This is a genomic window from Neoroseomonas marina (genome assembly GCF_012927745.1).
Classification (GTDB): domain Bacteria; phylum Pseudomonadota; class Alphaproteobacteria; order Acetobacterales; family Acetobacteraceae; genus Neoroseomonas; species Neoroseomonas marina.
In genome coordinates this window covers 494,745-550,452 of record NZ_JABBKX010000001.1, presented here as the reverse complement: position 1 = coordinate 550,452, position 55,708 = coordinate 494,745, and the positions used below count along the sequence as shown (strand labels likewise).

Annotated in this window: 53 protein-coding genes (2 of these 53 only partly in view); 33 read left to right on the top strand and 20 right to left on the bottom strand. The window is 70.9% G+C overall.

The window, feature by feature from the left end; translation table 11 throughout:
• The 4 genes from GWK16_RS02635 to GWK16_RS02620 all read left to right on the top strand — a co-directional run.
• A protein-coding gene (locus GWK16_RS02635; RefSeq protein WP_170052406.1) for an ABC transporter substrate-binding protein crosses the window boundary here: on the top strand, positions 1 to 100 show its 3' end. It extends 923 nt beyond the left edge of the window; the window shows 100 of its 1,023 coding nt (coding positions 924–1,023); its start codon lies beyond the left edge, outside the window; it ends in the stop codon at positions 98 to 100.
• Positions 97 to 2,307, top strand: coding sequence for an ABC transporter permease (locus tag GWK16_RS02630; protein ID WP_170052405.1), 2,211 nt, complete (start codon positions 97 to 99; stop codon positions 2,305 to 2,307). The genes GWK16_RS02635 and GWK16_RS02630 overlap by 4 nt, the downstream gene beginning before the upstream one ends.
• 124 nt (positions 2,308 to 2,431) lie before the next feature.
• On the top strand, positions 2,432 to 3,496 hold the full coding sequence (locus GWK16_RS02625; RefSeq protein WP_170052404.1) for an ABC transporter ATP-binding protein: 1,065 nt from the start codon (positions 2,432 to 2,434) through the stop codon (positions 3,494 to 3,496).
• Between the two features lie 58 nt (positions 3,497 to 3,554).
• Positions 3,555 to 4,754, top strand: a complete 1,200-nt coding sequence (locus GWK16_RS02620) for a patatin-like phospholipase family protein (RefSeq protein ID WP_170052403.1) — start codon at positions 3,555 to 3,557, stop codon at positions 4,752 to 4,754.
• 15 nt (positions 4,755 to 4,769) lie between these two features.
• Here the strand turns inward: GWK16_RS02620 and GWK16_RS02615 are convergent, their stop codons facing one another.
• The 3 genes from GWK16_RS02615 to GWK16_RS02605 form a co-directional block, all read right to left on the bottom strand.
• Complete coding sequence (locus GWK16_RS02615; protein WP_170052402.1) at positions 4,770 to 5,675, bottom strand: dioxygenase family protein; 906 nt, start codon at positions 5,673 to 5,675, stop codon at positions 4,770 to 4,772.
• A gap of 83 nt (positions 5,676 to 5,758) precedes the next feature.
• The gene (locus GWK16_RS02610) at positions 5,759 to 6,406 is read right to left on the bottom strand and encodes a polysaccharide deacetylase family protein (protein ID WP_170052401.1); all 648 of its coding nucleotides are present in this window, start codon (positions 6,404 to 6,406) and stop codon (positions 5,759 to 5,761) included.
• 5 nt (positions 6,407 to 6,411) lie between these two features.
• Positions 6,412 to 7,830, bottom strand: coding sequence for an amidase family protein (locus GWK16_RS02605; RefSeq protein WP_170052400.1), 1,419 nt, complete (start codon positions 7,828 to 7,830; stop codon positions 6,412 to 6,414).
• 109 nt (positions 7,831 to 7,939) lie between these two features.
• On the opposite strand from GWK16_RS02605, the gene GWK16_RS02600 reads away from it, so the two are divergent.
• Both GWK16_RS02600 and GWK16_RS02595 read left to right on the top strand, forming a co-directional pair.
• Positions 7,940 to 8,884, top strand: a complete 945-nt coding sequence (locus GWK16_RS02600) for an alpha/beta hydrolase (protein ID WP_170052399.1) — start codon at positions 7,940 to 7,942, stop codon at positions 8,882 to 8,884.
• 11 nt (positions 8,885 to 8,895) lie between these two features.
• On the top strand, positions 8,896 to 9,837 hold the full coding sequence (locus tag GWK16_RS02595) for an AEC family transporter (RefSeq protein WP_170052398.1): 942 nt from the start codon (positions 8,896 to 8,898) through the stop codon (positions 9,835 to 9,837).
• On the opposite strand, the gene GWK16_RS02590 is transcribed toward GWK16_RS02595, so the two are convergent.
• Together GWK16_RS02590 and GWK16_RS02585 are read right to left on the bottom strand one after the other, a co-directional pair.
• Positions 9,838 to 11,328, bottom strand: coding sequence for a M81 family metallopeptidase (locus tag GWK16_RS02590; protein ID WP_170052397.1), 1,491 nt, complete (start codon positions 11,326 to 11,328; stop codon positions 9,838 to 9,840).
• 4 nt (positions 11,329 to 11,332) lie between these two features.
• On the bottom strand, positions 11,333 to 12,574 hold the full coding sequence (locus GWK16_RS02585; protein WP_170052396.1) for an NAD(P)/FAD-dependent oxidoreductase: 1,242 nt from the start codon (positions 12,572 to 12,574) through the stop codon (positions 11,333 to 11,335).
• Positions 12,575 to 12,709: 135 nt separating this feature from the next.
• Between GWK16_RS02585 and GWK16_RS02580 the strand changes: the two genes are divergently transcribed.
• Together GWK16_RS02580 and GWK16_RS02575 are read left to right on the top strand one after the other, a co-directional pair.
• Positions 12,710 to 13,237: a thiamine pyrophosphate-binding protein gene (locus GWK16_RS02580; protein WP_170052395.1), complete on the top strand. Its 528-nt coding sequence runs from the start codon at positions 12,710 to 12,712 to the stop codon at positions 13,235 to 13,237.
• On the top strand, positions 13,234 to 13,836 hold the full coding sequence (locus GWK16_RS02575) for a thiamine pyrophosphate-dependent enzyme (RefSeq protein WP_338144379.1): 603 nt from the start codon (positions 13,234 to 13,236) through the stop codon (positions 13,834 to 13,836). Before GWK16_RS02580 ends, GWK16_RS02575 begins: the two co-directional genes overlap by 4 nt.
• Positions 13,837 to 13,926: 90 nt before the next feature.
• Here GWK16_RS02575 and GWK16_RS02570 read toward each other — a convergent pair whose 3' ends face one another.
• Both GWK16_RS02570 and GWK16_RS02565 read right to left on the bottom strand, forming a co-directional pair.
• The gene (locus tag GWK16_RS02570) at positions 13,927 to 14,211 is read right to left on the bottom strand and encodes a hypothetical protein (RefSeq protein ID WP_170052394.1); all 285 of its coding nucleotides are present in this window, start codon (positions 14,209 to 14,211) and stop codon (positions 13,927 to 13,929) included.
• Positions 14,212 to 14,250: 39 nt separating this feature from the next.
• A complete protein-coding gene (locus GWK16_RS02565) occupies positions 14,251 to 15,324 on the bottom strand; it encodes an LLM class flavin-dependent oxidoreductase (protein ID WP_170052393.1) in 1,074 nt (357 codons plus the stop codon).
• 131 nt (positions 15,325 to 15,455) lie between these two features.
• Here GWK16_RS02565 and GWK16_RS02560 point away from each other — a divergent pair, with 131 nt between their 5' ends.
• The 4 genes from GWK16_RS02560 to GWK16_RS02545 all read left to right on the top strand — a co-directional run bounded on the left by GWK16_RS02560 (position 15,456) and on the right by GWK16_RS02545 (position 19,667).
• Positions 15,456 to 16,319 (top strand): thioesterase family protein, encoded by an 864-nt coding sequence (locus GWK16_RS02560; protein ID WP_170052392.1) that lies wholly within the window; start codon positions 15,456 to 15,458, stop codon positions 16,317 to 16,319.
• Positions 16,320 to 16,398: 79 nt separating this feature from the next.
• The gene (locus tag GWK16_RS02555; protein ID WP_170052391.1) at positions 16,399 to 17,379 is read left to right on the top strand and encodes a Bug family tripartite tricarboxylate transporter substrate binding protein; all 981 of its coding nucleotides are present in this window, start codon (positions 16,399 to 16,401) and stop codon (positions 17,377 to 17,379) included.
• A gap of 66 nt (positions 17,380 to 17,445) precedes the next feature.
• Entirely contained in the window at positions 17,446 to 18,780 is a 1,335-nt protein-coding gene (locus tag GWK16_RS02550; RefSeq protein WP_170052390.1) for an LLM class flavin-dependent oxidoreductase, read from the top strand.
• Positions 18,781 to 18,836: 56 nt separating this feature from the next.
• The gene (locus GWK16_RS02545) at positions 18,837 to 19,667 is read left to right on the top strand and encodes an NADPH-dependent oxidoreductase (RefSeq protein WP_248291079.1); all 831 of its coding nucleotides are present in this window, start codon (positions 18,837 to 18,839) and stop codon (positions 19,665 to 19,667) included.
• A gap of 46 nt (positions 19,668 to 19,713) precedes the next feature.
• On the opposite strand, the gene GWK16_RS02540 is transcribed toward GWK16_RS02545, so the two are convergent.
• Complete coding sequence (locus tag GWK16_RS02540; RefSeq protein WP_170052389.1) at positions 19,714 to 20,661, bottom strand: UDP-glucuronic acid decarboxylase family protein; 948 nt, start codon at positions 20,659 to 20,661, stop codon at positions 19,714 to 19,716.
• A gap of 135 nt (positions 20,662 to 20,796) precedes the next feature.
• Positions 20,797 to 23,235, bottom strand: coding sequence for a sensor histidine kinase (locus tag GWK16_RS02535; RefSeq protein WP_170052388.1), 2,439 nt, complete (start codon positions 23,233 to 23,235; stop codon positions 20,797 to 20,799).
• 166 nt (positions 23,236 to 23,401) lie between these two features.
• Here GWK16_RS02535 and GWK16_RS02530 point away from each other — a divergent pair, with 166 nt between their 5' ends.
• Positions 23,402 to 23,902, top strand: coding sequence for a hypothetical protein (locus tag GWK16_RS02530; protein WP_170052387.1), 501 nt, complete (start codon positions 23,402 to 23,404; stop codon positions 23,900 to 23,902).
• 63 nt (positions 23,903 to 23,965) lie between these two features.
• Entirely contained in the window at positions 23,966 to 25,522 is a 1,557-nt protein-coding gene (locus GWK16_RS02525; RefSeq protein ID WP_170052386.1) for an acyl-CoA carboxylase subunit beta, read from the top strand.
• A gap of 9 nt (positions 25,523 to 25,531) precedes the next feature.
• Here the strand turns inward: GWK16_RS02525 and GWK16_RS02520 are convergent, their stop codons facing one another.
• From GWK16_RS02520 to GWK16_RS02510, 3 genes are read right to left on the bottom strand one after another with little or no spacing between them, the layout of a single operon-like run.
• Positions 25,532 to 26,497: a Bug family tripartite tricarboxylate transporter substrate binding protein gene (locus GWK16_RS02520; RefSeq protein WP_170052385.1), complete on the bottom strand. Its 966-nt coding sequence runs from the start codon at positions 26,495 to 26,497 to the stop codon at positions 25,532 to 25,534.
• A 32-nt stretch (positions 26,498 to 26,529) separates the two neighbouring features.
• Entirely contained in the window at positions 26,530 to 27,414 is an 885-nt protein-coding gene (locus GWK16_RS02515) for a sugar ABC transporter substrate-binding protein (RefSeq protein WP_170052384.1), read from the bottom strand.
• Between the two features lie 10 nt (positions 27,415 to 27,424).
• Complete coding sequence (locus GWK16_RS02510; RefSeq protein ID WP_170052383.1) at positions 27,425 to 28,387, bottom strand: Bug family tripartite tricarboxylate transporter substrate binding protein; 963 nt, start codon at positions 28,385 to 28,387, stop codon at positions 27,425 to 27,427.
• A 287-nt stretch (positions 28,388 to 28,674) separates the two neighbouring features.
• Between GWK16_RS02510 and GWK16_RS02505 the strand changes: the two genes are divergently transcribed.
• Both GWK16_RS02505 and GWK16_RS02500 read left to right on the top strand, forming a co-directional pair.
• Entirely contained in the window at positions 28,675 to 29,574 is a 900-nt protein-coding gene (locus GWK16_RS02505; RefSeq protein WP_170051936.1) for a hypothetical protein, read from the top strand.
• 106 nt (positions 29,575 to 29,680) lie between these two features.
• Positions 29,681 to 31,309, top strand: a complete 1,629-nt coding sequence (locus GWK16_RS02500; protein WP_170052382.1) for a ShlB/FhaC/HecB family hemolysin secretion/activation protein — start codon at positions 29,681 to 29,683, stop codon at positions 31,307 to 31,309.
• A 20-nt stretch (positions 31,310 to 31,329) separates the two neighbouring features.
• On the opposite strand, the gene leuB is transcribed toward GWK16_RS02500, so the two are convergent.
• The 3 genes from leuB to leuC are packed head-to-tail and all read right to left on the bottom strand — an operon-like array spanning position 31,330 to position 34,476.
• On the bottom strand, positions 31,330 to 32,436 hold the full coding sequence (gene leuB / locus GWK16_RS02495) for a 3-isopropylmalate dehydrogenase (protein WP_170052381.1): 1,107 nt from the start codon (positions 32,434 to 32,436) through the stop codon (positions 31,330 to 31,332).
• Complete coding sequence (leuD, locus tag GWK16_RS02490) at positions 32,433 to 33,059, bottom strand: 3-isopropylmalate dehydratase small subunit (protein WP_170052380.1); 627 nt, start codon at positions 33,057 to 33,059, stop codon at positions 32,433 to 32,435. Before leuD ends, leuB begins: the two co-directional genes overlap by 4 nt.
• A gap of 13 nt (positions 33,060 to 33,072) precedes the next feature.
• Positions 33,073 to 34,476, bottom strand: coding sequence for a 3-isopropylmalate dehydratase large subunit (gene leuC, locus GWK16_RS02485; protein WP_170052379.1), 1,404 nt, complete (start codon positions 34,474 to 34,476; stop codon positions 33,073 to 33,075).
• A 122-nt stretch (positions 34,477 to 34,598) separates the two neighbouring features.
• On the opposite strand from leuC, the gene GWK16_RS02480 reads away from it, so the two are divergent.
• Positions 34,599 to 35,567 (top strand): Bug family tripartite tricarboxylate transporter substrate binding protein, encoded by a 969-nt coding sequence (locus GWK16_RS02480; RefSeq protein WP_170052378.1) that lies wholly within the window; start codon positions 34,599 to 34,601, stop codon positions 35,565 to 35,567.
• 84 nt (positions 35,568 to 35,651) lie between these two features.
• Here GWK16_RS02480 and GWK16_RS02475 read toward each other — a convergent pair whose 3' ends face one another.
• From GWK16_RS02475 to GWK16_RS02460, 4 genes are read right to left on the bottom strand one after another with little or no spacing between them, the layout of a single operon-like run.
• Positions 35,652 to 36,614 (bottom strand): isocitrate lyase/PEP mutase family protein, encoded by a 963-nt coding sequence (locus GWK16_RS02475; RefSeq protein ID WP_170052377.1) that lies wholly within the window; start codon positions 36,612 to 36,614, stop codon positions 35,652 to 35,654.
• Positions 36,615 to 36,662: 48 nt separating this feature from the next.
• Positions 36,663 to 37,100, bottom strand: a complete 438-nt coding sequence (locus GWK16_RS02470) for a TadE/TadG family type IV pilus assembly protein (protein ID WP_170052376.1) — start codon at positions 37,098 to 37,100, stop codon at positions 36,663 to 36,665.
• Positions 37,090 to 37,614, bottom strand: coding sequence for a TadE/TadG family type IV pilus assembly protein (locus GWK16_RS02465; RefSeq protein ID WP_170052375.1), 525 nt, complete (start codon positions 37,612 to 37,614; stop codon positions 37,090 to 37,092). Before GWK16_RS02465 ends, GWK16_RS02470 begins: the two co-directional genes overlap by 11 nt.
• Positions 37,611 to 39,167, bottom strand: a complete 1,557-nt coding sequence (locus GWK16_RS02460; RefSeq protein ID WP_170052374.1) for a pilus assembly protein TadG-related protein — start codon at positions 39,165 to 39,167, stop codon at positions 37,611 to 37,613. Before GWK16_RS02460 ends, GWK16_RS02465 begins: the two co-directional genes overlap by 4 nt.
• Before the next feature lie 449 nt (positions 39,168 to 39,616).
• Here GWK16_RS02460 and GWK16_RS02455 point away from each other — a divergent pair, with 449 nt between their 5' ends.
• From GWK16_RS02455 to GWK16_RS02400, 12 genes are all read left to right on the top strand, one after another.
• Positions 39,617 to 39,832 carry a Flp family type IVb pilin gene (locus tag GWK16_RS02455; protein WP_170052373.1) on the top strand — a complete coding sequence of 72 codons (216 nt, stop codon included), beginning with the start codon at positions 39,617 to 39,619 and terminating at the stop codon, positions 39,830 to 39,832.
• Positions 39,833 to 40,028: 196 nt separating this feature from the next.
• Complete coding sequence (locus tag GWK16_RS02450) at positions 40,029 to 40,280, top strand: hypothetical protein (RefSeq protein ID WP_170052372.1); 252 nt, start codon at positions 40,029 to 40,031, stop codon at positions 40,278 to 40,280.
• A gap of 29 nt (positions 40,281 to 40,309) precedes the next feature.
• Positions 40,310 to 40,822, top strand: coding sequence for an A24 family peptidase (locus GWK16_RS02445; RefSeq protein ID WP_338144378.1), 513 nt, complete (start codon positions 40,310 to 40,312; stop codon positions 40,820 to 40,822).
• 3 nt (positions 40,823 to 40,825) lie between these two features.
• Positions 40,826 to 41,686 carry a Flp pilus assembly protein CpaB gene (gene cpaB / locus GWK16_RS02440; RefSeq protein WP_170052370.1) on the top strand — a complete coding sequence of 287 codons (861 nt, stop codon included), beginning with the start codon at positions 40,826 to 40,828 and terminating at the stop codon, positions 41,684 to 41,686.
• A gap of 143 nt (positions 41,687 to 41,829) precedes the next feature.
• Positions 41,830 to 43,854 (top strand): pilus assembly protein N-terminal domain-containing protein, encoded by a 2,025-nt coding sequence (locus GWK16_RS02435; RefSeq protein ID WP_211187032.1) that lies wholly within the window; start codon positions 41,830 to 41,832, stop codon positions 43,852 to 43,854.
• Positions 43,855 to 43,859: 5 nt separating this feature from the next.
• Positions 43,860 to 44,204, top strand: a complete 345-nt coding sequence (locus GWK16_RS02430; RefSeq protein ID WP_170052368.1) for a hypothetical protein — start codon at positions 43,860 to 43,862, stop codon at positions 44,202 to 44,204.
• Positions 44,194 to 45,429, top strand: a complete 1,236-nt coding sequence (locus tag GWK16_RS02425) for a P-loop NTPase (RefSeq protein WP_170052367.1) — start codon at positions 44,194 to 44,196, stop codon at positions 45,427 to 45,429. The genes GWK16_RS02430 and GWK16_RS02425 overlap by 11 nt, the downstream gene beginning before the upstream one ends.
• Positions 45,429 to 46,796 (top strand): CpaF family protein, encoded by a 1,368-nt coding sequence (locus GWK16_RS02420; protein ID WP_170052366.1) that lies wholly within the window; start codon positions 45,429 to 45,431, stop codon positions 46,794 to 46,796. The genes GWK16_RS02425 and GWK16_RS02420 overlap by 1 nt, the downstream gene beginning before the upstream one ends.
• A 1-nt stretch (position 46,797) precedes the next feature.
• Complete coding sequence (locus tag GWK16_RS02415; protein WP_170052365.1) at positions 46,798 to 47,754, top strand: type II secretion system F family protein; 957 nt, start codon at positions 46,798 to 46,800, stop codon at positions 47,752 to 47,754.
• Complete coding sequence (locus tag GWK16_RS02410) at positions 47,754 to 48,716, top strand: type II secretion system F family protein (protein WP_170052364.1); 963 nt, start codon at positions 47,754 to 47,756, stop codon at positions 48,714 to 48,716. Before GWK16_RS02415 ends, GWK16_RS02410 begins: the two co-directional genes overlap by 1 nt.
• Positions 48,713 to 49,477 (top strand): tetratricopeptide repeat protein, encoded by a 765-nt coding sequence (locus tag GWK16_RS02405; RefSeq protein ID WP_170052363.1) that lies wholly within the window; start codon positions 48,713 to 48,715, stop codon positions 49,475 to 49,477. Before GWK16_RS02410 ends, GWK16_RS02405 begins: the two co-directional genes overlap by 4 nt.
• An 11-nt stretch (positions 49,478 to 49,488) precedes the next feature.
• Positions 49,489 to 50,691 carry a glycosyltransferase family 87 protein gene (locus tag GWK16_RS02400; RefSeq protein ID WP_170052362.1) on the top strand — a complete coding sequence of 401 codons (1,203 nt, stop codon included), beginning with the start codon at positions 49,489 to 49,491 and terminating at the stop codon, positions 50,689 to 50,691.
• Here GWK16_RS02400 and GWK16_RS02395 read toward each other — a convergent pair.
• Entirely contained in the window at positions 50,651 to 51,253 is a 603-nt protein-coding gene (locus GWK16_RS02395; protein WP_338144377.1) for a transglycosylase SLT domain-containing protein, read from the bottom strand. The two genes, GWK16_RS02400 and GWK16_RS02395, sit on opposite strands and share 41 nt — an antisense overlap.
• A gap of 483 nt (positions 51,254 to 51,736) precedes the next feature.
• Between GWK16_RS02395 and GWK16_RS02390 the strand changes: the two genes are divergently transcribed.
• From GWK16_RS02390 to GWK16_RS02375, 4 genes are all read left to right on the top strand, one after another.
• Entirely contained in the window at positions 51,737 to 52,708 is a 972-nt protein-coding gene (locus GWK16_RS02390) for a Bug family tripartite tricarboxylate transporter substrate binding protein (RefSeq protein ID WP_170052360.1), read from the top strand.
• A 138-nt stretch (positions 52,709 to 52,846) separates the two neighbouring features.
• Entirely contained in the window at positions 52,847 to 53,191 is a 345-nt protein-coding gene (locus GWK16_RS02385) for a hypothetical protein (protein WP_170052359.1), read from the top strand.
• 73 nt (positions 53,192 to 53,264) lie between these two features.
• Positions 53,265 to 54,044 (top strand): SDR family NAD(P)-dependent oxidoreductase, encoded by a 780-nt coding sequence (locus tag GWK16_RS02380; RefSeq protein ID WP_170052358.1) that lies wholly within the window; start codon positions 53,265 to 53,267, stop codon positions 54,042 to 54,044.
• A gap of 307 nt (positions 54,045 to 54,351) precedes the next feature.
• Positions 54,352 to 55,708, top strand: partial view of an ABC transporter transmembrane domain-containing protein gene (locus GWK16_RS02375; RefSeq protein ID WP_170052357.1) — the 5' portion only. 407 nt of this gene lie beyond the right edge of the window; 1,357 of the gene's 1,764 nt are visible here — the first part of the coding sequence; it begins with the start codon at positions 54,352 to 54,354; its stop codon lies off the right edge, out of view.

Here is a 55,708-nt window from a genome sequence, read left to right as displayed (position 1 = left end):
GCGGATCATCGACTACGACAATGCGCGGTTCGGCGCCTCGGCGGAACGCCGCCGGCTGCTCGACCGCTGGGACCGCGAGGTGGGCGCGCTGCCGCGATGAAATCCGCATCCTCCCTGCTGATCTGGTCCGCCGCCGCGCTCGGCATCCTCGTCCTGCCGTGGCACATGCAGCAGGACGGGCTGACGCTCACCGGCCTGGTCGGACTGGGGCAGGAGGATGCGGAAGCCGCGTCCGCCCTGTGGCAGGCGGTCGCTCACAAGCGCTTCTGGTTCTGGCCGGTGATCGCCGCCCTGGCCGTCACCCTGCCAGGCGCGCTGCCGTCGGGAAGCGCGCGGGCGCGCTCGGGCTTCCTGGTCTGGGGCGGGCTGCTCGGCCTCGCGGCGATCGTCGCGCAGGGCCTCGCGATCGGGGTGCAGGGCTGGTCGTACCCCTGGCTGACGCAGATGTTCGGCGAACTGGACGACCGGCAGTTCGGCATGGGCCTCGGCGGAGCCGTCGCCTTCTTCGCCTTCGTGCTGCTGCTGACGGACGGGCTCGCGTTGCGGGGGTATTTCCGCGGCGATCGCTTCGTCTCGGGCGCGGTGGGCGTCCTCGTCGCCTCGATCCTGCTGTTCACCGCGTGGCCGGTGCTCACGGTGCTGTCGCAGATGTTCACCCCGCGCGGGGAGCTCGGCGTCGCCGCCGCCTTCGCGGACCGGCTGGTGGACCGAAAGATCTGGGGCCTGGCCTGCGTCACCGGCAATGTGAACTGCGGCGTTTTCTGGAACACGCTGCTGCTCGCGACCTCGACCGCCACGGCGGCGACGATGCTGGGCCTGTGCTTCGCGCTGATCGTCACGCGCACCGGCTTCCCGATGCGGCGTGGCCTGCGGCTGCTGACGGTGTTGCCGATCATCACCCCACCCTTCGTCATCGGCCTGGGGCTGATCCTGATCTTCGGGCGCTCGGGCGTGGTGAACCAGATCGCGGAGGCGGTGTTCGGGCTGCAGCTCGGGCGCTGGATCTACGGCTTCGCGGGGGTCTTCCTCGCCCAGGTCTTCTCCTTCACGCCGACCGCCTTCCTGGTGCTGATCGGCGTGGTGGAGGGCATCTCGCCGACCATGGAGGAAGCGTCGCAGACGCTGCGGGCGAGCCGGATGCGGACCTTCTCGGCGGTGACGCTGCCGCTGATGCTGCCGGGCCTCGCCAATGCCTGGCTGGTGGTCTTCGTTGAAAGCCTCGCTGATTTCGGCAATCCGATCGTGCTCGGCGGGTCCTTCGGCGTGCTGTCGACCGAGATCTTCTTCGCCGTGGTCGGCGCGCAGCAGGATTTCGGGCGTGCGGCCGTGCTGGCGGCGGTGATGCTGGTGGTCGCGCTGGTCGCCTTCATCATCCAGCGCGCGGTGGTCGGCACGCGGTCCTATGTCTCGCTGACCGGCAAGGGCGATGTCGGTCTGCCGACGCCGCTGCCGCGGCGCATCCGCATCCTCGCCTTCTCGATCGCCATTCCCTGGGCGGTGCTGACGATCGTGGTCTATGCCATGGCCATGGCCGGCGCCTTCGTGCGCGTCTGGGGCCGCGACTGGACGCCGACGCTCTCGCATTTCCAGCGCGCCTTCGCTTTGGAATGGGGCCCGACCGGCGGGTTGATCTTCTCGGGCGGCGCCTGGCATTCCCTGTTCACCACGATCCAGCTCGCCGCCATCGCAGCGCCCGTCACGGCCGGGATCGGGCTGCTCGCCGCCTGGGTGCTGACGCGCCAGCGCTTCGCCGGGCGCACCGCGCTCGAATTCGCGCTGATGCTGACCTTCGCGGTGCCGGGCACCGTGATCGGCGTCGCCTACATCCTGACCTTCAACATCCCGCCGCTCGAGATCACCGGCACGGCGATGATCCTCGTGATCTGCTTCGTGTTCCGGAACCTGCCGGTGGGCGTAAGGTCGGGCGTGGCGGCGATGAGTCAGCTCGACAAGTCGCTGGACGAGGCGGCGGTGACGCTGCGCGCCTCGACCTTCCGGGCGATCCGCACGGTGGTGCTGCCGCTGCTCAAGCCCGCCATCGTCACCGCGCTGGTCTATTCCTTCGTGCGCGCGATGACGACGGTCTCGGCCGTGATCTTCCTCGTCTCGGCGCAGTACGAGATGGCGACGGTCTTCATCATCAATCGCGTCATCAACGGCGATTACGGCCTGGCCATCGCCTATTGCGCGGTGCTGATCGTGCTGATGATGAGCGTGATCGGCCTCATCAACCTGCTCGTGGGCAGCCGCCGGCTCGGCCGCCGGCAAGCCGCCCCGCCCGCACTTCCGGCCGGAGGCCGCGCATGATGAACGGGTTCGACCTGGCCGGCTTACGGCCCGAAGGGCCGAGGCCGCGAATGCGGCCCGCGGCAAGTGCCGCGAAGCCAAGCCGCGCGGATGCGCGGCGCCCGGCGTTTGAGGGGCTCGGTATATGATTCGCAAGACCGGCGCCGAGGTGCGCCTCGAAGGCATCGGCAAGCGCTACGGCCAGGTGCAGGCGGTCAAGCCGCTGGACCTGGTGATCGAAGGCGGGACGCTTGTGACGCTGCTGGGCCCCTCGGGCTGCGGCAAGACGACGCTGCTGCGCATGATCGCGGGCCTCGAGCAGGCGACGGACGGCCGGCTCTTCATCGGCGGGCGGGACGTGACGCTGCTGCCGGCAGGCGAGCGCAACGTCTCCATGGTGTTCCAGTCCTACGCGCTGTTCCCGCACATGTCGGTGCTGGACAACGTGGCCTATGGCCTCGTCTCCTCCGGCATGCGCAGGCGCGATGCCCATGCGAGGGCGGAGGCGGCGCTCGAGACCGTGGGCCTCAAGGGTTTCGGCACGCGCCTGCCCTCCGAGATGTCCGGTGGCCAGCAGCAGCGCGTCGCGGTGGCGCGGGCGCTGGTCCTGGAACCCGATGTGCTGCTGTTCGACGAACCGCTGTCGAATCTCGACGCGCGCCTGCGGCGGTCGATGCGGGAGGAGATCCGCGCCCTGCAGCAGCGGCTCGGCCTCACCGTCGTCTACGTCACGCACGACCAGTCCGAGGCGCTTGCCGTCTCGGACCGCATCGTGGTGATGCGCAATGCCGAGATCGCCCAGGCCGGTACGCCCGAGGAACTCTACACCCGCCCCAGCTCAGTCTTCGTCGCGACCTTCATGGGCGAGGCGAACCGCGTCCCCGGCACCATCGAGAGCGTGACGGGCAGCACGGCGCAGGTCGCCATCGGCGGCGTGCGCGTCGGCCTGCCGGATCGCGGTTTGCAGCCGGGCCCGGCGGATGTGGTCATCCGTCCCGAGGCGATCCGCATCATGCCGGTCGATGCCCCCGACACGCTGCCCGCGACCGTTGCCCGCGCGACCTACATGGGTTCGCACACGGAATACCTCTTCGCCACCGAGGTCGGGGAACTGTTTGCCGTCGGCCCGCAGCGGCTGTCGCGGCACCGGGAGGGCGATCAGGTGCGGCTCGGCCTCGACCTCGAAGGCGTGGTGCTCGTCGCGCCCTGAGATTGACACTGCGCGGCCGATGGCCGACGCCTGCGGCATCGGACAGCGGATCGACCGAATGCACCGGATCCTGGCGCAGCGTCGTGGCCTCCTGGCCCTGGCGGCCGGCGGCACGCTGGCGACGGCCGGCTGCGCGGGGCCGGTGCGCGGCCCGGCCGTGCCGCGTGCCGAGACCGCCCACGCCAGCGTCCTGGGCGTCCCGAACGAACGCTTCCTCATCCCTCGCGACCTGCCGGCGCTGGTCCGGGAATTCGAGGCCGCGGGCGAGCGCCGCACGCGTCGTCGCGCCGCCGCGGGGCTGGGTCCGGACGACCGCTACGGCATGCTCGCCGTCTCCGGCGGCGGGGAGGACGGGGCCTTCGGCGCCGGGCTGCTCTGCGGCTGGAGCGATCAGGGCTCGCGGCCGGTCTTCGACCTCGTCACCGGCGTGTCGACCGGGGCGCTGACGGCCCCCTTCGCCTTCCTCGGCACGGCGTGGGATGCGCCGCTGAAGAGCGTCTACACCGACATCACCCCTGCCGACGTGCTGCGGACGCGCTTCGTCACGGCCGCGCTCACCGACGATGCGCTGGCGGACAATGCGCCCCTGTTCGGCACCATCTCGCGCCATCTCGACGAACGGATGCTCGGCGCGATCGCGGAGGGCTACGCGGAAGGGCGGTTGCTCCTGGTCGGCACGGCGAATCTCGATGCGCAGCTGCCGGTGACGTGGAACCTTGGCGCCATCGCGGCGAGCGGGCATCCCGGGGCACTGGACCTGATCCGGCGCATCCTGCTGGCCTCGGCCGCGGTGCCGGGCGCCTTCCCGCCGGTGATGATCGATGTCGCGGTGGGCGATCGCGCCTACCAGGAAATGCATGTCGACGGCGGCGCCTTCACCCAGGTCTTCCTCTATCCCCGGCGGCTTGCGGAACTGCGGGAGGCGCGGATCCGCCGCGGCCTGCCGGTCGTCCCGGCGCGCGCCTACATCATCCGCAACGCGCGGCTCGATCCGGACTGGGCGATGGTGGACCGGCGGACCCTCAGCATCGCCGGGCGGGCGATCAGCACCATGATCGCCTCCGGCGGCTACAACGACATCGTGCGCATCTGGAGCACGACGCGGCAGGACGGGGTCGACTTCAACCTCGCCTATATCGGCGCCGACTTCACCGGCTCCTTTCGCGAGCCCTTCGAGCAGGCCTACATGCGCCAGCTCTTCGACTATGCCTTCGCGCGCGCCAGGCGCGGCTACAACTGGGCGAAGCAGCCGCCCTGACGCGCGAGGATGACCTCAGCCCGCCGGCACCAGGCGCGAAGGGTCGGAACCAACACGACCACCGGAGCCGTCCGTCTCCCGCGACATCGCGAAGTCGTAGCGGATGCTCGGGATGTCCGGGATCGGCGCGCCCGGCAGGTCTGCCTTCTCCTGCACGACGAGCGAGGCCGACACGCCGAACACCGTGTCGCTGTCCACATGCGCGTCGTCGGCGAAGTACAGCGCCGTCACCAGGTCCCGGTAGCCCGGCGCGGTGACCAGGATGTGGATATGCGCGGGCCGGAACCCGTGCCGGTTCTGCTGGCGCACCATGGTGCCCACCGGCCCGTCCATCGGGATGGAGTAGCCAAGCGGCTTCAACGTACGGAGATGGAAGCGGCCCTCGCCGTCGCATGCGAACTGCCCGCGCATGTCCATCACCGACGGGTCGTGCGACTGCAGGTCATAGAGACCCTCGGCATCGGTCTGCCATACGTCGATCACCGCGTTCGGGATCGGGGCGCCGGCAGCGTCGGTCACCTGGCCGAAGATGACGATCTCCGGGCCGTCGGAATGCGCGGCGATGGTCTCGCCCAGCGCAAGCCGCGGCGCCTGCTCGCGGAAGAAGGGGCCGAGCAGGCTCGTCTCGGTGCCCGCGGCCTCCCGCCCCGTGGCGTCGTGCATGACGTTCACCAGACGCGACAGGCCGAGCACGTCGGAAAGGAGGATGAACTCCTGCCGGATCGGCGAGCAGGCCTGCCCGACCGCGGTCAGGAAGGCGATCCCCTTCAGCCATTCGTCTGGCGTAAGGTTCACCTCTCGCGCGAAGGCGTGGAGGTGGCGCACGGCGGCGTCCATGATCTCGCGCATGCGCGGATCCGGGGTGGCGGCCATCTGGGCGATGACCGCGTCGGTGATGGCATGCGCATCGAGATCCTGCACGGTGTCCTCCTGTCCGTCCGGCCCTGGTCCGGGGGCGGTCGTTGGTCCGGTGCTGGGGGCCTCCGAGCCGTCGGGCGGTCCGCTCAGCCAGTCGTCACATAGGCATCGAGCCCTGCCGCCGCGACGCCCCGGTGCATCGCGATGCAGTGTTCGGGGATGTCCTGGCGAAACGTCGCGCCGGCATCGGCCAATCGCCCGAGAAAGGCGTCGAGGTGCCGCATCCCCCCGTTCGGGATGTCATGCAGCACCAGCAGCGGGCGATCCTGCCCCAGGCATTCCGCCATGCCGCGCTTGGGCCAGTCCTCCGGGTCCTCCCAGTCATGCGCCAGCGCCGACCAGGTGACGACCGTTGCGCCGGAGGCGGCGAGATGGTCGCGCGCCTCGACGCTCAGCAGGTGCGGGCCGAGCCGCCCGCCGCCGCCGACCGGGCGGAACAGCCGGTCGGGGTGGCCGAGGGCGCCGATCAGCGCCTCGGTCCGCCCGATCTCGGCGTCCGCATGGCCCGGGTCCGCGCGGCGGCCGAGCGGCCCGCCATGGGTGAAGGTGTGGTTGCCGATCCAGTGGCCCTCGGCATGGGCCTGCTCTGCCAGGCGCCGCCGCGCCGGGTCCGCGAGCCATTTGCCGAGGACGAAGAAGGTGGCGCGCAGCCCGCGCCGGCGCAGCACCTCGAGTACGATCGGCGTCGCCTCGGGGTCGGGGCCGTTGTCGAAGCTGAGCGTGACGGTCGGCATCGCCGTCACCCGCGCGGGTCGATCGGCGTCGGCATGGGGCAGGCGGCCTCGATCACCTCCGCCGCGTCGAGGATGAGGTCCTCCCGCCAGCGCGCCGCCATGAGCTGCACGCCCATCGGCAGCCCCTCCGCGAGGCCGGTCGGGACCGAGACGCCCGGCAGGCCGAGCAGCGGCGCGGCGAGCATGGGCAGTTGCGCCCGGAAGACGCTGTCGAAGGCCTGCTGGCCCGCCACGTCGAGGCCCTGCGGGAAGGGCGGCTCGCTCGAGACCGGCAGAAGCAGGATCGTATGGGTCTTTAGGAACTGCGCCCATTGCCGCTGGCGCGTGGTGCGGCGGGCCGCGACCGCGGTCCAGGCCGTGAGGTCGAGCTGCGGCGCGCGCGCCATCATGGCGTCGAAGGTTTCCCGTGCGCCGCCGTCGGCCACCTTCATGAAGGCGTCGCGGAGGTGGATGCGGCCCTCGGTGCGGCTCAACGCCTCCCAATCCGCGGCGGTGCCGGGGAAGTCGGGCGGCGAGGCTTCTTCGACCGCGTAGCCCGCGGCGGCCAGGATGCGGCCGGCGCGCCGCACCGCCTCGGCCACCGCGGGGTGCACGCCGGTCCCGGCCGGGTCGACGCAGAGCGCGACGCGGATCGGCCGCGGCGGCGGCGGCCCGTCGAGCGGCGCGGGCATCCACCAGGGGTCGCGGATATCGCCCTCGGCCATCACGGACAGCGCCAGGCGCAGGTCGCGCACCGAGCGCGCCAGCGGTCCCTGTGTCGACATCAGCTGCGCCGAGATCGGCCGTTCGCCGGTCATGGTCGGGTTGTAGGCGGGGATGCGACCGAAGGAGGGGCGGATGCCCGCGACGCCGCAGGCATAGGCCGGGTAGCGGACGGAACCGCCGAGGTCGTTGCCATGCGCGATCGGCCCGATCCCCGCCGCGACGGCCGAGGCCGCGCCGCCCGAGGATCCGCCCGGCGTATGGCCCGCATGCCACGGATTCAGCGTGCGGCCATGCAGCTCGTTCTCGGTGAACCAGCGCATGGACAGCGCGGGCGTGTTGGTGCGCCCGAACAGGATGGCGCCGGCGTGGCGGAGGTTGCCGACGACGGCGCTGTCCTCCGCCGCCACCAGGTCGCGCAGGCCGACGCAGCCATTGCTGGTGGCGCAGCCCGTCTGGTCGACATTGATCTTGGTGCTGACCGGCACGCCGTGCAGCGGGCCGATTGCCTCCCCGCGCGCGAGCGCCGCGTCGGCGGCATCGGCGGCGGCGCGGGCCTCGGCATCGAGCACCTGCACCACGGCGTTCAGCGCCGGGTTCACCGCCGCGCAGCGAGCCAGCACCGACTCCGTCGCCTCCCGCGCCGAGATGGCCTTGAGGCGGATGGCCCGGGCCATGTCGACGGCGTCCCAGCGCCAGGGTTCGGGCGGAAGATGCTGCATCGCTGTGTCCCGTCGGTTGTCCTGGCGGCGAGCATAGGGTCACCCGCCCGCGCGTTGACAGGGGCGCCCCGGCACGGTCCGCTGGCCGGCCTCCGAGGAAGGACCCAAGATGCCGCTCGATCCCGGTGCCCAGCGCGTTCTCGACCTGATCCGCGAGGTCGGACGGCCGCCCCTGCACACGCTGAGCCCCATCGAGGCGCGCGCGGCGTCGTCGGCGTCCCGCACCGTGCTGCAGCCCGACCCGCAGGAGGTCGCGGAGGTCGCGAACCTGACCTGCCCCGGTCCGGCCGGCCCGATCGCGCTGCGGCGCTACCGTGGCCTCGGTGCGGCGGCGGGGCCGTTGCCCTGCCTGCTGTATCTGCATGGCGGCGGCTGGGTGATCGGCGATCTCGAGAGTCACGATCAGCTCTGCCGCGCGCTCGCGAACTACACCCAGGCGATGGTGATCGCCGTCGACTACCGGCTGGCGCCCGAGGCGATCTTCCCCGCCGCGGTGGACGACGCCGCCGCGGCGCTGCGCTTCGTGGTGGCGGAAGCAGCGTCGCTCGGCATCGATCCGGCGCGCATCGCGGTGGGTGGTGACAGCGCGGGCGGCAACCTTGCCGCGGTGCTGGCGCTGATGGGGCGCGACGGGACGCTGCCGGCGCCGGGCTTCCAGCTGCTGCTCTATCCGGCGACAGACATGGCGGGGAACACGCCGGCCTATGAGCGCTTCCTCGAGGGCTATCCGCTGACGACGGCCACGATGCGCTGGTTCATCGACCACTACATCCCCGACCACGCCGAGCGCATCGACTGGCGGGCCTCGCCGCTGCGCGCCGCCTCGCTGGCCGGCACGGCGCCGGCCTTCGTCATGACCTGTGGCCATGATCCGCTGGTCGATGAGGGCATCGCCTATGCGCGGCGGCTCGACCAGGAAGGGGTCAGCGTCACGCACCTGCACGTCGCGGACCAGATGCACGCCTACCTGACGATGGGGCGCTTCATCCCGGCCTCGGACCTGACGCTGCGCCAGGCGGCCGCCGCGCTGCGGGTGCATTGGGGGATCGGCTAGGCGCGCGCCGCGTGCTGCATTTCCTCGCGCTCTGCCTGCCGATCTTCGCGGTGGTGGCGATCGGCTACGGCGCGTCGCGACGACGGATGGTCTCGGCGGAGATGGTCGATTCCATCGGCCTTTTCGCCTTCTACGTCGCGCTGCCGGCGATGCTGTTCCGGCTGATGGCCGCGCAGCCGCTCGCCGAGAGTTTCGAGGGCGTCTACTTCGCCGGATATCTCGCGTCCTGCCTGGTCGTCTTCGGCGGCACCATGCTGGTCGCGATGGCGCTGGGGCGACGACGACCCTATGCGGCCGCGCTCGGCGCCGCGGCGGCGATGGGCAATGTCGGCTACCTCGCGCCGCCGCTGCTGCTGCCGATCCTCGGGCCGCGCGTCGCCGGGCCGGTCGCCATGGCGATCGTCGCCGAGGTCGCGGTCATCATCGCCATCGGCAGCGTGCTGATGACGCGCGCCGAGGCGGGGCAGGGGCTCTCGACATTGCTCGCGCGCGTCGCGGGGCTCGCGCGCAATCCGGTGATCCTGTCGGTCTTCGCCGGCGCGGCCATGGCAGCGACGAGCCTGCCCGTCCCGGACGCGATCGACCGCTTCCTGGCCTTCCTCGGCGGCGCGGCGGGGCCGACGGCGCTGTTCGCGCTGGGTGGCACGCTGGCGCGGCTGCATGTCGGGCGGAACCTGGTGGCGCTCGCGGGCGCGGTGTCGCTCACCAAGATCGCGGTCTATCCGGCGCTGGTCTGGTTGGTCCTCGGGCCGCTGCTCGGGCTCGACCGGGCCTGGGTCGCGGCCGGCGTGCTGCTCGCGGCCATGCCGACCGCGACCAACGCCTTCGTCCTGGCGCAGAGCAACGGCACCGCGGCGGACGAGGTCTCGGCCGCGGTGCTGCTGTCGACCATGCTCGCCGCCATCGCCTTTCCCGCCACCGCTTGGCTGCTGGCGCTGCCGGTTCCGCCCTGATCAGGCGAAGGGATCGGGCGGGTCGCCGTAGGGGTAGAACTTCCGCACGTCGAGGTGCTCGTAGGGCAGGGCCTCGAGCCGCACGGTGCCGAGGAAGGGTTCGTCCGGTTCCACCAGCAGGATGGTCGGCGCGAAGCCGCTGTCGTCGAAGCCGCGGCGGAAATGCACGCGCGACTTGATGGCGATGACGTCGTAGTCCGCCGCGCGCAGGCCGAGCGACCAGAGCTCCTCCGGTTCCATGATCTGCACCAGGAAGGGGCTGAGCACGACGACGTTGCCGTCCCCGAAGCGGATCGCGATCCAGGACTGCCCGGTGCCGGCCGCACGACGGGATGTCGCGTCGGCGACGAGCAGGACCTCGCCCACGATGCGCACCGGATCGCCGGCGGATGGATCGACGCGGCCGCCGATCTCGACCTCCACCGCGTCTCCGGGCTTCGCAGTTGCCAGCGCGGCGATCGCCTCCGGCGCCGCGATGGTCGCGACCAGCGTGCGCGACAGGCCCTGGGCGATGATCTCCCGCAGCAGCCAGGTGGCGTAGCCCGAGCGGTCGCTGTGGTCGGCGAGCACGACCGGCCCGCGGCCCTCGGCGACGGCCTGCTTCGCCATCGCCACGCCCTCGGCGATGCGATGCACCTTGGCGCTGGCGAGCAGATCCGCCCGCCGCCGCCAGGCCCAGCGGCCCATGTCGTCCGCGATGCGGCGCGCGAGCTCCGGCTTGCCGTTGGTGATGACCTGGAAGGTCATGCCGGCATCGGGCACGTCACTCCAGGGGAAGCCGAAATAGACATTGACGAAGACGTCCGGCTCGCGCGCTTCCCAGGTCAGCGCGCGCTGCACCAGGTCCGACCAGGGCGGGGCGCCCGTCCATTGCAGCACGGTGGGCGAGAGGATCGGCAGCTTCAGCGTGACATGCGCGGGCACGTAGTCGCCGCGGATGGCGCGCACCAGCATGCGCGCGGCGCGCGCGCCCTGCAGGTGCATGTCGTAGTGCGGGAAGTACTTCACGCTGAAGGCGAGGTCGGCGTGGCGGAGGAATTCCGCATCCTCGTTGCCATGCGGGTCGAAGGTCGCGGCGATGCGGGCCTTGGGTCCCAGCACCTCGCGCACGCGGCGCGCGATCTCGGCTTCCGGCCGCGGCACGCCGCGCACGCCCATCGCACCGTGCAGCGCGAGGTAGGCGCCGTCGAAGGGGCCTTGCGCCATGAGGTCCGCGATCTGCTGGCCGAGGAACCGCTCGAAGGCTTCGTTGGTGATCCAGCCCGACCCCGTGCCGGTCTTCGGCCAGAGCGGGGATTCGATGCCGACCAGTTCGACCCTGTCGAATTCGCGCGCGACCTGCACGAAGCCGCCCATGTAGCCCTTGGGATCGGTGGCGAGCAGCGCCTCGCCCGCCGCGGGCGAGCCGGGGTAGCGGAAATCCTCCTCCGCCGTGTCGAAGGGCAGGAAGGTGACGGTCTCGTGCGCGAATTGCAGGACGGCGATGCGCATGGGTTCAGAACCGATCGGCGCGATAGGGTTCGGGGTCGATGAAGGGTGTCTCTCCGTCCATCATCTCCGCGATCAGCCGGCCGGTGGTCGGGCCGAGCGTGAAGCCCTGATGCGCGTGGCCGAAGGCGCACCACAGGCCCTGCTGCCCCGGGAACTTTCCGATGATGGGCAGCATGTCGGCGGTGCAGGGGCGCACGCCCATCCAGGGCTCGCGTTCCACCGGTTCGCCCAGCGGCAGCAGGGTGCGCGCGACCGGTTCCGCGCGGGCCAACTGCACCGGCGTCGGCGGCTCGTCCACGCCGGCGAACTCGGCGCCCGTGGTCAGCCGGACCCCGGCGCGCATCGGGGCGAGGAGGAAGGCGCTTTCGGTATCCAGGATCGGGCGGTTCAGCACCGCATTGCCCTGCATGTGGAAATGCCGGTGGTAGCCACGCTTGCCGAAGGTCGCCGGCGCATAGCCGAGCGGCTTCGTCACCTTGTCCGCGAAGGCGCCGAGGGCGATCACCGCCTGCTCGGCCTCCGCCGGACCGTCGGCGGTCTGCACCTGCCAGCCGGCGCCGCTGCGCACGAGGCTCGCCGCGTCGCCGGTCACGAAGCGCCCCCCTTCCTCGAGGAACAGCCGCGCATAGGCCATCACCAGCCCGTGCGGATCGCTGACCGAGACCGGGTCCGTCCAATGGATCGCGCCGTGCCGCGTCTTGAGCAGGTGCGGCTCGGCGGCCGCGAGCGCCTGGCTGTCCAGCACCTTGAAGTTCACGCCATGGGTGCGGTGGCCTTCCTCGGCCTTCGCCACCGCCGCGGCGAGGGTCTTCTCGTCCGAGAACATGCGGATCCAGCCAATCGGGCGCAGCAGCGGCATGGCGTCCGTGCCGCGCGCGAAGGCGTAATGCTCGTCGAGGCAGGTCTCGATCAGCTTCGCATAGGCCTCGGCGATCTTCGCGTAGCGGTGGGGTTCGGAATTCCACCAGTAGCGCAGCAGCGGGGTCGTCAGCGCCGGCAGCGCGTTCCAGTGGTAGTAGGCGTCGATCGACTTGTTCCGCGCGATGCGCAGGATCTCGGAGGTGTCGCGCGGGAAGGGGTGGGGGTGCACCGCTTCGCGCTGGATCAGCCCGCCATTGCCGAAGGATGCGCCCTCGCCGGGCTGCTGCCGATCGACGAGGAGGACGTCGTGGCCGCGGCGGCGCAGGTGCAACGCCACCGAAACGCCAACCATTCCGGCGCCGAGGACGATGACCGTCTTGGGCATGTGGGAGGGATCCTTCAGATGAAGGCCGCAGTTTGGGTGCGTCCGGCGCGGTCGATCAAGGTGCCGCGGTGCCTTGGCGGCCATGCGCGTCGGTGCGATACCGGACGACACGAAAAGCCACTGAGGAAGCCTCCCATGACCAGCGCCGAGGACGCGCCAGTGACCTGGCACGCCATCCTGCGCCAGGCGCTCAAGGACAATGATGTCCGCCTGGTGACCTATGTTCCCGACAACGTGCTGCGCCCGTTGCTCGACGGCATCCATGCCGATCCCTTCTTCACCGCCTTCCCCTGCGCGCGCGAGGAAGAGGCCGTCGGCATCGTGACCGGCGCGACCATGGCCGGGATGCGCGGCGTGGTGATGATGCAGACCTCGGGCTTCGCGACGCTGCCGAACGCGCTGGCTTCGCTGCCGGTCGCCTTCCAGGTGCCGGTGCTGATGGTGGTCAGCGAGCGCGGCACGATGGGCGAGTTCAACCCGGGCCAGGCCATCGTCTGCCGCACCATGCGGCCGATCCTCGATTCCATGGGCATCGAGCACCACACCATGACGCGGCTGGACGAGGCGGCCTTCATGGCCGACCGCACCATCCGCCAGGCCTTCGCCACGCGCTGGCCGGCCTGCCTCATCATCTCCCCGCTGCTGAGCGGAGGCCGCAAGTGACCGACACGACGGACAACCTGCATGTGATGAACCGCGCGGCGCTGACCAAGCGCCTGGTCGCGGGGCTGAAGAACCGCGAGGCGGTGATCGGCGGCATCGGCAATTCCAACTGGGACCTCTGGGGCGCCGACAAGACCCGGGGCGAGAATTTCTACATGCTGGGCAGCATGGGCCTCGCCGCGCCGATCGCGATGGGCGTGGCGCTGGCGCAGCCGAAGCGGCGCGTCTTCGCGCTCGAAGGCGACGGGTCGCTGCTCATGCAGTTGGGCTGCCTGTCGACCATCGCCGCGCAGGCGGTGAAGAACCTTTGCGTCGTGGTCTGGGACAACGGCATCTACCAGATCACCGGCGGGCAGGGCACGCCGGCCGCGGCCGCGCGGACGGACATCGTCGCCATCGCGCGCGCCTCGGGCATCGCCAACGCCGCCTGGGCGGCTGATGAGGCGGAGTTCGACGCGCTGGTCGCGAAGGCGCTGACGACGGACGGCCCGCACGTGATCGGCGTGAAGATCGACCAGGAGCCCGGCCGGAACCAGACCGACCGCGATCCCATCCGGTTCCGCGAATCCTTCATGCGGGCGATGGCCCTGCCCGTCTGACGGATTGGAGGGGCGCCGCCCCTCCAAGCCTCCCCGCCAGGGGGCGGCGGCCCCCTGGACCGCGGTAACCGGGCGCCGGTTCCGGAAGGGTCAGATCATCTGGCCGCGCAGGAAGCCCAGCGCGGGCAGCGGTTGCCACTTGCGCGGCAGGTCCGCCCGGCGAATCGGGGTCACGGAATAGTTCGGGATGGGCTGCTTCGCGCGCACCAGCCAATCGGCATAGGCCTTCACCTGCTGGTCCCGCCAGGCGCGGTCGTCCAGCGCCTGGGTACGGGACCGGAAGACCTCTGCGATGCGGCTCTTGCGCCCTACCGTCGCCACGACGGCCCAGAGCGTGTCGTCATCCCCGCCACGGACGTTGACCAGGATCCCCACGCCGCAAGCCTCTCAAATCCCGCCCCGGGGGGTCAAGCGTCAGGCGGCGGCAGGCGCCAGGCCGATGCGGTCCAGCGCGCCGACCTCCCGTTCCAGCAGGGGCTTCACCTGCCGTTGCCAGGCCTCGATCGACCGCATGCCGGTGGCGGGGTCCATGTCCCCCACCTGGACCTGCAGCAGGTAATGGCAGGGGGCGGCGGCGCGGATCTCGGCGGCCATGCGTGCGGCGACGGTCGCGGCATCGCCGACCATCATGTGGGCGCCCATCTCCTCGAGGCTCGGTTCGCCCTCCCAGGTCTTTTCGATGATCATCCCGCCGTCCATCTCCTGCTCCCTGCGGCGCAGGCTCTGCGACAGGCGAATCTGCCAGCGCGTGTTCTCGAGGAAGCGTTGCGCCTCATCCTTGTCGTCGGTGACGCAGAAGGGGCGCATGGCGCCGAAGCGCAGCGTTTCGCCGGTCTTGCCGGCGCTGCGGCGGATCCCCTCGAAGCGTGCGCGGGCCGCGGCGAGCATCGCCGGCGTGAAATGCCGCGGCGTCACCATCACCACGCAGTCGCGCTGCGCGGCGTAGCGGTGCAGGTCGGGATTGTCGCCGGCGACCCAGACCTCCGGCATGCCGCGCACCGGGCGAGGGGCGATATGCGCAGCGGGCATGCCGTAATGCGTGCCCGAATGGGCGAAGGTCTCGGCCGCGAAGGCCTTCTCCATCATCTCCATCGCCTCGAGCAGCCGGGGCGTCGATTCCGCGAGGTCCTGGCCGAAGCGCTCGAATTCGTAGGGCTGGTAGCCGCTGCCGATGCCGAGCACGAGCCGCCCATGCGTCAGCGAATCCACCATCCCTATCTCCGCGATCAGCCGCGACGGATGATACAGCGGCACGATCACCACGCCCGAGGCGAGGCGGATGCGCGAGGTCTCGCCGGCCAGCCGCGCGACCATCATCAACGGGGATGGGCAGACGCAGTAGTTGGAGAAATGGTGCTCGGCGAACCAGGCGATGGAGAAGCCGGCCTGCTCGGCGGCCTTCACCTGCGCGACCGTGACATCGTAGATGTCGGCGGTCGACCTGCCGCGCGTGCGGTAGCCCATGAGGTTGAACAGGCCGACATCCATGGACGCGTTCCCTCGTTTCCTGCGTTGTCGCGCATGGTCCCGCGAAGCACGGGAGCCGGCAAGGGCGGGTGGCTTGCCCGCGCAGGCTGGCCGCGCTGATCTGCCGGACGAACCAGGGGGGAGAGACGCGCGTGATCGTGATCGGCCGGGGCAGCGTGCAGCAGGACGAATGCGACGTGATGGGGCACATGAACGTGCGCCACTACGTCGCGCGCGTGACGGATGCCCTGGCCTGGCTGCTGCTCGAAGGCGGCCTGCCGCCGTCGCGCGCCGGCTTCGCCGTGCAGGACCAGCACATCCGCTTCCTGCGCGAGATGTCGCCGGGCACGCCCTTCACCATCCTGGGCGGCCTGGTCGCGGGGGACGGCCCGCGTGCGCGGTGCTTCGCCGAGATCCGCAACAGCGCGACCGGGGACGCCGCGGCGACCTTCGTGACCGACATCCTCTGCACTGCCGCGGTCCCGCGCTCGGCCTTCGCGCGGTTGCGGGTGGAGGTCCCGGCCCATGCCGCCCCGCGTGGCCTGCCTTTCGGCCCGGCCAGGCCGCTGCCGGACCGCGCCGCTGCGCTGGCGATGGGCCTGGCCGAGGCCTATCGCGGCGCGGTCCGCGCCGATGAATGCGACCGCGACGGCGCGATGCGGCCGGACGGCGTGATCGCCCGCGTCTGGGACGGCGTGCCGAACCTGCGCAACCGCGGCACCGGCCTCGGCGTGAAGGAGGAAGGCGTCGGCGGCGCGGCGCTGGAATACCGCCTGCTGCACCTCGCGCCGCTGCGCGCGGGACAGCTCGTGACGGTCACCAGCGGCCTGCGCGCGCTGGGGGACAAGACCTCGACCTGGACGCACCTGCTGCATGACGGCGAGACCGGCGCGCCCGTCGCGGCGGCGGAGGCGGTGGGCGTCGCCTTCGACCTCAAGGCGCGCAAGGCGATCGCCATTCCCGCGGCGCAGCGTGCTGCGCTCGAGGCGTTGCTGGTCCCCGGGCTCGGCCTGTAGCGCCGCGCTGGCGCTGCGCCGTCGCAGCCGGTATGTCCGGCGGAAACCGGCCCGCCGGGCCGCAGGGAGGATGTCCGCCATGACCTTCGCCATCGGCCGCCGCGCCACGCTCGGCCTGATCGCCGCCGGCGCCGCCGTTCCGGCCGCCCGCGCCCAGACCGTACCGCGCCCGGCCCGCGTCATCGTCGGCTTTCCGCCGGGGGGATCGTCGGACGTGGTCGCGCGGCTCTATGCGGAGCGCCTGCGCGGCCTCTACGCCCCGACCCTGGTGGTGGACGGGCGCGTCGGCGCCGCCGGGCGCATCGCCGTCGAGTTCGTGAAGGGCGCCGACCCCGATGGCCTGACCTACCTGCAGACGCCCGCCTCGATGCTGACGCTGCAGCCGCACGTCTTCCCGCGCGAGGTCCGCTACGACGCGCTGACCGACCTGATCCCGGTCTCGACCGTCTGCTCCTACCCCTTCGCCTTCGCCGTGCCGAAGGACCATCCGGCGCAGACCCTGCCGGCGTGGATCGACTGGGCCAAGGCGCAGCGGGCGGAACTGCCCTGGGCCTCGCCGGCGGCAGGCTCGGCGCCGCACTTCATCGGCATCATGCTGGCGAAGAAGGCGGGGCTGAACATGACCCACGTGCCCTTCCGCGGCGCGGCGCCGGCGGTGCAGGACCTGATCGCGGGGCGGCTCACCTGCTTCATCGGCGTGCTCGGCGACGTCTCGCCGCACCAGGGGCAGGGGCTGCGGCTGCTCGCCGTCTCCTCGCCGGCGCGCAACCCGCGCTTCCCGGAGGTGCCGACCTTCGCGGAACTCGGCCATCCGGACCTCAACAAGGACGAGTGGTTCGGCGCGCTGCTGCCGGCCAACACGCCGGCGCCGATCGTCGAAGGCCTGCACCGCGCGATCCGCGCCGCGGCCGCGACGCCCGAGATGATCGCGGCGCTCGATCGGCTCGAATACATGCCCACCACCTCGGACAGCCCCGCCGCCTTCGCTGCGCGTATTCGGCAGGAGCGTGAGGATTGGGGGGCGGTTGTGCGCGAGAGCGGATTCCGGCCGGAGAACTGACGCGGAAGATCGGGGGGAGAAGGGAACTTCTCCCCCCGAACCCCCCTCAACCTTCTTTGGATCCAGATGCGCGAGATACGGCTCAACGCCTTCGACATGGCCTGCATCGGCCACATCCAGCAGGGGATGTGGACCCATCCGCGGGACCATTCGCTCGACTACCTCTCGCTCGATCATTGGACCGGGCTTGCAAAGCTGCTCGAGCGCGGGCTGTTCGACGGGCTGTTCCTCGCCGACGTCCTTGGCGTCTACGACGTGCATGGCGGCAGCCAGGACGCGGCGATCCGCCACGCGGTGCAGGTGCCGCTGCTCGACCCGATGCTGCTGGTGCCTGCGATGGCGGCGGTGACGCAGCATCTCGGCTTCGGCGTGACGGTGAACCTCGCCTGGGAACCCCCGGCGCTGCTGGCGCGGCGCTTCTCGACGCTCGACCACCTCACGCGCGGGCGGATCGGGTGGAACATCGTCACGGGCTATCTCGACAGCGCGGCCCGCGCGATGGGCCTCGACCGGCAGATGGCCCATGACGACCGCTACGACATGGCGGACGAGTTCATGGAGGTCGCCTACCGGCTCTGGGAGGAATCCTGGGCGGCGAACGCCGTGAAGCGCGACCGCGCGACGGGCACCTACGCCGATCCCGCGCGCGTCGCGCGCATCCGGCACGAAGGCCGGCAATACCGCCTCGACGCGCCGCACCTGGTCGAGCCCTCGCCCCAGCGCACGCCGGTGCTCTACCAGGCCGGCGCCTCGGATCGCGGGCGCGCCTTCGCCGCACGGCACGCCGAATGCGTCTTCATCAACGGTGGACCGAAGCCGCATGTCGCGGGGCTGGTGAAGGACCTTCGGGCACGCGCCGGCACGCGGCCGATCCGCGCCTTCATGGGTGCGACGCTGATCCTGGGACGCACCGCGAAGGAAGCGCAGGACAAGCTCGAGGACTATCGCCGCCACCGCAATGTGGAAGCGGCGCTGGTGCACGCCTCGGCCTCGCTCGGCTTCGACCTCGCGGCCTACGGGATGGATGACGAACTGCCGGGTACCTCCGAAGCGATCCGGTCGAATGTCGAGGCCCTGCGCGCCGCGGCACCCCGCGCGACCAAGCGGGCGCTGATCGACCGCCTGGTCCTCGGCAGCCGCCAGCCGCCCATCGTCGGCAGCGTGGACGAGGTCGCGGAGGCGCTGATCGCCTGGACCGACGAGGCCGACATCGACGGCTTCAACCTCTCCCGCACCATCGTTCCCGAATGCCTCGAGGACGTGGTCGAGCTGCTGGTGCCTGCGCTGCAGGAGCGTGGGCGCTACAAGCGTGCCTACGCCCCCGGTACCTACCGCGAGAAGCTCTTCGGCGCCGGCCCGCGCCTCGCCGCCCCGCATCCGGCCGCCGCCGTCGCCCGCTGACTTGCCGGCAGGCGGCTCCGCGCTACCTTCTGGCAAACCCCAGGGGATTCCTCGATATGGACGGACACCAGATGCCCGCCGCGGCTGCGGCGCTCGCCCTGCGCTACGGCGTCGGCGCCGAGCCCAAGGCCGGGCCATGGAGCGACACCATCGCGCTCATGCTCTCCCACCGGTCGGTGCGCGGCTACAAGCCGGATGCGCCGCCGCCGGGTACGCTGGAGACGCTCGTCGCCGCCGCCCAGTCCGCCGCGACCTCGTCGAACCTGCAGACCTGGTCGGTCGTGGCGGTGGACCGGCCGGAGACGCGCGCCGAGCTTGCCGTCATCGCCGGCAACCAGAAGCACATCGAGCAGTGCCCGATCTTCCTGGTCTTCCTCGCCGACGTGTCGCGCAACGGGCGGCTGGCGGCGCAGGAGGGGACCGAGCTCGCGGGCATGCCCTACCTGGAATCCTTCCTGGTCGCGGCGATCGACGCGGCGCTCGCGGCGCAGAATGCGGTCGTGGCGGCGGAAAGCCTCGACCTGTCGACGGTCTATATCGGCGCCCTGCGCAACGACGTGACGCGGGTCGCCGGGCTGCTCGGCCTGCCGCCGGGCGCCACGCCGGTCTTCGGCCTGTGCGTCGGCTACGCGGCGCCGGGCCGCGAGGGCGAGGTGAAGCCGCGCCTGCCCCAGGCCGCGATCCTGCACCGCGAGACCTACGACGCCGACGACCAGGGCCACCGCGCCGCCTACGACCCGCGCATGGCGGAATTCTCCCGCCGCAACGAGATGGCCGGCGACACCTGGACCAGGCGCGTGATCGCGCGGCTCGGGACGATGAAGGCGCTGAACGGGCGCGACCGGCTGAAGGAGAAGCTGATCGCGCTGGGCTTCCCGCTGAAGTAGCCGCTACGGGGGCGCAGCTCGACGCTGCGGCCCCGCCCCGCGGCGATCAGCGCCGGATCACGCCGTCGAAATAGGCCACGGTCCGGCGCAGCCCTTCCTCGAGCGGCACCTTGGGCTCCCAGCTGAGCAGCCGCTTGGCCAGCCCGATATCGGGGCAGCGCCGCGTCGGGTCGTCCTGCGGCAGCGGCCGCTGCTCGAGCCGCGCGCCCTCGCCGCACAACGCGATCACGCGGTCGGCGAGCTCGCGCACCGTGATCTCGTGCGGGTTGCCGAGGTTCACCGGTCCCGTCACCTCGTCCGGCGTGTCCATCAGCCGCATCAGGCCTTCGACCAGGTCGTCCACGAAGCAGAAGGAACGCGTCTGCGTGCCTTCGCCATAGATGGTGATCGGCTTGCCCGACAGCGCCTGGACGATGAAGTTCGACACCACGCGCCCGTCATTCGGGTGCATGCGCGGGCCATAGGTGTTGAAGATGCGCGCCACCTTGATGCGCACGCCGTGCTGGCGCTTGTAGTCGAAGAACAGCGTCTCGGCGCAGCGCTTGCCTTCGTCGTAGCAGGCGCGGGGGCCGAGCGGGTTCACGCTGCCGCGGTAATCCTCGGTCTGCGGATGCACCTCGGGGTCGCCATAGACCTCGGAGGTCGAGGCCTGCAGCACCTTCGCCTTCACGCGCTTCGCCAGGCCCAGCATGTTCAGCGCGCCGCTGATGCTGGTCTTGGTCGTCTGCACCGGGTCGAACTGGTAGTGCACCGGGGAGGCCGGGCAGGCCAGGTTGTAGATCTCGTCGACCTCCACATAGAGCGGGAAGGTCACGTCGTGGCGCATCGCCTCGAACTGCGGGTGCTGCAGCAGGTGCGCGATGTTGTCCCGCGTCCCGGTGAAATAGTTGTCGACGCAGAGCACCTGGTGCCCTTGTGCGAGCAACCGTTCGCAGAGATGGGACCCGATGAAGCCGGCCCCGCCCGTCACCAGCACACGCTTGCGAGACAACATGCCGCCGCACTCTCCCTGATCGTCGAAACCCCGCGCCGCGGCGGGTGTCGCAGATGGCGCACCCCACCCCGGGGACGGCCGACCCGCTCCGAGGCGCTCTTCTGATGCAGTCGCGTCGCCGGGACAAGCGGCCGATCAGGCGGGTGTCGCCTTCTCCAGCGCGGGCAGGCCGGTCCGGAACCGCATCACCACCCGCAGGCCATCCTCGGGGAAGGTGAGGGCGACGTCCGCCCCCGGCCCAAGGTCGTGCATGAGGCCGCGCTCGAGCAGCCGCATGCCGAAGCCGCGCCGGTCCGCGGAGGGCGGGATCACCGGCGGCCCCCCTGTCTCATGCCATTCGAAATGGGCGACGCCGTTCTCGTCGCGCGACCAGGTGACATCGACCTCGCCGCCCGGCCGGGACAGGGCGCCGTGCTTCACGGCGTTGGTGGCGAGTTCGTGGAGGGCAAGGATCAGGGCCTGGGCCTGGCCCGGATCGACCTGGATGCGGCCCGAACCCCTGACGCGGATCTGCCGCCCTGCCTCGGTCCACGGCGCCAGGCCCGCGGAGACGACCCGCGCGAAGTCGACGCGGTCCCAGCCATGGGCCGCCAGGAGATCATGGCTGCGGGTCAGCGCCTGGAGCCGGCCGACGAATTCCCGACCGAAGGCGCCGCTGTTCGACGAGCCCCGCCGGACGGATTGGGCGGCGATGGACTGCACCGTGGCCAGGGTGTTCTTGACCCGGTGGTTCAGCTCGGTGACCAGGAGTTCCCGCGACCGTTCCGCCCGGACCCGGTCGGTGACGTCCTGCAGGACCGCGGACACGCCTGTCACCGCGCCTTGGGCGTCCTTCACCGGATGGCATGAGGCGAGCCAGTGCCGCAGGTTCTGCACCGCGCCCGGCGCCTGCCCGGTGCAGGTGACGTCGAGCACCGGCCGGCCGGTGGCGAGTACATCCTTCTGCGCGGCTTCGAGCGGTCCGGCGAGACCCTCGGGCATCACCTCGTGCGGGGCGCGTCCGACATGGGTTTCGGGGGGAAGCCCGCTGATGGCGGCGAAGCGCGCATTGACGTTCACGAAGCGCAGCGAGGCATCGACCAGCGCCAGCCCCACCGGAACCGTGTCGTAGACCGCGCGCAACTCCGCGACGGTCTGGCGGACCTGCGCTTCGTTTACGCGGTGCGCCGCGGCGGCGCCGCGCGATTCCGTCACGTCGTGGATGGCGCCGGCCCATTCGATCAGCGTGCCGTCCTCGTCGCTGATCGGCACGCCGGTCGCCCGGACCCAGCGCCAATCCCCGTCGTCGCTGGCGTTCCGAACCCGGAATTCGACGCCGATGGCGCCGCGTGCGACCAGGGCGCGGCCCCATTCGGCCAGCGTCGGCGCGCGATCGTCCGGATGGACCATCTCGATCCAGCCGTCGCCGCGGAAGGCGGGCGCCTTCTGGCCGGTGAGGCCGGCCCAGCCGGCCGCCTCGGTCCAGCCGCCGGCGACGTCGGCGCGCCAGAGGACCAGCGCGCCCGCCTCGGCCAGGGCGCGCAGCCGGCGTTCGCGCTGTTCCGCGGCCTGCTGGGCGGCGGCCAGGGCCGCGCCGAGGTCGGCCAGTTCCGCCGGCGCCGCGATCGCGGGCGGCGGGGGCGCCGCGGCATCGCCGCGCAGCATCTCGGCAACCGCGGCCGCGTGCCGCGTCAGCTCATGGATCGGATCGACCATGACGCGGCGTGTCCGCAGGACGGCAAAGGCGGCCATCAGCAGCGACACCGCCACCGCGCCGAGAACGACCGGGAGGAGGCGCCTCAAGGGGAGCTCGGCAGCGGTGGTGGGCTGCCAGGCGACGGCCCGCCATTCGGCCGCCTCGGACAGATAGGCGACCGCCACGCGGACCGCGGCCCCCCGCCCGGTATGGCTGGTCCGCACCTCCCCCTGGGGCATCACGGAGACGATGCGCCAATCGGGCAGGTCCTCCGGGCCGCCGCCGCGCTCGACGATGCCGCGGCCGCGGCTGTCCAGCAGGGCCACCAGCCCGCCGGGCGAGACCGGGAGCAGCCGGTCGGGATCGAGCGGCGTGCTGAGCACGGCTTCCGTCCGCCCGTCCCGCAACAGCGGAACCAGGAGCATCGGCGGGATGGCGGTGTTGCCGGGGCCGGCGAGGACATCGCTCACCCGGGCGCGGCCGGTCTCGATCGCCCACAGCCCGGCCGCGACGGCGGGTGTCGATGCCAAGGGCGTGCCGAAGGGCTGCGTCGTGTCGACCATCATGCCGAGGCCACGATCCAGCAGCCCGACCGGGGCATCGAGGGCGGCCGCCACGCGGCGCGCCGCGGCGTCCGTCGCTTCCAGGGCCCCGAGGCTCCGTTCCCCGTCGAGCGCGCTGCCGAAGGCCTGCAAGGCGAAGCGCCGGGACTGGATCTCGGCATCCGCCATGCCCGCGGCCGCCCGGGCCGCGGCATTCAGCCGCAGCGCGGCTTCCTCTTCGACCCAATCGCGCAGGAACACGCCGACCAGCGCCCCACCCAGCAGGAGAGGCACGAGCCCGGCAAGCGCAACAATGCGAAGGCGCCCCGCGAGGCCGGGGCGAACGGAACCCTGCATGCCGGTATCGTTTTCGATGCCCGAGGCACCCCTCGCAATGGTCGCGGCGACTCGCAAAACCAAGTGTTCCCAGGATCGGGCAAGCTTGTCGGGCTTGCAAGTTTCGCCGCGTTGGGGCCTTCCTCACGATGCTGGCAGAACTGTGAGCGAGGGCGCGGAGTCGCAGATGATTCGACATCGGCAGGGCTTGGTCTGTGCCGCGTTCATCCTGCTGGCTGCCTGCGCCGCGGAACCCCCGGCGGAGGAACCGCTGCCGCTGCCGCCGCCACCGCCCCCGCCGCGCCCCCCATTGGTCCGCCCCACCACGCCGGGCCCCGCCCTGCCGGAGACGGACGCGCTGCCCGGATCGCCCGGCAGCAGGGCCCCCGAAAGCGGCACCGAGGCTCCGGCCCCGGCGGAGGCGATGCCCGCGGCGCCGGCCTGGCGCGTGGCGCGGGACGGTGTCCTCGGCTGCGCCGATCCGTCCTCGCTGCGCCTGTTGCGCCAAGGCGCCGACGGAAATCCCCGGGTCCTCGCCGAGACGCGGGCCGCCGGTGGGTGCCGGACCACCTTCCGCGTGAATTCCTGGACCGTCGAGGCACAGGATGGCGGGCTGGTGCGCATGCGCCTGGTCAACGGCCCGCCCCTGACGCTGTGGTTTGCGCGCGAGGACGTCGTCGCGCCCTGACCCCGTCTTGCCGCACCTGGGACGCGGCGTGACACTGCACGGAGGGAAGGGAACTCCGTGCGGATGAATTGGGAAGCCGAACTGCAGGAATTGCGCCGGCGCGAGGCGATGGCTCGCGAGATGGGCGGGCCGGACAAGGTGAAGCGCCAGCACGATGGCGGCCGCCTGACGGTGCGCGAGCGCGTCGAGGCGCTGGTCGACAAGGGCTCCTTCCACGAGGTCGGCGCCATCGCGGGACGTGCCGAGTACACCGCGAAGGGCGACCTCAAGGACTTCACGCCGTCCAACTGCGTCATGGGGCGCGCGCTGGTCGATGGCCGGCCGGTCGTCGTGGTCGGCGACGACTTCACTGTCCGCGGCGGCAGCGCGGATGCGACCATCCGTGAGAAGCCGATCATGGCGGAGCGCATGGCGGCCGAGCTCCGCCTGCCGATCGTCCGGCTGATCGAGGGATCGGGTGGCGGCGGTTCGGTCAAGACGATCGAGACGACGGGGCGCGCCAACCTGCCGGGCGGCGTCGGCGGCACGCAGCTCTACCAGCAGACCACGGCGAACATGGGCATCGTGCCGGTGGTGACGCTCGGGCTCGGTTCGGTCGCGGGGCTCGGCGCGGCGCGGCTCGCGGCGGCGCATTACTCGGTGATGACGAAGTCCTCCGCGATGTTCGTCGCCGGGCCGCCGGTGGTGGCGCGGCTGGGCGAGAAGCTCGACAAGCGCGACCTCGGCGGCTGGCAGATCCAGTGCAAGGCGGGCGCCGTCGACGACGCGGTGGACACCGAGGAGGAAGCCTTCGCGCTGGCGCGGCGCTTCCTCTCCTACATGCCCTCCTCGGTCTTCGAACTGCCGGCCGCGACGCGCAACCGCGACGACGTGGCGCGGCGCGACGAGAAGCTGATCTCCGCCATCCCGCGCGACCCGCGCCAGGCCTACAAGATGCGGCCGATCATCGAGACGCTGGTCGACAAGGGATCCTTCTTCGAGATGGGGAAGTGGTTCGGGCGGCCGGTGATCACGGGCCTCGCGCGGCTCGACGGTCGGGTGGTCGCGGTGCTGGCCTCGGACCCGATCTTCCAGGGCGGGTCATGGACCGCGGATGCCTGTTCCAAGATCATCCGCTTCGTCGACCTCGCCGAGACCTTCCACCTGCCGGTCGTCTACCTGATGGACTGCCCGGGCTTCGCGGTGGGGCTCGAGGCCGAGAAGACTGCGACGATCCGCTGGGGCGTGCGGGCGATGGCGGCGGTGAACCAGTGCCGCCAGCCCTGGTGCACCATCATCGTGCGCAACGCCTTCGGCGTGGCGGGCGTGGTGCACCAGCCGGCGGGTCGGTATTCAATCCGCTACGCCTGGCCCTCGGCGCGGTGGGGCTCGCTGCCGCTCGAAGGCGGCGTGGAGGCGGCCTATGCCGCCGAGGTCGCGGCCGCTGAGGACAAGGATGCCAAGGTCGCCGAAATCGAGGAGCGGTTGCAGAAGCTCCGCTCCCCCTTCCGCACGGCCGAGGCCTTCTGGGTCGAGGAGATCATCGACCCGCGCGACAGCCGGAAGCTGCTCTGCGAGTTCGCGCGCCTCGCGGATCCGCTGCGTGCGCCGGGCACGGCCGCCTTCACCATGCGGCCGTGAGGGCGGCGCCTATTCGGGCGTGATCCCCGCGGCCTGGACGACCTGGCGCCATTGCGCAACCTCGCTGCGCAGCCGCGCGGCGAGCGGGTCGGGGCCGCTCAGGACCAGCAGCGATCCGCGTTCGGCCATGCGACGCGACAACTCGCTGTCGGGCGCTGCGAGCGGGCCGAGTTCCGCGTTGATCCGCCGGATCGCCTCCGGCGCCGTCTGTTTCGCCGCGAACAGGCCGAACCAGAAGGGCACGGCGTAGCCCTGGATGGTCTCCCCGATCGCGGGGACCTCCGGCAGCAGCGGTGCGCGCGTCGCCGTCGTCACGCCGATGGGGCGGATCGTCCCGGCGCGGATGTGCTCGAGCGCGAGCGACAGATCCCCGACGAAGGTGTCGATCTCGCCCGCCAGCAGCGCCGTCATGATCAGCCCCGCGCCGCGATAGGGCACGTGCAGCAGGTCGACGCCGGCCTTCTGCATCAGGAAGGCGCTGGCGAGATGCGTGGCCGAGCCGATGCCCGAGCTGCCGACCGAGACGCGCCCGGGATTCTCCTTCGCGCGGGCGAGGTAGGCCGCGAGGTCCGCCGGCCCGTTGGCGCGCACGCAATAGACCAGCGGCGCCTCGGTCACGATCGTCACCGGCAGCAGGTCGGTGAAGGGATCGAAGCCGAGGTCGCGCTTCAGCGCCGGCAGCGTCGCGACGGAATTGGAGGTGATCAGGAAGCTGTGCCCGTCGGTCGCGGTCGCGACATGCTGCATGCCGACCTGCCCGCCCGCGCCCGCGCGGCTGTCATAGACCACCGGCTGGCCGAGCCGCGGCGTGAGGTAGTCGACGAAATAGCGCGCCGGCACGTCCTGCGGTCCGCCCGGTGCGAAGGGGCTGATCAGGCGCACGGGGCGCGTCGGCCAGGCGCTGCCCTCTGCCAGCGCTGGCGCCGCAACGGCCGTGGTCAGCGCAGCGCCCAAGGCGCGGCGGGTAATGGTCATGCAGTGTCCTCCCCGGATTTTCGTTGGTTGCGTCAGGCCGTGACCATGGCGTCCCAGTCGGGCAGCGGCCGCTCCTCGATCGGGACGAGCCAGGCGGCGTGATTGGCGCGGTCGATCACCTGCGCAGGGAGCAGGATCTCGCGCGGCACGGGGATGCCGACCAGGTGGCGCAGGGCGGCCATGGCCGCGATCGCGCCCATCTTGAAGCCATCGTAGTCCATGCTCGCGAGCAGACGCCCCCGCGCGATCTCCTTCACCGCGTCGATGGTGCCGTTGTTGCCGACGATGAGGGCGTGGCGGCCCGCCGCCTCCAGCGCATCGAGCGCGCCGAGCGCCATCAGGTCATTGGTGCAGATGACGCCGTCGATGCGCAGGTGCTGCGCGAGCAGAGCCTCCATGGCGCCGCGGCCGGGGCGGCGCAGGTAGCGCCCCGGTGCGGTGCCGACCAGTCGGATGCCCGGGGCAGCCGCGATCGCCTCGCGGAAGCCGCGGCCGCGATCGCGGCTGGTGGGCGCGGTGTCGGGTCCTTCGATCAGCACCACGTCGCCGCGCCCGCGCAGCGCGGCGATCAGCACCCCGGCGATGGTGCGGCCCATCGCCACGTCGTCCGCGCCGACGAAGGAGACGAAGTCGCCCTTCATCCGGTTGACGAAGCCGATGAAGGGGATGCCCTGGGCGATCGCGTCCGCGACCGGCGCCTCCAGCAGGCGATCGTCCGCGGGCGCGAAGATGATGGCGTCGGGCGTCTCGGCGACCACGGCGCGCAGGAGCGCGATCTGCTGCGCGGGGTCGTCCGGGATCGCGGGGAAATGCCGCGTCGCCGTCGCGCCGACGGCCGCCGCGACCTTCTCCACCCCTCGCAGGAAGGCCAGGTAGTTCGGGTTCTCGCCGTTCTTGGTGAAGGCCGCGAGACGCATCGGGATCGCCTCAGTCGCCGCGGACGCCGGCGGCGCGGATGACGTCTCCCCAGGATCGCAGATCGGCGGCGATGCGCGCATTGAAGGTGCGCGTATCCTCGAATTGCGGCGTCAGGCCGTTCGCGAGCAGGCGCTCGCGGAAGGCCGGGTTCTCGAGGGCGCGGCGTGTCGCGTCGGACCAGCGGGCTAGGCTCTCCTCGCTCATGCCCTTCGGGCCGCAGATGCCGAACCAGCCCGCCATCTGCAGGCCCGGCACGAAGGCCGAGATCGGCCGCGCCTGCGGGAACAGCGGCGATCCGGCATCGTCGCCGAGCGCGAGCAGACGCAGCTCCCCGCCCGTGATCTGGCGCATGACGTCGCCGAGGTTGGTGATCATGAAGTCCACGCGACCGCCCAGGATGTCCACCACGGCGGGCGTCGCGCCGCGATAGGGCGCATGGGCGATGTCGAGTGCCGCCCGCGACTTCAGCAACTCGACCGACAGATGCTGCGCCGACCCCACGCCGGCGGAGGCGTAGGTCAGCCCGCCCGGACGCGCCCGCGCGGCGGCGAGCAGCGCGGGCACATCCTGGTACGGCCCCCGCGCGGCGACGATCAGCGCGTAGGTGGAGAGCGCGACGTTCGCCACGCCCATCAGCTCGGTGCGCGGGTCGACGGGCAGGGCGACGCCCGGGAGGTTCGGCGTGATGGTCATGCTGCCCATCGGGCATTGCAGAACCGTCATGCCGTCGGGCGCCGCGCGGGCGACGACCTCGGCACCGATCAGGCCGTTGGCGCCCGTGCGGTTCTCGACGACCCCCCTGGCCCCCATCAGGGGCGGGACGTATTCGGCGATCAGGCGGGCCATCAGGTCGCCCGCACCGCCGGCGGCGAAGCCCGAGATGACGCGGATGGTGCGATCCTGGGCGACGGCGGGCCCCGCCAAGGGCAAGGCCAAAAGGGCCGCGGCGGCAGCCAGCATGATCCGACGCATCGCGTCCTCCCCTGTCGTTGCTCAGAGGCTAGAGCGCATTGCGGGTGGTCGGAAAGCGGCAGCGAAAGTCTCGCTCGCGCAACATCACGGATTCGTGACTGCGAGAATTGCGTTAATCGTCATCCACCTGAGGTTGCTGACGATACAGTCATGATGCGATCGTTCCGAGGCGCATTGGGGGGCCGGGACGCTCGCGGCTGCCGACCGCTTTCGCGGCGGCAAACCCAGGAAGGAGACTTCGTATGCGCAACGAAACAATTGCCGAACGGGGGCCCAGGACTGTGGGTATGCTGCGGGTGTTGCCCCTGGCTCTTTTGATTGGCGCCACCGCCGCCTGTTCGCGCGGCGGCGATTTCAGCCTGGCGGAGACGAATGTGCCGGGCGACGGCGGTTCCGCGAGTGCGGATGGCGGCAGCGGGTCCGGCACCGGCGTCGCCGGTGGGGGCGGCGGCTCCGGCGGCTCCGGTGGCGGCTCGGGCGGTGGCGGCGGCGGCAGCGGTTCGGGCGGCACGCCGGTGGTTGCCGCGGCGGGTGGGCTCGTCTCGCCGCTCGTCTCCGGTGCGCTCGTGACGACGGGCAATACGGTCGGCGTGGTCGGCGGGACGCTGCTCGGGGCCGCGACGCAGGGCGGCGCGCTGGGCACGGTCCTGCTGCCGGGCGCCGAGCTGGTGCAGGCCGTGGGCGGTGCGCTCACCAGCGGTGGCACGGCGGTCGCGCAGGACGGGCTGTCGGGCCTTCCCGTGGTCGGCAGCACGCTCGGCGTGGTGCAGGTCCGGGCCGACGCGGTCGCGGCTCCGCTCGCCCAGGTGGCTTTGGGCGGCACGACGATCGGCGGCACCGGCGGCCAGACCCCGGTCCTCGTCGGTGCCGGTGTGGGCGCGACGCAGGTTCCCGCGCCGAACGCGGTGGGCGTGGGCGTGCTGACCGGCGGCCAGGCAGCCAGCGTGACGCTGACGCCGTCGAACCTTGCGCCGGCATTGGGCGCGACGGTTGGGGCCGTGCCCGTGGCGGGCCCGGCGCTGGTCCCGACCGCGACGACGGCGGGCGCCGTGGCCGCGACGGCCCTGGCGCCGGTGGCGCCGGTCGTCAATCGCACCAGCGCGACGCTGGGCCAGGCGGTGGGCACCGTGACGACCCCGCTCGCCGGCACGACCACGGGCGTCGTTCAGGGGCTGGTCCGGCGGTGACCTCCCGGGCCGGGGCGCACGTCGCCCCGGCCTGAGGGCCGACCAGGGGGAAGAAGGTTCCGCGATGACGAGGGGTTCGACTGCCCGCCTGTCCGGCGCGGCAGCAATGTTGCTGGCTGCCCTCACCTTCGAGGCCGCGGGCCAGACCGGCCCGCGCATGATCGATACGGGCCGGCTGGACCAGCTGCCCACCGCGCCGCCCGAGGTGGCGCGGCCCGAGCCTGGCGGCGCGGCTCCCGCGCCGCTGATCGCGGCGGTGCGTCCGTTCCGCCTCTCGGAGGTCCGCGTCAGCGGCGCCGAGGCAGTGCCGCCGGGCGCCCTGGAACCGGCCTGGCGCGCGGCGATCGGCCAGGAGATCGGCGCCGCGGGCCTGCTGGCCCTCGCGCGCGCGGTGGAGGCACGTCTCGAGACGTTGGGCTTCGCGCTCCGGCAGGTCCGGGTGCCGGCGCAGGATTTCGCGGGCGGCGTCCTGCGGATCGACGTCGTGCTCGGCCATCTCGCCGAAGTGGTCTTCGAGGGCGAGGCCGCGCCCGCCGCATCGGCCTTCATCCAGGCGCAATCGCGGCGGCTGACGGCCGAACGGCCGTTGCGGCAGGACACGCTCGATCGCGCCCTTGCGCTGCTGGCCCGGGTGCCTGGCCTGACCGTTGCCACGGCGGTGGAACCGACGGCGGACCCGGCGGCGTTGCGGTTGAAGCTGAACCTGGCGTGGCAGCCGGTCGAGCTTGGCTTCGGCGTGAACAATCTCGGGGCCACGCCGCTGGGGCGCACCCAGTTCGATGTCGGCCTCGGGCTGAACGGGCTGATCGGTGGCGCGGGCGACCGGACCGACTTCATCTTCGCGATGCCGGCCGATGCGCGGCGGTTCCAGTACTACGGGATCGTCCATGCGCGGCCGCTCGGTACCGATGGCCTCACGTTGCGGCTCTCGGCCGGCTACCTCCGCACGCATGAAAGCGGCACCACGACCGAAGGCGACGCCACGACCTTCGGCATGACGCTCGCCTATCCGCTCATCCTGGGTTTGCGGCGGGATCTCTCCGTCGAAGCCAGTCTCGATGGCATCAACAGCGAAAGCGCCCTGCTCGGCTTCACCCTGTCGAACGAACGGACGCGGGCGGCGCGCGTCGGCATCTCGTACACCGAGCAGACGCCGAATGTCGGCACCACGGTGCTGCGGCTGGTGCTGAGCAGCGGGCTCGACATCTTCGGCGCGCGCGCCGGCAGCCCGACCGCCGGTGGCCCTGACTTCCTCAAGGGCGTGCTGCAGGCCTATCGCGAGCAGGAACTGCCTGGCCCCTTCGTCCTGCGGCTGGCAGGGCTCGGGCAGTTGGCGGACCGGCCGCTGCCGGCGAGCGAGGCGCTGCTCTATGGCGGGCGGCCCTTCGGGCGGGGCTTTCCGCAGGCGAGCCTGCAGGGCGACAGCGGCGCGCTCGGCGCCGCGGAACTGGCGATCCGCCTCGAGGCGCTGGAAGCAGGCGTGCTGTCGCGCCCCGAGGCCTATGGTTTCGTCGATGCGGGGCAGTTGTGGTCGCTCGACTGGCGGGAGCGAGGACTGCCCGAATACACCTCCGCCGTGTCGGCCGGCGGCGGTGTGCGGGCGACTTTCGCCTCCCGCGTGGTCGCCGATGTCTACGTCGCGCGCGGCATCGCCCACGACGCGCCGACGGTGGCGGACCAGAGCTGGAGAATCATGTTCACCCTGCGCAGCGCCGTGTTCGGGCCGCTGCGCTGAGGGTCGCTGTCGGCGCGGGATCAGCCCTGCGCCGCATCCAGTGCGGCGATCACCGCGTCGGCCATGCCGCGGGTCGACAGGACGGCCTCGCCCGGCAGCGCGATGTCCGCCGTGCGCGCGCCGGCAGCGAGGGCGGCTTCCACGGCGGTCTCGAGCCGATCGGCCTCCGCCGGTGCCTGGGCCGTCCACCGCAGCAGCAGGGCCGCCGACAGGATGGCGCCGAGCGGATTGGCAATCCCCTTGCCGGCGATGTCGGGTGCCGAACCGTGGATCGGTTCATACAGCGCGCGTCGCCGGCCGTTCGCGTCCGGCGCCGACAGCGCCGCGGATGGCAGCATCCCGAGGCTGCCGTTGATCGCCCCGGCGCAGTCCGACAACAGGTCGCCGAACAGGTTGTCCGTCACGATCACGTCGAAACGCGTCGGCGCACGGCCGAGCTGCAGCGCGCAATTGTCCGCCAACATGTGTTCGAGCGTGACGTCGGGGAATTCCGCGGCGTGGATGGCCGTCACGACCTCCCGCCACAGCGCGCCGGCTTCCATCACATTGGCCTTGTCGACCGAGGTGAGGTGGTTGCGCCGCGTGCGCGCGAGGCCGAGCGCGAAGCGCGCGACGCGGGCGATCTCGGCTTCCGTGTAGGTATGCGTGTTGACGCCGCGGCGCGTGCCGTCCGCCTGCGTCTCGATGCCCCGCGGCGTGCCGAAGTACATCCCGGCGGTGAGCTCGCGCACGAAGATCAGGTCCGCACCGGCAACGGTGCGCGTCTTGAAGGGAGAGGATTCGGCCAACGCCGGCCAGGCGCGCACCGGCCGCAGGTTCGCGAAGACGTCGAGCCCCTTGCGCATGCGCAGCAGCGATCCCTTGCGCCGCTCCTCCGCCGGGATCTGCTTCTGGTCGAGGCTGCCGACCGCGCCGAACAGCAGCGCGTCGGCGGCCATGATCGCCTCCCACGTCGCATCGGGCATGGTGGTGCCCTGCGTGGCCCAGGAGGCCGAGCCGAACAGGTGGCGCGTCATGCGCAGCGGCACGCCGCGCTTCGCGACGAACCAGTCGAGGACGCGCACCGCTTCGTCGGTCACTTCCGGCCCGACGCCATCGCCGGGCAGGACAACGATGTCCAGGGTCATCGCTCGACACTCTCCCAGGCCCAGGGTCGCGCCGTGCGGTCGGCGGCATACCAGGCGTTGATGCGGTCCTGCAGGCGCAGGGTCAGCGCGATGTCGTCGAGGCCCTCGAGCAGCGCATCGCGCTTGCGGGCGTCGACGGTGAACGGGATCTCGTGCCCGTCCGGCGTGACGACGACCTGGCGGGCGAGGTCCACCCGGGTGTGGCGGGCGCCTTGCGCGGCTTCCGTCTCGGTCGCGATCTGCCGGATCGTCTCCTCCGGCAGGGCGATCGGCAGCATCCCGTTCTGGAAGCAGTTGTTGAAGAAGATGTCGCCGAAGGACGGCGCGAGCACGGCCCGGAACCCCATGCCCATCAGCGCCCAGACCGCGCCTTCGCGGGAGGATCCGCAGCCGAAGTTCGGCCCCGCGAGCAGGATCGGGCTGTCGCGATACTGCGGGCGGTTCAGCACGAAGTCCGGATTGTCCGATCCGTCCTTGTTGTAGCGCAGCCGTTCGAAGGCGTAGGGGCCGAGGCCGCTGCGCCCGGTGCCGACCAGGCGCTGGATCGGGATGATGACGTCCGTGTCCACATTCGCGCTGAGCATCGGCGCGGCGGGGCCGGAGACGGTGGTGAACTTCTCCATCGGTCGCGCCCCCTTACGCCGCGAACTGCCGGACATCGGCGATGGCGCCCGCCACCGCCGCCGCCGCCGCCATGGCCGGGGAGGCGAGATGCGTCCGCGCCCCCGTTCCCTGCCGGCCGACGAAGTTGCGGTTCGAGGTCGAGACGCAGCGCGCCCCCGGCGGCACCGCTTCCCCGTTCGCCGCGACGCAAAGCGCGCAGCCCGGCTCGCGCCATTCGAAGCCGGCCTCGCGGAAGGCCATGTGCAGGCCCTCGGCCTCGGCTTCGTGCTTCACGCGCTCGGACCCCGGCACCACCCAGGCGGTGACATGTGGGGCAACCTTGCGGCCACGCAGCACGGCGGCGGCGGCGCGCAGGTCCTCGATGCGCGAATTCGTGCAGGACCCGATGAACACCCAGTCGACCTTGGTGCCGGCGATCTGCTGCCCCGGCGTCAGGCCCATATAGGTGAGCGCGGCCTCCCAGGCGGTGCGCTTCTCGGGGCTCGGGGCCTCGGCGGGATCGGGCACGCGGCCGGTGACGGGCAGCACCTGCTCGGGGCTGGTGCCCCAGGTGATCTGCGGGGCGATCTCCCGCATGTCGATCAGCAGGTCGCGGTCGAAACTCGCGCCCTCATCCGTCGGCAGCGCGCGCCAGGCCTCCACCGCCGCGTCCCAGGCCGCGCCCTTCGGCGCGAAGTCGCGTCCGGCGAGCCACTCAAAGGTCGTCGCGTCGGGCGCGACCATGCCGATCTTGGCCCCCATCTCGATCGACAGGTTGCATAGCGTCAGCCGTCCTTCGACCGACAAGGCGCGTACCGCCGACCCGGCATATTCCACCGCATGGCCGGTGCCGGCGGCCGCGCCGAAACGGCCGATCGCGGCCAGGATCATGTCCTTGGGCGTGACGCCCGCCGGGGCCGTGCCTTCGAAGCGGATACGCATGCGCCTGGGTTTTTTCTGCGGCAATGTCTGCGTGGCGAGCACATGCCGCAGTTCCGAGGCACCGATGCCGAAGGCGAGCGAGCCGACGCCGCCATTGGTGCAGGTGTGGCTGTCGCCGCAGACCAGCGTCGTGCCCGGCAGCACGATGCCGAGCTCCGGCCCCATCACATGCACGATGCCGTTGCCGTCCTGGCCGAGGTCGAACAGCCGCACCCCCGTCTCGGCCGCGCGCTGGCGCAGGCCCGCCAGCAGCCGCGCGCCGGTCGGGAAGGTCTCGGAGGTCCGGCCTGGCGCCGAGGACACCGCATGGTCCGGCGTCGCGAAGACGAGGTCGGGACGCGCGACCTTGTAGCCGGCCTCGCCCACTTCCTGCAGGGCCCGTCCGCCAGAGAGGTCGTGCACCAGCACACGGTCGCAGTAGAGCAGCGACCACCCGCCGCCGAGATCCGCCACCACATGCGGGTCCCAGATCTTGTCGAACATCGTCGCGGGCATCGCCGCCTTCCTCCCGAGCCTTGACGTCGGCGTGAAAGCGTAGCGAGCCTTCACGCACCGTGGCGGCATCACGCCGCGCGCAACGGGTGCGGTCAAGCGCCTGCGGGAAGGGAAGAACGCCTATGGATCGCATCACCCGGCGCGCGGCGCTGCTGTTGGGAAGCCTCGCCACACCAGGGCTTGCACGCGCACAGGGCAGCACATGGCCCGATCGTCCCGTCCGCTTCGTCGTGCCCTACAGCGCCGGCGGCGTCGCCGACACCATCGCGCGCATCATGCAGGCACGGGTCGCCGAACATCTCGGCCAGCCCTTCGTGATCGAGAACCGCACCGGCGCCTCGGGTGCCATCGCGGCGGCGGCCGTCGCGCAGGCCCCGGCGGACGGCCACACCCTGCTGTTCGAAGGCGCGACCTTCGCCACCCTGCCGGAGGTCCGCCGCGACCTGCCATTCGACTACGCCGCCGCCTTCATCCCCGTCGTGCAGGTGACGACCCAGCCCTACATCATCGGCATCCGCGCGGGGTTCCCCGCGACCGATCTCGCCGGCTTCGTCGCCGAGGCGAAGCGCCGCCCCGGGGAGGTCACCTACGGCACGCCGGGCGTCGCCCATATCGGGCATTTCATGGGGGAGGCGCTGCAGCTCGCCGCCGGCATCCGGCTCGAGCACGTGCCCTTCCGCGGCGGGGCCGATGTTGCGCGCGAACTCGCGGCCGGGCGGATCGATGCCGGGATCATCTCCTACTCCAGCCTCCGCCCCGCGGTGGAACGCGGGGCGACGCTGATCGCGAGCACGGCGGGCCAGCGCCAGGCTTCGCTGCCGCAGATCCCGGTCATCGGGGAGACCTTCCCCGGATACGACATGTCGTCCTGGACCGGCGTCTTCGCGCCGGCCGGCACGCCGCCAGCGGCGATGCAGCGCTTCGGCGCGGCCGTCCGCGCGGCGCTGGCGGATGCGGATGTGCGGCGGCGGCTCGAGGCGGCCGGGGCCGATGCCGTGGAATCGGATCCTGTCGCCTTCGCGGACGTCATCCGGAGGGATCGGGAGACGGCCCGCAGGATCGTTCAGGCGACAGGGCTGCGCGTGGGCTAGGGGTTGCGGACCCCCTCCAGCATTCCCTGGAACCCAGCGACCAGAAAAGGGAGGGGGATCGGGGGAGGTTCTCCTCCCCCGACCTCACTCGGCCGCCTTCGGCGCGTATCCGAGCCCGCCCTCGTACTTCCGCGCCGCTTCCTCCGGCAGGAACTCCGCCTCCATTTCGCGGATCCGGTCGAAGCCGGAGAACGCGTGCAGGTTGCCTTTCGGGTGCGCCTTGAACTTCGCGTCGTAGGCGGCCTCGGCCATCGGACCGTCCGTCTTGAGCGCCATGGCGAAGTCGTGGATCGCCATGATCGCCGCGCGCATCGCCGCGCCTGGCAGGATGCAGACGCGGATGCCGAGGGCGGCCATCTCCTCGGCCGACAGGCGCGGGGAGATGCCGGTCATGTTGTAGAAGACCGGGCCCTTCACCTCGCGGCCGATGCGGGCGACTTCCTCGACGTCCTTGGGGCCCTCGACGAAGGCCAGGTCCGCACCGGCCTCGAGGAAGGCGTTGGCCCGCGCGATCGCCTCGTCGAGCGACCCGCCATGGGCGCCGCGGGCGTCGGTGCGGGCAATGATGACGAAGTCCGGGTCGAGCGCATCGCGCGTGCGGGCGGCGGCGCGGACCTTCAGGACGGCCTCGTCGCGGGCGATCACCTCGCGGCCCGCGACGTGGCCGCAGCGCTTGGGCGCGACCTGGTCCTCGAGGTGCAGGCCGGCGACGCCGCCGCGGATGTATTCCTCGACGGTGCGGACGACGTTGATGGCGTTGCCGAAGCCGGTGTCGGCGTCGGCGATGAGGGGAACGCGGACGGCCGAGGCGATCAGCTTCGCGTTCAGCGCCATCTCGGTCAGCGTCGTCAGCCCGGCATCGGGCAGGCCGAGCAGGTTCAGCGAGGTGCCGTAGCCCGACATGTAGAGAGCGGGGAACCCGGCATCCTCGAGGATGCGGGCCGACATGGCGTTGAAGCAGCCCGGGACGATCAGCGGACGGTGCGCGTCGATCAGGGCGCGCAGGCGGGTGGTCGGGCGGGCAGGGGCCCCCTGGCCGAGACGCATGGATGTTCCTCCTTCGGCATTGGCTGGAAGGAAGGTGCGCCCGTTCGCCTACAACTGGAAGGTGATGGTCGACGAATCCTGGAAGCGGGTCGGCATGAACTGGAAGGTGTTGAACAGCAGCCGGAGTTGCACGTCCACGTTGACCGCGACCGTGACGGTGACGATGCCGCCCGAGACCGTCTGGGTGCGCGTGACGCAGTTGCCCGAACTCGTGCCGGCGAGTCCGCCGATCGCGCCGCCCCGGTTCGTGGCCTGGACGATCTGCGCGCAGGTGGCCGTCCGGGTGCCCGCCGTATCCCACCACATGTTCACGATGCCGTAGCGTTCGGCGTCGGCCACGAAGTTCCGCAGCCCCTGCATCGCCATGTAGTAGCGACCGAGGTCGATCGATGCGAGGAGCACGATGAAGAAGATCGCGCCGACGAGCGCGAACTCGAGGGCCGAGGCGCCGCGACGGCAGCGGAGCGGGTGGCGCTTAGCGGACACGGATCTCGACATTCCCACGCAGGGTCCTCACTGGGACGATCGACAGCGGACTGTAGTTGCGGGTCGCGGTGATGGACGCGAACTGCTGATGATCCGCGCAGGGCGGGGCGTCCGCGCTGCAATCGAAGGCATAGTTCGTGCCGACCGCATTCCCGTTCTGCGGGCACTGGCACCAGGCCACATAGGTCACGCAGACGCCATTGCCGGCGCCATTGGTGCAACTGGGGGCTGCTGACCAGCCCGAGAGCTTGGCGAAGACCGCATCCCGCACGAGCCGGGCGTTCGATCCGGTCGTGAAGTTCGTGTCGGCGGCGTTGTACTGCGTATCGCCCGTATGCGTGAAGGCGACCTGGGCGCCGGCGCGGGCTGCGGCCTCCAGCCGGATGGATTGCTGCAGGGCGGCGCCATAATCGGCGACGCCCAGCATGATGAAGGTCAGGACCGGCAGGGTCAGCGCGAATTCGAGGGCCGAGATGCCGCGGTCGCGGCGCCGGAGGATCTTCGGCAGCTTCACAGCACGAACCTCACATACCGCGTCCGGGCAACGCGCGTCCCGTTCGACTCACAGGCGTCGATATTCGCGCCGGAATTGCCCGAGAAGGTGATCTCCGCGGCCACCACGGCGATGCAGTTGCCCGCCGTCGTCTGGTTCATGCCGGTCATGCCGACGAGACGCACCTCCGCGGTCGGAGAATAGACCGCGCCGAAGAGCGTGCTGGTCGAGTTGCCGGTGATGATCATGGTGTCGTTCGCGGAGTTGCTGACCCGCGCGAGGTCGTCGCGATAGATCACGGTGCCCATGAAGTCGGCGGGATTGGCGTTCGTCGCCGTCCCTGGCGCGATCAGCGTGAAGTTGCCACCCGTGATCTGAAGATTGCCGACGCTGTTGGAGTTGCTGCCGGTGAAGACGAGGGTGACGCCGGCGCCGCCAGGGGTGCAGCCGTCGCATGTGATGGTGCCGTTGCTCATCGACAGGGACGCATTGTTGAAGAAATAGGTTCCGGGTTTCAGAACGAGCGTCTGGCCGCTGAGCGAGATGTTCGTGCATGTTGCTACGTAGGAGGTATTGGTAATGTTGAAAGTCCGGGTCGAGTTGCCGTTTCCGGTGCGATAGGTAATGCTTTGCGACTGAGCCCCAATTGTGTTGTAGGCGGCAAGATAGATCGTGGAGGCTTGGCTCTGGCTGCTTACAAAGGTATTATTCGAATCGACGTAAAGGGGATCGACACAAGGGTAGTTATTGTTGCCATTGCCGAAGGTCGGCATGGTCCAAGCGTCGAGAGCGGAGTAGGGATTCGGCGTCTGCGTGGCGCCGGACGTGTACCCGCCCGGGACGTTGCCACTCGGAACGTCCTCGCAATTGTAGCACTGCCCGGAGGCGCGCAGCGCGGCGGCCGTAACACTGTTCACCGCGGAACCCTGCACGTTGATCGACTTCGATCCCTCCATGTTGGAGGCGATGATGCAGTTGGGCGCGTTGACCGTGGTGCTGCCCGCGATGTTGGTGCGTCCCTGGACCTGGCTCGATGTCGTGGCCGGCGGGATGGAGAGCGTGCAGGCCGGACCGCCGACTTCGAGCGCCGCGATGGCGCCGCCCCAGGCGATCGGAGCCGTGCGGCTGATCAGCTGCGTCAGGCCAATGCGCTGAACCTGGTTGATGTCGACACGGACGGCATTGGCGCTCGACCCGCTGGGCGCCGGGCTCGTGAAGGTGCTGTTCTGCCAGAGGCCGGTCTGGACGACGACGCGCGTATCGCCCGCATTGGCCAACGCGCCGGTGTCGGTGAAGCCGTTGCGTGTGGCGACCTGGGTCGCCGCGGCGGTCGCGGCGGTCGCGTCGGTCAAGGACAGGCGGACCAGTCCGGCATAGGCCGCGGCATCCGCGGCATCCTGGGCGTTCCGCCGGGTGTTCAGCCAGACGCCTGCCTCGGTCGCGAGTGCGCCCATTCCCAGAAGGACCGTGGCACCGATGGCAAAGGCCGCACCCATGGCGCCGCGATTGCCGAGGCGTCTCGGTGCGGGCTTGGCGCGGCCGCGCATCGGACCGGACATCGATGTGTTCGACATGGCGCGAACCTTTCGCATCGCCGGGACAAGGGGGCATGCGGCCCGGCTACGTCATCTTTCGTTTACCATACCATAGGCCGCTGTGACGCCCGCGTGAGATTCCGCGCGCGCTGCGGACACCGAGACATGCGGCAAGCCGCCATCGATAATACGTTGATCGAACCAGATTTTGAGATGGTCACAAGTTGCGGCGCAGGCATCCACGTGACTGATATCACGAAAAATTGAGTTCGCACATGCGAGAATTGTCGGACAATTCTCAGAAAATGATAACGAAAATCGATTTTTCGTCATTGACGTTCGGTTAACCACTATGCTCAGTTGCATCCGACGCGGTTGTCTGCCCCTGGGCTGATCCGCTTCTCGCTCTCTCCGTTACAACCTTGGCGAGCGGTTAGGAGGGGCGATGAAATCGGGCTCGTTTTTGAAATGAAACGAAGGGGATCGACATGATTCGCAAGTTCCTGGCTTCGCTCCGCGGCGCCGCTTCCGACCGCAAGGGCGTGACGGCTGCCGAGTACGCCATCCTCGCGGTGGCCGTTGTGATCATCGTCGGCATTGCCGCGACGCAGTTCGGCAACGCGCTGAAGTCCGCGTTCTCCAACATCGGCACGCAGATCAGCACGCAGCAGTCTGCGGTCAGCAGCAGCGTCTCCGGGCGTTGACGCGGAGCGCGTCCGGGCCGGGACCGGGCGCGTCAAGTCTCGCGGAAACGGCGGGCGCGAAGGCTCCCGCCGTTTCGTCGCTTTAATGGCTTTCGTTTAATTACCTTGAACTGCGGGGCCGTTGCAGTCCCATTATTAAGTCGAAATCGCCGGCGAGGAGCGCGTTGAGCCGATGGCCAAGTCTTCAGACAATCTGATGGCGTGGCGCTTGGATGCCGCCAAGCTCACCCAGCTCGCGGTCCCGTTGCGGCGGGCTCTGCGCCATGTGGTGGATCGCCGCGGCGTAACGGCCTCGGAGTACGCGATCCTGGCCGTCGCGGTCGTCATCGTCGTGGGGATCGCTGCGACCCAGTTGCTGGACCCGACCCGTGGCGCCTACGTCTATCTGGCGAATGTCCTAGGGCAGACGCAGAACGACGTATATTCGGGCGTCAGCGGCACGCGGTAGACGCGTGGCCAGCCCGGGATGATGGCCTCGTGACCACCGCATCAACCCTTTTCCTGATCGCAGCCTTGCCGCTACTGGCCATAGCCGCGGCGCGGGACGTGGCGACGCGGCTGATCCCCGACGGGATCTCGATCGCCATCGCGGTCATGGGCCTCGTCACCCGCGGCGTCGTGGGGTGGTCCGAGGCATTGGTCTCCCTGGGCGTGGCTGCCGGCCTGTTCCTCCTCCTCCTGTTGCTTGCGATGCGCGGCGCACTCGGCGGTGGCGACGTCAAGCTGATGGCGGCCATGGCAACCGGTCTGGCGCCGGCAGACACCTGGTCCTTCATCGTCGCGACCGTCATGGCCGGCGGCATTCTGGGCCTGGCCTATCTGTTTGCACGCCACCTTGTTCCCGAAGCGAGCCTCGCGCCAGGCGGGGCGCTGCTGCGCCGCGTCATGGCCGTCGAGGCGCGCCGGATCCGCCGGCGTGGCCCCCTGCCTTACGCCGTGGCGATTGCTGCCGGCGGCATGTTCCTCCTTTTCTCCCTGTCGAGGGCCTGACCCATGTTCCTGCGGCTTCTCGTCGTCCTCTCGCTCCTGCTGAGTGCGACCGGTCTCGCTATCATCGGCATGCAACTGATGCGGCCCGGCACGGACGGGCAGCAGGTCGCGCGGGTCGAAGCGCCCCCGGCTGTCGCCCCGGTGCCGAAGGTCCGGATGCTCGTGGCGGCGCGGCCCCTGTCGATCGGCACCTTGCTGAAGGACGACGATTTCCAGGAGCGCGAAGTCACGGTCGATCAGGTACCGGAGGGAGGCTTCACCCAGGGTGCTGAATCGCGCACCGAACTTCGTGGCGCTTTGCTGCGGCGCTTCATCGATGCCAACCAGCCGGTCATCACGACCGATGTCCTGCGTCCGCGGGACCGTGGCTTCCTCGCCGCCGTGCTCCGTCCGGGCACCCGTGCAATCTCGATCGGTGTCGACGTGGTCACCGGCGCCTCCGGCCTGATCTGGCCGGGTGACGAAGTGGACCTGATCCTGACCCAGAACCTGCAGGGTGGGAACGACCAGCCGGGCCGCCGCGTGGTGGGTGAGACCATCCTGTCGGCGGTGCGCGTCATCGCCGTGGATCAGCAGATCAGCCACAGCGGCGCCGATACCACCGCCGGCCGCGTGGTCGCGCGCACTGTGACCCTCGAGGTTACCCCCGAGCAGGCGGAACGGGTCGCCGTGGCGATGCAGCTGGGCCGGATCTCGCTCGTCGTCCGGTCGATCGAGGGTGTTCCCGAGGCGACCGGCCCAAGACCCTCGCTTGTGTTCGGTTCCGATGTATCCTCCGCATTGACGGGACCGCAGGCACCGGCGCCGACCACGCGGATGCGCGTGATCCAGGGCGGGACCCAGCAGGAGGTGACGTTTCGATGAGCCTGACGAGATCCGCCGCCCCGGGCCCGTCGACAGCACGTGCGGCGTGGCGAACTGCGGCTTTCGCGCTTCTCGCCTCGGTTTCGCTGCTGGTCCTGGCGCCGGCCGAGGTGCCCGCCCAGTCGGCGGAAAGCACGGTCGCAGTGGCGGGTCCCCAGGTCGGCGTGCGGGTCGGCAATCACCCCGGCTATGGCCGGGTCGTGTTCGATTGGCCCACCCAGACGCCCTACCACGCCGAATCGACGGGCGATGGGCTGACCATCCGATTCGCGAATCCGGGCCGGGTCGCCGTCGGAGGCGTCGGCATGTACCCTCGCAACGTCACCGGCCTGAGCGCCGAGGGCGAGGCCATTCGGATCGAGGCGCGGCCGGGCGTCCGGTTCCGCCACTTCCATCACGGCCCGAAGCTGGTGGTCGACATCCTGGATCCGGCGGCGACACAGGCCGTGGCGACGCCGACCTCCGAGAGCATCCTCGCCGACCTGTCCGCTGCGACGCGCCTGCCGGCGCCGGCGACACGGGCCGAGCCTGGCACGACCGTGCTGGCCAGCGCCGCACCGACGATCATCCAGGCTCCGGCGGCGGCGGTCCGCGAGCCGGCGGCGATCCCGATCGCCGACGTGGCCCTGCCTTCGGCACCGACGGTGGTGCAGATGGCGCAGGCCAGCCCGCAAGGCGCTGTCCGGAGCTCGATTCCCGCCGTGGCGCCGCTGCCGCGAACCGGCTTGCCGCTGGTGCAGCAGGCGCAGGCTCAGCCGGCCCAGGTCCCGATGCCGGGCGCGACGCCCGTGCCTGGTGCGACGCTGACGCGGCCGATCGTCCTTGAGCAAGGGTCGGGCCGCCTGGTCGAACTGCCGTCGGCGGCGGTGACCGTCCTCGTCGCCGACCCCCGGATCGCCCGGGTCCAGCCGGCCTCGCCGACCAGCCTGTTCGTGATGGGCGTGAATGCCGGCCGGACGAACCTGATCGCCACGCGCGAAGACGGTTCGCTCGTCGCGGAGTTCGACATCACGGTGCAAGCAAGCGCCACGGGCGCCGCACAGGCGGCGCCGGCCGTGGCCGCCGCTCCGGCGGTCTCCGCCGGGCAGGTTCAGAGCATGATCCGCCGCATGGTGCGCGGCGGTCAGAACGTCCAGGTGCAGATGGTCGGCCGCGGCGCCATCGGCCTGTCCGGCATGGTTCCCACCGCCGCCGATGCCCAGCGTGCCGAGGCGATCGCGAAGGCCATGGGCGGCGAGGGGCGCGAGGTGATCAACAACCTCACCCTGCTGTCCGGCATTCAGGTCAATCTGCGGGTCCGCGTGGCGGAGATTTCGCGGGAAGTCACCCGCGATCTCGGCTTCAACTGGCTCGGCACCTTCAATGACGGCACTTGGCGTGTCGGCATGCGCACCGGCGCAGGCGTGGTCGGGTCGGTGCTGAACGCGCTGCAGAATGCGGGGACGACCGGCGGCGGCCTGATCGGCCTTGGCTTCCAGAGCGGCAACTTCGATATCAACGGTATCATCGACGCGCTCGCCCAGGACCGGCTGGTGACGATCCTCGCCGAGCCGAACCTGACCGCCCAGTCGGGTGAGGTGGCGTCCTTCCTCGCCGGCGGCGAATTCCCGGTCCCGGTCGCGGCGTCGAACAACAGCAACGCCCTGACGGTCGATTACAAGCAGTACGGCGTGAGTCTCGCCTTCATCCCGACCGTGCTCTCGCCCGAGCGCCTCAACATGCGGGTGCGGCCCGAAGTGAGCGAACTGTCCAACGCCAATGCGGTGACGTTCCCGGTCGCGGGCGGCACGGTGACGATTCCCGGCCTGACCGTGCGCCGCGCCGAGACCACGATCGAGGTCGGCAGCGGACAGAGCTTCGCGATCGCCGGGCTACTGAGCCGCAACATGGCCTACAACAATTCGGGGATCGCTGGTCTCGGCGAGATTCCTATCCTCGGGGCCCTGTTCCGCTCGGATCAGTTCCGGCGCAACGAAACGGAACTGGTGATCATCATCACCCCGTACCTGGTGCGGCCGGTGTCGGATCCGCAGGCGCTCGCGACCCCGCTGGACACCTTCCGCCCCGCGACCGACCTCGAGCGGATCCTCCTGCGGCGTCAGACCGGGTCCGGCGGGCCGTACCGGCAGATCAGGCCGCCCGCGGCCGCCGGCTTCATCGTGGAGTGACGCAGATGTCGATGCGAGCTGGCCCGATCCTGGTGCTGACCCTCCTCACGGCCTCCTGCGCCCCCGACACCTATTTCCCGCCGAATGACTTCGATCGGGCGGGGACGTGGCAGGCCCAGGGGATCAATGACCGGAACCTGCGCGCCATGGTTGCCGATCCCGCGCATCTGCAGCAGGGCGTCGGCGCCGCGACGGATCGCGGCCTGCAGGGTGCAGCCGCCGTGAACCAGCTGGAGCAGGGCCGGATTCCGCGTCTGCCTGCCGGCCTGACGTCCTCAGTTGGGGGCGGTGGTGGCGGCGGTGGTGCGGGTGGGGTGTCCAGTTCCGGGGGCGGTGGCGGTGCGCGCTGATCGCATCCTGCCCCGCGAAGTGCCGGACGCCGCCCGTGGCGGCGCGATCATGTCGGCCGACCGCCCAGCGCTGGTCGTCTTCGTCGCCGACGAGGCGAGCGAAGCCGCGATTCGTGGCGGCCTCGGCGACGTGATCGGGGCGCAGATGCGCCGTGGGACGGTCCGGACCGCCGTGAAGGTCCTCGAGAAGGAGACGACGCCCCGGGTGCTCATCGTCGACATCAGCGGTGTCGACGATCCATTCGCCGCGCTGGACGACCTCGCGGGGGTCTGTACGCCCGACGTCCGTGTCCTCGTCGTCGGCGAGCGCACCGAGATCGGCTTCTACCGGGACATCACGCGCAACGTCGGCGTCCATGAGTATCTGCACAAGCCGCTGACCCGCGACAACGTCGCGCGACTGTTCGCCCCGCATGTCCAGGGCGGCGGCGACGGCGGGCATGACCGCGGCGGCCAGATCACCGCGGTCTGCGGCGCCCACGGCGGCGTGGGCGCCACCACTATCGCCGTCAATCTCGCGCTCGAGCTGGAGGAGGTGACGCGTAGCCATGTCGCGCTGCTCGACCTCCATCTGCGCGGCGGGGCGGCCGCCATGATGCTCGGGGCCCGCGTCACCTCGGGCCTGCGGGTCGCGCTCGAGGAACCTGAGCGCGTCGACTCTCTGTTCCTCGACCGCGTGGCCGTGCCGATCAGCGAGCGTGTGCGGCTGATCGCGGCTGAGGAACCCATGGAGGCGGACGTCAAGCCGACCGAGGAAGGCGTTCGCCGCATCCTGGACATGCTGCGGCAGCGCTTCAACCACGTCGTCGTCGACGTGCCGATGCCGCCCGGACCCATGGAACGTGCGGTGCTGCAGCGCGCGCGCCACGTCGTCCTCGTGATGGGACCCGAAGTCGCGAGCATCCGCGACACGGTTTCGATGCGGAAGCTGGTGACGGCGACGGGCTCGCCCGGTCGTGTCATCACGGTGCTGAACGGCCTCGGCCGACGGGGCTATCTGCCGATCAAGCTCGTGGCGGAAGGCATTGGTGGCCCGCCGGAGGTCGTCATTCCCGACCTGCCGCGCCAGTTGCCGCGCGCGGCCAATCTCGGGCGCCCGGCGCTGAAGGACAGCCCGCCCCTGCGGCGGGCGCTCGCGCAACTGACGCAGGAGATCGCGGCGGTCCGAACCAGCACCGGCCAGCGGTCCTTCCTCGCCCGGCTCTTTGGACGCGGAGGCAACTGATGCGACCCTTCGGGCGCCGCTCGGAAGGCAACAACGCGCTTCCGGTTCCGCTGAACACCGATATGGAGATGCGCTCGGTCAACGTCTCCGCGAGCGACATTGCGCTCTCGGAGAGTGCCGAGCTCGCCCGGCTGCGGACGCTCGTCCTCGAACGCATCGACCCTGTCGTCGCCGGCGAACTGCCAGCCGCCGCCCTGCGCCAGCAGCTCGACGCGCTGGTTCATGAGCTTGCCAGCCGCGAACGCATGGAGATCTCCGCGCGGGACCAGTCCCGCATCGCGGAGGAGATCGCCCGCGACATGGTGGGCTACGGCCCGCTGGAGCCGCTGCTCGCGGACGACACCATCAACGACATCATGGTGAACGGCCCGGAGAACGTCTTCGTCGAAGTCCGCGGCAAGCTGATCCGCACCAATGTCCGCTTCCGCAGCTCCGCGCAGGTCGCCGCCATCGCGCAGAAGATCGCGGCCACCGTCGGCCGGCGCGTCGATGAATCGAGTCCGCTCTGCGATGCGCGCCTGCTCGACGGCTCCCGCGTCAACATCGTCTTCCCGCCGCTTGCGCTCGATGGCCCCTGCATCTCGATCCGCAAGTTCGCCAAGAAGCGCTACGACCTGGGTTCGCTCTGCGCCAACGGGTCTATGTCGCCGGCGGTCCAGCGGATCCTGGAGATCGCATCGCGTTGCCGGCTCAACGTCGTCATCTCGGGCGGCACGGGCTCGGGCAAGACGACCATGCTCAACGCCATGAGCCGGCTGATCGACCACGGCGAACGCGTCGTGACCATCGAGGACGCGGCGGAACTGCAGCTGCAGCAACCGCATGTCGTCCGCCTCGAGACGCGCCACGCCAACCTCGAGGGACGCGGCGAGATCACCGCCCGCGACCTGGTCCGCAATGCCCTGCGCATGCGTCCCGACCGGATCATCGTTGGCGAGGTGCGCGGCGCCGAAGCGTTCGACATGCTTCAGGCGATGAACACCGGCCATGACGGGTCGTTCTGTACCGTCCACGCCAACTCCTCGCGCGATGCGCTGACCCGTATCGAGAACATGGTGATGATGGGCCAGTCGACGCTGCCCTCGCGCGCCATTCGCACGCAGATCGCCGCCGCGGTCGACGTGATCGTGCAGATCGAGCGCATGCGCGACGGCGGACGCCGCGTGTCGCAGGTCTCCGAGATCTGCGGCCTCGAAGGCGACGTCATCACGATGAACGACATCTTCACCTTCCAGTACGAAGGCGAGAACGCCGACGGGCGCCTGCGCGGCTCCTGGGTCTCGCCAGGCATGCGGCCTGCCTTCGTCGAGCGCCTGTCCTATTTCGGCATGCTCGATCCCTGGATGCGCGCCCTCCAGGACGCCTGACATGGATCGCGGCATCCTTCTCCTGGTCGGGGCGCTCCTGACGGGCGCGCTCGTGACCGGGCTCCTGTCCTACGTGAAGGCCGGACAGGCGCGCCGGCTGAAGGAGCGCATCGCCGCGGCCGGCGCGCAGGTGCGGGTCGTGGAGGCCTCGGACCTCCCGAGTATCCGGCTCAAGACTGCCGACAACCTGCCCTTCGTCGACCGGGTGCTGCGCTTCCTCCGCTTCAACCCGGACATGCCGCAGGAACAGGTGGTTCCCTGGCCCGTGGTGGTGGTTCTGGGGGCCGTCGCCGGGACGGTCGTCGGTTTCTATGGCAGCCAGTTGCTCTCGCCCGCCCTGGCCCTGCCCCTGGGTCTCGGCGCGAGCATCATCGCGATCCGGGGCGTCTTCACCTGGCAGCACAACCGGTACGTGGACCAGGTGTTCCAGCAGATTCCCGATGCGATCGGGCTGATGGTGCGTGCCGTCCGCGCCGGCCTGCCTGTCGGCGAAGCGATGCGTAGCGTGGCGACGGAACTGTCCTCGCCCCTGAGGGACGAGTTCGCCCGCATGCTGGGCGATGTCGCCATCGGCCGGCCGGTCGACCAGGCCATGATGAAGCTCTACGCGCGGACGGGCCTCACCGAGTTCTCGTTCCTTGCGGTGACGCTGGGCATGCAGGCGCAGACCGGCGGCAATCTGGCCGAGACCCTCGACAACCTCGCCGACACCGTCCGCAAGCGTGTGGCGCTGAGCAAGCGGGCCCGCGCCCTCGCGGCCGAAGCCCGCATGCAGGCCAGCATCCTCATGGCCCTGCCGCTCGTCGCGGTTCTGGCGATGGCCAATATCCAGCCCTTCTACATGGACAACATGTTCGGCACGCCTGGCGGCCGGAAGATGGCGACGGTCGGTATCGGCCTGGCTGTCTTCGGCTTCTTCGTGATCCGCTGGATGATCAAGAAGGCGGGTTCCGACTGATGAACGTCGCCGGCTTCGAACTCGACACCGGCGTCATGGCGGTCATCGTCGTGGTGGCCTCCGTCGTTCTCGCGATTTCGGCCGCCATCGTGCTGGCCCGCGGCGCGGAGGAGAAGGATCTCACGAACCGCCTCCGCGGCGTGACGCGGCCGCAGGGGGCGCCCGAGGATCCGTCCCTGACCGGCGGCGGCGCCGTCGCACCGATCCGCCGGCTTGGCGAGGCGCTGCGCAACACCACCCTGGTGTCCCCCAAGGATATCGAGGAGTTCCAGCTTTCCATCGCGGCTGCCGGGTTGAATGCGCGCGCCGCCATCCCCGTCTTCATCGGCGTCAAGGCGGTGCTGCTGATCGGGCTGCCGCTGCTCGGCGTCCTCTACGCCTACCTGAACGGGATGGACGGCGCGAAGATGGCGATCGCCGCGCTGATCGGCATCTTCTTCGCGATCTTCGGTCCCAACCTCTTCCTCACCTATCTCAAGCGGAAGCACCAGGAAGCCCTCCGGAAGGGCCTGCCGGACGCACTCGACCTCCTCGTCGTCACGGCCGAGGCCGGACTGGGCATCGAAACGGCGCTCGACCGGGTGGCGCGGGAGATGGAGAACAGCAACCGCCCGCTCGCCATCTCATTCCTGGTGCTTGTCCAGGAACTGCGCATGCTGCCCGATCGCCGGCAGGCGCTCGAACGCTTTGCGCAGCGCACGGACTTCGAGGGGTTCCGGCGCCTCGCGGGCACGCTGGCCCAGACCCTGAAATACGGTACGCCGCTTGCCCAGGCGCTGCGCGTGCTGGCGGCCGAGATGCGCAACGACCGCATGATCCGCATCGAGGAAAAGGCGATCCGACTCCCCGCGCTGCTCGTCATCCCGCTCATTTTGTTTATCATGCCCGCGGTCTTCATCGCGCTGGTCGGCCCTTCGGTGATCGAGCTCGGGAAAGGCCTCTTTCAGGGTATTCAGCAATGATCCGCTCCCTGGCCGCCCGGGTCTGCATTGGCGCCGCCGCCGTCACCCTCGCGGCCTGCGCTTCCGACGAGATCCGCAGCCCGGACGCCGGGACGCGCATGCGCGTGGCCGCCGCGGCCGAGGCGAACGGTCAGAACGACATCGCCCTGTCCATGTATGGCGCTGCGGCCGCCCGGGATCCCGACAACGCCGAGGCGCAGGCGCGCTTCGCGATGGCGCTGCTCCGGACGGGCAATCGCCCGCAGGCGGAGCGAGTTCTGGCCGCGGCCATGGAGCGCCGGCCGGGCGACCGCCGATTGGGCCTGCTGCTCGGCCGGCTGCGCCTGCAGAACGGCGCCGCCGGCGAGGCCCTGTCCCTGTTCGACCGCGTCCTCGCGTCCGATTCGCGCAATGTGGAGGCGCTCGACGGGCGGGGCGTCGCGCTCGATTTGATGGGGCGTCATCCGGAAGCGCAGGAATCCTATCGCCGGGCCCAGGCGATCGCGCCGGACTCCATCTCGGTCGCCAACAACCTCGGCCTGTCCCTGTTGCTCGACGGCCGGCCCGACGAGGCGCGCGCCGTGCTGGAGCCACTGGCCCGGCGTTCCGACGCGCCGCAGCGGGTCACCGCGAACTACGCCATTTCGCTGGCCGCCACGGGCGACGAGGCAGCGGCGCGGGCTGTCCTGGGTGAGGGGAGCGGGGACCTCCGCGCCCTGGCCGACGTGTTGCGCGTGAACCGCCAGGTCATCGAGGTCACGCCGACGGGCGGCCGGAGCTGACCTCACGGACGATGGGCCGCGCGCGCGCGGTAGTCGCGTCCGGCTCCATCGTCGTCTGCGCGATCATCTGCGTGCTTTACGCGCTGATGCTGCTGTCGCTGACGGCGCTGGCCGACCGACCCGCCCGCGCGGACTTCATGGCCTTCTACGAGGCCGGACGCCTGGCTCTCGCCGGCCAGGCCGAGGCCGCCTACCGATGGGACGTCATGCAGCCGTTCCAGGCGGCCTTGGCCGGTATCCCGCCGGAGGAGCTTGTCGACTTCCTCGGTTGGGTGAATCCCCCGCACTTCTTCTTTGCCATCATGCCGTTCTCGCTGCTGCCGTTCGGCTGGGCATGGTTCGCATGGGTCATGGCCTGCGCCGGTCTCTTCGCCTGGTCGATGCGCGCCGTGATTCCCGAGGCCGCAGGGTGTGCCGCGATCGTTGCCCTCTGCACCCCCGCGCTCTTCACCTGCGCGCTGGTGGGCCAGAACGGGATCCTGACGGCCGCCCTGATGGCCTGGACCTATGCCTTGATGGATCGCCGACCGGCGCTGTCGGGTGTCGCCCTTGGCCTGCTGACCTACAAGCCGCAATTCGGGCTGATCGCGCCCGTCCTCCTGCTCGCCACGCGACGCTGGACCGTGTTCGTCGTCGCGGGGCTGACGGCGATCGCCGCGATAGGCTTGGCACTGGTGCTGCTCGGACCGGGGAGCTTCGTCGGCTTCCTCGAGAACATCGGGAGCAACAATGAGCGCTACCTCGCGGCGGCGGACCATGGGACACGCAGGATCCAGTCCGTCTACGCCATCGCCCTGACGGCGACAGGTCGGCCCGACGTCGCCTGGGCGATCCACGGCGTCTTTGCGCTCGGCGTGGCCGCCTTCGTTCTCCGGCTCTGGCTCCGTCGCCCCGAAGGCCCGCAGGAGGCCCGCGCGGCGGCGGCGATCGGGGCATCATTCCTCATGACCCCGTTCACCTGGATCTATGACGCCCCGTCACTGGCCGTCGCCGGCGTATTCCTGTGGCGCGCCGGGCTGCGGCACGGGTTTCTCGCTGGCGAGAGGCTGCTGATCATCCTCGCCTGCACAGTCACGCAGGTGACGTCCTTCACCGGTCCCTATTCGGCGATCGTGCCCTCGGCATGGCTTGTCCTGCTCGGCCTCGCCTGGCGGCGCGACCGAACCTGGCGGCTCAGCCAGGCGCCGACCGGGACGTCGTCCGCAGGCACATGATCCGCGGACGCGCGGGTTGCTGCGCGCGCCCCTGAAGACGCAGCTCCACGTTCGGCACCGCAACCACCGGCCGCAGCGACGGCGCCTGGGCGCCAATGAGCAGGACCGCCCCCCGGCCCGACGCGCAGAGGCCCGCCATCGCGGGGCCGGGAAGGGGGATGACACCCGGTGCCGGACCGGGCACGAAGCCTTGGCCGCTCATCGCCGCCATCACGCGCTGATGGTAGATCAGGCCGCGCTCGGGCGTCGCCGAGTGGTAGCGCGCGGTGGCCTGCGCCCAGTCCCCGGTCTGGGCGTAGAGCGACTTCAGGTAGCGTACCGCATAGGCGACGTTGGTCGTCGGCTCGAAGCCGGCATCGACGCTCGGGAAGGCATCCGGGTGGTGCAGCAGGTTGATCTGCATGCAGCCGATGTCGATCGAGCGCGTGCCGGCCGCGAGCCGCGACTGCACTTCGGCCACGGCTTCCGCCCGGCTGCCCATGTAGCGGCCTTCGCCGGCTGCGTTGAACGACCAGGGCCACGGCTGGACACCGCCGGTCGGCGTGCGCCGGCCGGTTTCCACCCGCGCGATGGCGCCGAGAAGGCCGGGCGGGAGACCTGATCCTGCTTCGGCCGCCGAAATCGCGCGGGCGCAGGCGTCCCAAGGATCATCCGAAGGCGGGCGCGCCGCGGGCGCGGTCGCGGAGGCCGTCTGCGCCCGGCCCCGGGCGGCCGGCGCCGTCCGCGCCTGCGCAGCCGCTTCGGTTCGCTGGGGCGCATTCGCCTCCGCGGGGACCGGGGTCGCGGCAAGAACGGGAAGCAGCAGGCCGAGCAGCCTCAGGGATGGGCGGGGGACCGGCAGCATGGGCGCGGTCATGGACTGCCGGGCCGTGCCGGGTCAAGCATCACACGCCCCGTGGACCTCACCGGCTCCGCGAGTCGTGATCTCCGGATGGTTCGAAATCGACGCCGAAGGCCGTCCGGCGGGCCCGGAGGCGCTGGTGGACAAGGCCTCGCGCGATTGCGAGGGTGCCGCCCAACGAACCATTCTGGAGGACGCACGTTCATGGCCTCGTTCCTTCCCCGGCGGGCCCTGCTGGCCGCCCCGCTGCTTGCCCCCGCCGTCCTGCGCGCGCAGGGCGCGTGGAAGCCGAGCCGCCCCGTCACCATGATCGTGCCCTTCGCGGCGGGGTCCGGCACCGATACCGTTGCTCGCATGCTGGGTGCCCTGTTGGAGCAGGATTGGGGCATTCAGGTGGTGATCGACAATCGCCCGGGGGCCAACGGGGCGATCGCTGCGGTGACCACGGCGCGCGCCGCCCATGACGGCCACACCGTCATGATCACGACCAACAGCCCGCATGGCGCGACGCCGGCGCTCATGAAGCGGCCGACCTACGACGCGGTCGCCGATTTCAGCCCGCTGAGCCGGATGGGCACCTACATCTTCGTCTTCGCGGTGAACGACCAAGTTCCGGTCCGCTCGATGCAGGACTTCCTGGCCATGGCGAAGGCCCAGCCGGGCCAGCTGACCTGCGCGTCGGGCAACACCACCGGCGTGGTCGGCGCGGCCATGCTGAACCGCATCGGCGGCATCGATGTCACCCACGTCCCCTACCGGTCCAGCCCGCCGGCCATGACGGACGTGATCGCGGGGCGCATCACCTCGATGTTCGCCGACGTCGCCTCCTCCCGCGCCTTCCTGCAGGAGGGCAAGCTCAGGCCGCTCGGCATCACCTCGGCCCAGCGGACGCCGCTCTTCCCCGATTGGCCGGCGCTGTCCGAGGTCGGGCTACCGGGGTTCGAGATGTTGTCCTGGATGGGGGCGGTCGGCCCGGCGCGCATGCCCGAGGAGGTCGTCGGCGCCTGGAACGCGGCCATCCGCAAGGTCTGGGACCGGCCGGAAACCGTCCGCCGGCTTGGCGATGTGGGCATCGAGAAGGTCACCTCCACCGCGGCCGAGTTCGGCGCCTTCATCCGCCAGCAGATCGCCTTCTGGGGCGAACAGGCCCGCGCTGCCGGAATCGAGCCGGAATAATGCCCCCTTGCGGCCACATGCGCCGGCCACATGTCCAACATCGCGACCTGCCGCTTGTGCATTGCAGCAAACGCCCCCAAGTGCATCCGACGCGCGCTGCGGGGGAGGCCGCGCGCAACGCCCACAAAGGGGACCCCGATGACCGACGCCAGCCGCACCCAGACCGCCGCCCTGAACCGGACCCTGTCCGCGCTCGCGGACGGTTCCCTGAACGACCGCCTCCGGCTCGAGGAGGCGGCCCGGATCATCGTGGCCGCGCGCCGCGCCGCGGCCCTGGCCGCCGGCGGCGCGATCACGCTGCCGTCCGTGGCGAACCCGGCTGTGCAGGCCGTGACCGAGATTGCCCGGCACTGGGACGAGACCGCCGTGACTGCGGTCGAGTACGCCGAGACCCTGCCCGTCGCCGCGCTCGAGCGGCTGCTGCGATCCGCGCCGGCCTGGGCGGCGGCCTTCGTGGCCGCGCCGCGGCGTCTCGCGGCCTGACGGCAAGGGCGCCGGGTGTCCACCCGGCGCTTCCGGGCTATACCCGCCACTCGGTTCGAACGAGGCGAGTGACATGGCGGGCAGCACGGCAACGCGCAGCAGGACGAGCAACGGGCCACGCCGCGTCCTTCTGCTGACCGGCGCTTCGCGCGGCATCGGCCATGCGACGGTCAAGCGCTTCTCGGCCGCGGGATGGCGGGTCATCACCGTCTCCCGCCAGCCCTTCCCGGAGCAATGCCCCTGGGAGATGGGCCCCGAGGACCATATCCAGCTCGATCTGACGGATCCCGCCGCGACCGAGGAGGCCGTGGCCGAGATCACCAAGCGGCTCGAGCCCGACGACGGCCGCCTCGATGCCCTCGTGAACAACGCCGCCATCTCGCCGAAGGGGCCGGGTGGGGCGCGCCTCGGCTCGCTCGAGATGGATCTCGAAGGCTGGCTCAAGGTCTTCCGCGTCAACTTCTTCGCCCCCGTGCTGCTCGCGCGCGGCCTGGTCGGGCCGCTGCAGAAGGCCAAGGGCTCGGTGGTGAACGTCACCTCGATCGCCGGCAGCCGGGTGCATCCCTTCGCGGGCGTGGCCTATTCCACCTCCAAGTCTGCGCTGGCCGGGCTGACGCGCGAGATGGCCTCCGACTTCGCCCCGCTCGGCATCCGCGTGAACGCGATCTCCCCCGGCGAGATCGACACCTCGATCCTGTCCCCCGGCACCGAGAAGATCGTGCGGGAACAGATCCCGATGCGCCGCCTCGGCCGGCCGGAGGAGGTCGCGCAGGCGATCTACTTCCTCTGCACCGAGGCCTCCTCCTACGTGAACGGCGCCGAGCTCCACATCAACGGCGGGCAGCATGTTTAGTTGGCCTCAGGCGCCGGCGCGCGCATCCGCGCGCTTGGCTTGCGCGCCGTGGACTGTCGCTTAGGCGGCTGAGGTTGGTCTGGGCGCGGTCGCGCTGTGCGCTCCCGGATCGAGGCCGTGCCTCGATCCGAAGTGTTTGTCGGGCCTCAGGCGCCGGCGCGTGCATCCGCGCGCTTGGCTTGCGCGCCCTGGACTTTCGCGTAGGCGGCTGCCGTTGGTCCGGGCGCGGTCGCGCTTCGCGCTCCCGGATCGACGCAGCGCCTCGATCCGCAGGTGGCGGCCGTGACGCCTCGCGAGGGCCTACCTGATGTCTGACGTCTCGGGTGGCGTGCGCCGCAGCGGCGTGCCGGCGCTCGGGCTGCTGTTGCCGTTCCTCCGGCCCTATCTCGGCCGCGTGCTTGGCGCCGCGGCGGCCCTGCTGCTGGCCGCGGGGCTGACCCTCGCGGTGGGGCAGGGGCTGCGGCACATCATCGACGATGGCTTCAGTGGCGGCGCCGGTGCGCTCAACCGCGCCGCCGTGGTGATGGGCAGCATCGTCGCCGCGCTCGGCGTCGCGACGGCCTGCCGCTACTACCTGGTCACCTGGCTTGGGGAACGCGTCGCGGCCGATCTGCGGCGCGCCGTCTTCGACCACCTCACCCGCCTCGATGCCCGCTTCTTCGAGGTCGCGCGCACCGGCGACCTGATGTCGCGCCTGACCGCCGACGTCGCGCTGCTGCAATCGCTGATCGGATCGGCGATCTCGATGGGGCTGCGCAACGCGCTGACCGGCATCGGCGCCTTCGCCATGCTGGTGCTGACCAGCGCGAAGCTCGCGGGGCTGATGGCGGTCGTGGTGCCGCTGGTGCTGCTGCCCATGGTCGCCTTCGGTCGCCGTGAACGACGCCTGTCGCGCGCGGCGCAGGAACGTGTCGCCGACCTCGCCGCCACGGCCGAGGAAGCGATCAACGCCATGCGCGTCGTCCAGGCCTTCACGCATGAGGATGCGGAACGCGCCCGCTACGGCGCGGAATCCGAACGCTCGGTGCAGGCCGCGCTGCGTCGCGTGCTGACACGCTCGGCGCTGATCCTCTCGGTCATCCTGCTCGGCTTCGGCGCCATCACCTTCGCGCTGTGGGTGGGTGGGCAGGACGTAATCGCGGGGCGGATGAGCGGCGGCGACCTCACCGCCTTCGTCTTCTACGCCGTGCTGCTGGCCAGCGCCGGCGCGACGGTCTCCGAGCTCTGGGGCGAGATCCAGCGCGCCGCCGCCGCCGCCGACCGGCTGGCCGAGATCCTCGCCGTGCAGCCCGGCATCGCCGCGCCCGCGAACCCCGTGCCGCTGCCCGCGCCACAGGGCCGCGTCACCTTCCGCGAGGTCACCTTCCGCTATCCCTCGCGCCCGGAGGCCAGGGCGCTCGACCGCTTCAGCCTCGACGTCGCGCCGGGCGAGACCGTCGCGCTGGTCGGCCCGTCCGGTGCTGGCAAGACCACGGTGCTGGCGCTGCTCCTGCGCTTCTACGACCCGACCGAGGGCGCGATCCTGATCGACGGCGTCGAGATCGCCCGCGCCGCGCCCGAGGACCTCCGCCGCCGCATCGGCCTGGTGCCGCAGGACCCCGTGATCTTCGGCGCCACCGTCGCCGAGAACATCCGCTACGGCCGCCCCGAGGCGACCGACGCCG

Bases quoted from the DNA above. Each gene is read 5' to 3' on its own strand.
- GWK16_RS02400 (WP_170052362.1), top strand. From the start codon at position 49,489: ATGGGCCGCGCGCGCGCGGTAGTCGCGTCCGGCTCCATCGTCGTCTGC.
- GWK16_RS02410 (WP_170052364.1), top strand. From the start codon at position 47,754: ATGAACGTCGCCGGCTTCGAACTCGACACCGGCGTCATGGCGGTCATC.
- GWK16_RS02590 (WP_170052397.1), bottom strand. From the start codon at position 11,328: ATGCGCATCGCCGTCCTGCAATTCGCGCACGAGACCGTCACCTTCCTG.
- GWK16_RS02620 (WP_170052403.1), top strand. From the start codon at position 3,555: ATGCACCGGATCCTGGCGCAGCGTCGTGGCCTCCTGGCCCTGGCGGCC.
- cpaB (WP_170052370.1), top strand. From the start codon at position 40,826: ATGTTCCTGCGGCTTCTCGTCGTCCTCTCGCTCCTGCTGAGTGCGACC.
- leuB (WP_170052381.1), bottom strand. From the start codon at position 32,436: ATGACCCTGGACATCGTTGTCCTGCCCGGCGATGGCGTCGGGCCGGAA.
- leuD (WP_170052380.1), bottom strand. From the start codon at position 33,059: ATGGAGAAGTTCACCACCGTCTCCGGCCCCGCCGCGCCGATGCTCAGC.
- GWK16_RS02555 (WP_170052391.1), top strand. From the start codon at position 16,399: ATGACCTTCGCCATCGGCCGCCGCGCCACGCTCGGCCTGATCGCCGCC.
- GWK16_RS02545 (WP_248291079.1), top strand. From the start codon at position 18,837: ATGGACGGACACCAGATGCCCGCCGCGGCTGCGGCGCTCGCCCTGCGC.
- GWK16_RS02475 (WP_170052377.1), bottom strand. From the start codon at position 36,614: ATGCGTCTCGGCCAGGGGGCCCCTGCCCGCCCGACCACCCGCCTGCGC.
- leuC (WP_170052379.1), bottom strand. From the start codon at position 34,476: ATGCCCGCGACGATGTTCGACAAGATCTGGGACCCGCATGTGGTGGCG.
- GWK16_RS02630 (WP_170052405.1), top strand. From the start codon at position 97: ATGAAATCCGCATCCTCCCTGCTGATCTGGTCCGCCGCCGCGCTCGGC.
- GWK16_RS02535 (WP_170052388.1), bottom strand. From the start codon at position 23,235: ATGCAGGGTTCCGTTCGCCCCGGCCTCGCGGGGCGCCTTCGCATTGTT.
- GWK16_RS02520 (WP_170052385.1), bottom strand. From the start codon at position 26,497: ATGACCATTACCCGCCGCGCCTTGGGCGCTGCGCTGACCACGGCCGTT.
- GWK16_RS02610 (WP_170052401.1), bottom strand. From the start codon at position 6,406: ATGCCGACCGTCACGCTCAGCTTCGACAACGGCCCCGACCCCGAGGCG.
- GWK16_RS02505 (WP_170051936.1), top strand. From the start codon at position 28,675: ATGCTGCGGGTGTTGCCCCTGGCTCTTTTGATTGGCGCCACCGCCGCC.
- GWK16_RS02460 (WP_170052374.1), bottom strand. From the start codon at position 39,167: ATGTCGAACACATCGATGTCCGGTCCGATGCGCGGCCGCGCCAAGCCC.
- GWK16_RS02530 (WP_170052387.1), top strand. From the start codon at position 23,402: ATGATTCGACATCGGCAGGGCTTGGTCTGTGCCGCGTTCATCCTGCTG.
- GWK16_RS02500 (WP_170052382.1), top strand. From the start codon at position 29,681: ATGTTGCTGGCTGCCCTCACCTTCGAGGCCGCGGGCCAGACCGGCCCG.
- GWK16_RS02580 (WP_170052395.1), top strand. From the start codon at position 12,710: ATGACCAGCGCCGAGGACGCGCCAGTGACCTGGCACGCCATCCTGCGC.
- GWK16_RS02515 (WP_170052384.1), bottom strand. From the start codon at position 27,414: ATGCGTCTCGCGGCCTTCACCAAGAACGGCGAGAACCCGAACTACCTG.
- GWK16_RS02525 (WP_170052386.1), top strand. From the start codon at position 23,966: ATGAATTGGGAAGCCGAACTGCAGGAATTGCGCCGGCGCGAGGCGATG.
- GWK16_RS02415 (WP_170052365.1), top strand. From the start codon at position 46,798: ATGGATCGCGGCATCCTTCTCCTGGTCGGGGCGCTCCTGACGGGCGCG.
- GWK16_RS02420 (WP_170052366.1), top strand. From the start codon at position 45,429: ATGCGACCCTTCGGGCGCCGCTCGGAAGGCAACAACGCGCTTCCGGTT.
- GWK16_RS02510 (WP_170052383.1), bottom strand. From the start codon at position 28,387: ATGCGTCGGATCATGCTGGCTGCCGCCGCGGCCCTTTTGGCCTTGCCC.
- GWK16_RS02625 (WP_170052404.1), top strand. From the start codon at position 2,432: ATGATTCGCAAGACCGGCGCCGAGGTGCGCCTCGAAGGCATCGGCAAG.
- GWK16_RS02585 (WP_170052396.1), bottom strand. From the start codon at position 12,574: ATGCCCAAGACGGTCATCGTCCTCGGCGCCGGAATGGTTGGCGTTTCG.
- GWK16_RS02385 (WP_170052359.1), top strand. From the start codon at position 52,847: ATGACCGACGCCAGCCGCACCCAGACCGCCGCCCTGAACCGGACCCTG.
- GWK16_RS02450 (WP_170052372.1), top strand. From the start codon at position 40,029: ATGGCGTGGCGCTTGGATGCCGCCAAGCTCACCCAGCTCGCGGTCCCG.
- GWK16_RS02405 (WP_170052363.1), top strand. From the start codon at position 48,713: ATGATCCGCTCCCTGGCCGCCCGGGTCTGCATTGGCGCCGCCGCCGTC.
- GWK16_RS02430 (WP_170052368.1), top strand. From the start codon at position 43,860: ATGTCGATGCGAGCTGGCCCGATCCTGGTGCTGACCCTCCTCACGGCC.
- GWK16_RS02565 (WP_170052393.1), bottom strand. From the start codon at position 15,324: ATGGATGTCGGCCTGTTCAACCTCATGGGCTACCGCACGCGCGGCAGG.
- GWK16_RS02380 (WP_170052358.1), top strand. From the start codon at position 53,265: ATGGCGGGCAGCACGGCAACGCGCAGCAGGACGAGCAACGGGCCACGC.
- GWK16_RS02540 (WP_170052389.1), bottom strand. From the start codon at position 20,661: ATGTTGTCTCGCAAGCGTGTGCTGGTGACGGGCGGGGCCGGCTTCATC.
- GWK16_RS02455 (WP_170052373.1), top strand. From the start codon at position 39,617: ATGATTCGCAAGTTCCTGGCTTCGCTCCGCGGCGCCGCTTCCGACCGC.
- GWK16_RS02600 (WP_170052399.1), top strand. From the start codon at position 7,940: ATGCCGCTCGATCCCGGTGCCCAGCGCGTTCTCGACCTGATCCGCGAG.
- GWK16_RS02390 (WP_170052360.1), top strand. From the start codon at position 51,737: ATGGCCTCGTTCCTTCCCCGGCGGGCCCTGCTGGCCGCCCCGCTGCTT.
- GWK16_RS02550 (WP_170052390.1), top strand. From the start codon at position 17,446: ATGCGCGAGATACGGCTCAACGCCTTCGACATGGCCTGCATCGGCCAC.
- GWK16_RS02605 (WP_170052400.1), bottom strand. From the start codon at position 7,830: ATGCAGCATCTTCCGCCCGAACCCTGGCGCTGGGACGCCGTCGACATG.
- GWK16_RS02480 (WP_170052378.1), top strand. From the start codon at position 34,599: ATGGATCGCATCACCCGGCGCGCGGCGCTGCTGTTGGGAAGCCTCGCC.